The following is a 57,671-nucleotide window of genomic DNA, read 5'->3' on the forward strand; positions in this document are numbered from 1 at the left end:
GAATTCGATTTCGCGATAACCACCCGCGGCTTCGCCGCCGCCGATCATTTCAACCGCGGTCGCACCGACATAGTCGATATCACCGCCACCCGCGAGGATTTCCAGAGCCTTGGACAGTTCGCCGGGGTAAATCGGTTCGCCCGGTGCATTCGCCACGTCCATGATCTTGGACTTGTAATCGCCCGGCTCCACGGAACCGGCAGCCTGCATCGACAGCAGGATCAGCGCCGCCGCGTCATAGCTTTCGCCGACATAGGGACCGGAACCGTCGATACCGGCAGCTTCGGTCAGCTTGAGCATCATGCTCGCGCCTTCGCTTTCGGTGCCGGGCACTGTGCCGATGGACCCGTCGAGTTCGGAGCCGAAGTTCTCTTCCAGTGCCGATCCGATCATGCCGTCAGGCAGAACGAATGTGTCAAACGCGCCAGCGTCCAGCGACGCGCGGATTACACCGGGGCCACCCTGGTCGACATACCCGGCCACGACCAGCGCATCACCGCCGGCAGAGGCGAGAGCGCCAACTTCAGCGGTGTAGTCGGCCTTGCCGTCTTCATGCGCTGTGTTGATGGTCACGGTGCCGCCCATGCCTTCGTAGGCCGATTTGAAGCTGTCAGCCAACCCCTTGCCATAGTCGTTATTGGTATAGGTCAAAGCGACAGATTTGATCCCTTTTTCCATCAGCACATCGGACAGAACCTGACCTTGACGCGCGTCGGACGGCGCGGTGCGGAAGAACAATCCGCCATCGTCAACGCTGGACAGAGCAGGCGAAGTCGCCGACGGCGAAATCATCACCATGCCGTTCGGTACGGCGACGTTCGCCAGAACCGCGCCGGTCACACCGGAACAATCCGCACCCATGATACCTTTGATCCCGTCCGAGGTGATCAAACGTTCAGCAGCGGCTGACGCAGCACCGGCATCGATGCAGGTGGAATCAGCGCGCACAGGCATAACGGCCTTGCCGCCCAGTAGCTTACCGCTATCGGTCACTTCCTTCATCGCCATTTCGGCGCCGCCAGCCATAGCCGGGGTCAGCGATTCAATAGGTCCGGTAAAGCCAAGGATAATCCCCAGTTTAACGGCGTGATCATCGGCCATCGCACCGCCGGTCATCAGGGCAGTTGCGGCCGTCGCCATCAGTAGTTTTTTCATTAATCTTCTCCCAAGTTGGAACAAAGGTCCGGTGCGAACCCTATCGCCGGTTTTTGAAAATGAAAAGTACCGACACGCAGCAACAATTCAGAACCTGCTCGGGGAATTGGACCATTTCCCCGACTGGCCCGAGCTGATTTACCAATCGATCAAAAATACTTCGTATTGCGGCACTTTTTACCCAATTTACGACCTTTTGAGATGAGACAGAACGACAAGAGGCGATCCGGACTTATGGAAAAAATATCGCTTTGGTACATGCTCCCAAGCGCCCGGCGGGGGCTGCCGTAGGGGAAACGAGGTTGGCGAATCTCTTTTCACTGGTCCGCAGATTGTCCGTCCACCATCTGCGCATGGCTACCGCGTTCGCGGTAAGGCGTGGTTTTGTAATGCGCGCGGTAGCATTTTGAAAAATGCGAGGGCGAGGCAAAGCCACAGGCTAGCGCGACGTTAATCACGCTCATGTCGGTCTGCATTAGCAGATTACGCGCCTTTTGCAGCCTGAGCTCCATATAGTAGCGTTTCGGGCTGCGATTGAGATAGCGCCGGAACAATCGCTCCAGCTGCCGGGTCGACATACCGACCTGCTGAGCCAGAACCGAGGGGCTGATCGGTTCCTCGATATTGGCCTCCATGTCGCGGATCACTTGGCTCAGCTTGGGATGACGGACACCGATGCGAGACGGCACCGACAGCCGCTGGGTATCCTGATCGGTGCGGATGGTGGAATAGATCATCTGGTCGGCCACCGCATTTGCCAGTTCGGACCCGTAGTCACTGGCGATCCGGTTCAGCATCAAATCGATCGCAGACGTCCCGCCGGCCGCGCTCATCCGGTTGCCATCCACCACAAAAACCGATCTGGTCAGTTCAACCTCGTCGAATTCCTCGGTGAAACTGTCTTGGTTTTCCCAATGAATCGTGGCGCGCTTGCCGTCCAGCAGCCCGGCCTTGGCCAATGCATAAGTCGCGGTGCACAGCCCGCCGACAGCGATTCCCTTGCGCGCCTCGCGACGCAGCCAGGACAGTAGTTTCTTGCTGGTGGCCTTCTGCACATGCTCACCGCCACACAGGATCAAACTATCGTCCCGCGTCAGTTCGCCCAGATCTCCATCCAGTATGAATTCCGTGCCCGCCGAACACCGCACGGTGCCGCCGCCTTCACTGACCAAGCTCCAATCATAGAGCTGCCGACCCGCCATTCGGTTGGCAAGACGCAGGCATTCTAACGCTGCAGAGAAACTCATCAGCGTAAAATTTTCCATTAAAACAAAGACAAAACGGTGGGGCTTGCCAGTGATGTCCGACACCTCGACGGCTTTGCGCGATGTATCCATGGCTGTGATCCTTTGCCAGAATTGGGGTCAGCACAGCAGCTTTTTGTACGCCGCGCAAGGTCCGGAGGGCCGGGACTTGTCCTTATATGAAGTTTTTGAATCGGTTATGGTCAGCGACCGACGCATTCTATATAGAAAAACGACCTAAACAGACGAACCGGAGTACCGACTATGAGCGAGTGGCAAAAAACCAGTTGGCGTTCAAAGCCTAGGGTTCAGATGCCTGACTATACGGATCAGGCCGCGCTGAACGCCGTCGAGGCGCAGCTGGCCAAATATCCGCCGCTGGTCTTTGCCGGTGAGGCGCGCAAGCTGAAATCCGCCCTTGGTGCCGCCTCGCGCGGCGAAGCGTTTCTGTTGCAGGGCGGCGATTGCGCAGAAAGTTTCGAACAATTCAGCGCCAACGCGATCCGCGATACGTTCAAGGTGATGCTGCAAATGGCGATGGTGCTGACCTATGGCGCCAAGGTGCCGGTGGTAAAGGTCGGTCGCATGGCCGGTCAATTCGCCAAACCGCGGTCGGCCCCGACCGAAACGGTGGGCGATGTGGAACTGCCCAGCTATCGCGGCGACATCATCAATGAACTGGCCTTCACGCCCGAATCCCGGATACCGGATCCGTCCAAAATGTTGCAAGCCTACACTCAGGCTGCGGCAACACTGAACCTGCTGCGGGCCTTTTCCACCGGCGGCTATGCCGATGTACATCAGGTTCATCAATGGACGCTGGGATTTACCGAAGGCGAAAAAGCGGCAAAATACCGTGATATGGCCAACCGCATCAGCGATACGCTGGATTTCATGAAAGCCGCGGGGCTGAACAGCGATCAAGAACCGTCGCTTCAGACAGTGGATTTCTACACCAGCCACGAAGCGCTGCTTTTGGAATACGAAGAGGCGCTGTGCCGTCTTGATTCCACGTCCGGCAAGTGGCTGGCCGGGTCGGGTCACATGATCTGGATTGGCGACCGTACCCGTCAGCCCGACGGCGCGCATGTGGAATTCGCCCGTGGTGTGCTGAATCCGGTTGGGCTGAAATGCGGCCCCACCACCACAGCCGAAGACCTCAAAGTACTGATGTCCAAGCTGAATCCGGAAAACGAAGACGGTCGTCTGACTTTGATCGCCCGTTTCGGTGCCGGAAATGTGGGCGACCACCTGCCACGGCTGATCAAGACGGTTCAAGAAGAGGGCGCCAATGTCCTGTGGACCTGCGATCCGATGCACGGCAACACGATCAAGTCGGCCACCGGCTTCAAAACCCGGCCCTTCGAGGCGGTGTTGCGTGAGGTGCAGGACTTTTTCGCCATCCACCGCGCCGAAGGAACCATACCGGGCGGCGTGCATTTTGAAATGACCGGCCAGGACGTGACCGAATGCACCGGAGGGGTGCGCGCAGTCACCGACGAAGACCTGTCTGCCCGTTATCATACCGCCTGCGATCCGCGCCTGAATGCAAGCCAGTCGCTGGAACTGGCGTTCCTCGTGGCCGAGGAACTGTCCGCGCTGCGCGAAAACCGGCAAGCCACCGCGATCTGAAAAAGAAAGGTGCGCCAAGAACCGGCGCACCTTTTGACAAAGCCTGTCTCTTCAATACAGCCTCGATCTTATCTTGACCCCAATAGCCCGGGGTGAATGCGTTGACCGCTCAACGCAGAGGGGCGAGCCCCTTATTGTGCCTTGACCAACCGCAAATACGAAACCTTACCTGCGGGGCGATGATCTGATCGTGGCGCAGCCCTGAACGGCACTGCGGGGTCTGCAAATTCGGCCCGTTCCGGTGTCCCCAATCCGCCAATTGGTTGCAGGCTAGAGGTTTCGATCATGAACCGGCGCGGCGCGGTGCCGATTGCACCGCGAAACGACATCCCGCCCAGAACACGTTTTGGCCGTCCCTGCGCATCGGTCAACGGCCAGAGCTTCATCCGCGCCTCGATGCTGGGCCGGCCAAAACCTTGTTCGGCATACAGAGTAATTTGGCCGATACCGGGACAGGTGCAGACCTGATCGATCAGCTGCTCCATTCGCGCGCGATCTGATAGCGAAATCAGAGCGGTCAGCGGCATGCCGCGCAATTCCATCCCCATCAGGTCCTTCAACCGTTGCCCGGCTAGCCTGATCCGCGCCGTACCTGGCGCTATCCGTTCCAGAACGAAAGTATGCGATAGCGCGCCCTCGATCCCGCGCGGATTGACATCGGATCGCGCAGGCATATCCCGTGTGCCTTTTAACGCCGTCCAATAGGCGTCAAGCTCGGTAAGCTCCGGAAAGCGTTTATCGGTCAGGAAAGATTTTTCAATCACATTTCACCCGTTCATCGCGCTCTGCCACCGGAGCCTGCCGCAGAAACCGCCCCCTTCACCCGATCCCAAAGTCCGGTGCCAATGACTCTTAAGAAGAGTTGGTTACTCAAAGGTATACATGGCACAACTTTCGGAAAATTTGTTAGGAATTCTCGCCAAATGGTTAACATCACCAGACGGCGCGCAGCGCTGGCCTCTTGGATCGATCTGGGCTAATGGCTAGGAAAACCAAGCGTGGAGGTGGTTTTGCTACAATCGATGACAGGGTTTGCGTCCGGTACTGGCGCGTTGGCACCATTCAGCTGGACCTGGGAACTGCGGTCGGTCAACGCCAAGGGGCTGGATTTGCGCCTGCGCGTACCGGACTGGATCGACGGGCTGGAAACCGCGCTGCGGACACGATTGGGCCGGGCGCTCGGTCGCGGGAACGTGACACTATCGTTGCGGGTACAGCGGCACGAAACCACCGGCGATCTGGCAGTGAATGAAAGTGTACTGGCCTCAATCCTGTCAGCGTTGGCGACGGTCGAGCATAAAGCCAAGGAACGCGGCCTGTCTCTGGCACCGACAACTGCAGCCGATCTGCTGGCAACCCGCGGTGTGCTGGAACAGGCCTCCGTAGAAGACGAAACCAAGGTTCTGGCCGAGACTTTGATCACCGATTTCGACGTATTGCTGGATCAATTTCTGGCGATGCGAGCCAGCGAAGGCGAGGCGCTGCAAGCAGTTCTGGAGCGGCAGATCGGTGAAATCGAAACGCTGGTCTCGCAATCCGAAAAGGCGATCGACGAGCGCCGCACGGACATGGCAGAGGCACTGCGCAATGCTCTGCAACGGGTGACCCGGAACAGCGACGGTGCGGATGAACAGCGTGTCGCCCAGGAACTGGCGCTGATCGCGGTGAAATCGGATGTGACCGAAGAAATAGACCGGCTGAACGCACATGTCGTTGCCGCCCGCTTGCTATTGCAGGAACGCAAACCGGTGGGGCGGAAATTCGACTTCCTGATGCAGGAATTCAATCGCGAAGCCAATACGCTGTGTTCCAAATCGCAAAATACCGCGCTGACACGAGTCGGTCTGGACCTGAAAACCGTTATCGATCAAATGCGCGAACAAGTGCAGAATGTGGAGTGACAGCAAAACCATGAGCCAGCGACGCGGCCTTCTCATTATCCTGTCTTCGCCTTCGGGAGCGGGGAAATCGACCCTGACCCGGCAGTTGCGGGACTGGGATCCGACGATCCGATTCTCGGTCTCGGCCACCACCCGCGCCCCCCGGCCTGGCGAAGTGGACGGGCAGGATTACCATTTTCTGAGTGAAGATCAGTTCAGGCGTGACGTGACTGAGGGCGACATGCTGGAACACGCCCATGTGTTCGGGAATTTCTATGGATCGCCTAAGGGCCCGGTACAGACCGCGATCGAAGGCGGTCAGGACGTGCTGTTTGATATCGACTGGCAGGGAGCGCAGCAGATCCGCAATTCGGTGCTGGGACCGCATACGCTGTCAGTGTTCATCTTGCCACCATCGATCAAGGAACTGCACCGCCGTTTGGTCACGCGCGGTCAGGACAGCGACGAGGTGATCGCCAAGCGGATGCAGAAAAGCTGGGACGAGATCAGCCATTGGGACGGCTATGATTTCGTATTGATCAACGACGATCTGGACAAAACGGCGGAAGATCTGAAAACCATCGTACAGGCAACCCGGCTGCGGCGGTTGCAGCAGCCTGCCTTGGTCGAACATGTGCGCAATCTGCAAACCGAATTCGAGGACCTATCATGACCCTTTACGCATTGGACGGCATCGCCCCCACCACCCCCGAGAGCGGCGATTTCTGGGTCGCGCCCGGTGCCAATGTGATCGGCAACGTGGTGCTGGAAGAAGCGGCCTCGATCTGGTTCGGCTGTACCCTGCGCGGCGATAACGAAGAAATTCGGATCGGCGCTGGCAGCAATGTGCAGGAAAACACCGTGATGCATAGCGACATGGGCTATCCGCTGAGCATCGGCGCGGGTTGCACCATCGGACACAAGGCGATGCTGCACGGCTGCACAATCGGCGATAACAGTCTGATCGGGATGGGGGCCACGGTCCTCAATGGGGCCAGGATCGGTAAAAACTGCCTGATCGGAGCCAACGCATTGATCACCGAGGGCAAGGAAATCCCCGACGGATCGCTGGTGATGGGCGCGCCGGGCAAGGTGGTTCGACAGCTCGACAACGACGCCATTGAGGGGCTGCGCTGGAGCGCCCGGCATTATCAGGATAACATGCGGCGGTTCCGCGCCGGACTGACAGCAATCGATTGATACGGATATGACGCAGGACGCCATTCAGGGGCTGATCGACGCCCTGCCATTGCCCTCACTGATTGTTACGCAGGGGGACAGAATCGTCGGTGCAAATGCGCGGGCTGAAAAACTTCTGGGGCAGGGGTTGGCGGGGCGTCACCTTGTAACCGTGCTGCGTCACCCTTCGGTTCTCGACGCGATCGAGGCCTGCGCGACATCGCATCAGCCCAAGACCACCCGCTACCTGACCAGTGCCGACCGCAACGAGATAACCTATCAGGTGTATTGCGGTTACGTCGAACTGGCCGAGGTGCAGGGCGTCCTGGTCAGTTTCGAAGACATCACCGACGTCGAGGCCGTCGGTCAGATGCGGCGCGACTTTGTCGCCAATGTCAGCCATGAATTGCGCACCCCTCTGACCGCTTTGATGGGATTCATTGAAACGTTACAGGGTCCGGCCCAAAATGACCCCGTCGCACAGAAAAGATTTCTGGGCATCATGATGACAGAAGCCGGGCGGATGAACCGTCTGGTCAGCGACCTGCTGTCGCTGAGCCAAGTGGAATCCGAAGAGCGCATCCGTCCATCCCACAGTATCGACCTGACACTGCTGATAGGATCGACACTGCGCAGCATCGCGCCAGTCGCCGATAAGGCACGAGTGAAACTGGTCAAAGAGGTGCCGACGGACCTTGTATTGGTGCCGGGCGACGAAGACCAGTTGCGGCAGGTTTTCACCAACCTGATCGAGAATGCGATCAAATATGGTGGCGACGATCAGACCGTTACAGTCAAATTGACCCATGTACAGCGCGACCCCGCGCTGCGTGGTCCGGCGGTACGGATCGAAGTTTGCGACACCGGACCGGGCATCGACCAGGTACATTTGCCACGGCTGACCGAAAGGTTTTATCGCGTCGATAGCCACCGGTCGCGCGAAATGGGTGGCACCGGTTTGGGGCTGGCCATCGTCAAGCATATCGTCAACCGCCATCGTGGCAGATTGAAAATCGACAGCTCGCCAGAAGAAGGCAGTCGTTTCACCGTGATTCTGCCAGCGCTAGACTAACGTCTGAACTTGTCTAGATGCCGCACCTGCATAGCAGACGGACATCGTCACCAATTTTTATCGTTTTTCCTTTAAAGTTAACAGCTTACAAAACTTCCATAATCACATGTGACAAAGTTGATCCAATTATATGATGGTTGTCATATAGTTGTTACATTACTGTCACAAAAGCATTGCGCAACCCCGGTAGGTCCGCCGGTAAGGCCATCATGGGATGGCCCATCCAAAACGAAATCAGGAGTTTCCATATGTCCTTCGTGAAACTGACCGCCTCGGCTCTGGCGATCGCTGCCGTTTCCGCAACCGCCGCTTCCGCGCGCGATCAAATTCAGATCGCCGGTTCGTCGACCGTTCTGCCTTATGCAACTATCGTTGCCGAAGCCTTCGGCGAAAACTTCGACTTCCCGACTCCCGTCGTTGAAGGTGGCGGTTCCGGTGCCGGTCGCAAGAAAATGTGCGAAGGCGTGGGCGAAAACACCATCGACATCGCCGATTCGTCGTCGCGCATCAAGCAGTCGGATATCGACCTGTGCGCCTCCAACGGTGTGAACGAAATCATGGAAGTCCGCATCGGCTATGACGGTATCGTCTTCGCTTCGGACATCAATGGCGCAGAATTCGCCTTCACGCCAACCGATTGGTTCAACGCGCTGGCCGCTCAGGTCGTCGTCGACGGCAAGCTGGTCGACAATGCCAACAAGACCTGGGCCGACGTGAATGGCGACCTGGCCGACCAAGACATCCTGGCCTTTATCCCGGGCACCAAGCACGGTACCCGCGAAGTCTTCGACGTGAAGGTCCTGGAAGCTGGCTGCAAAGCCACCGGCGCCTATGACATCTACAAAGAAGCCAATGGCGGCGACAAGAAAAAGGCCGCGAAAGCCTGCTTCGCACTGCGCACCGACGGCGTATCTGTAGACATCGACGGCGACTACACCGAAACCTTGGCCCGTCTGGCTGCCAACCCTCAGGCAATCGGCGTCTTCGGCCTGTCGTTCTACGAAAACAACACCGACAAGCTACGCGTCGCGACAATGGGCGGCATCGTTCCGTCGACCGAATCGATCGCAACCGGCGAATACCCGGTATCGCGCCCGCTGTTCTTCTACGTGAAGAAAGCGCATCTGGGTGTGATCCCTGGTCTGCAGGAATACATCGATTTCTTCGTGTCTGATGAAATCGCTGGCCCCGATGGCCCGCTGGCAGCTTACGGTCTGGTTTCGGACCCGGAACTGGCCAAGACCCAAGAAATGGTTGCAGCAGGTACCCCGATGGGTCCTCTGAACTAAGCATCTGATGCCTGCAGGTGGCGCCGGTCCGGCGCCACCTGTTTCTATTATCCAATCTTTTCCGCGATGGAGCAGCCATGAGCGCCGGTCTCATCATCCTTGTCGTCATTCTGATTGCATTTACCGGCTTCTTCCTTGGCCGTGCGCGTGCATACAAATCGGCTGGCGGTGACATCCGAAAACTGCATTCACGACCAAATTATTATGGCCTAATGGTCGCAATATATGCCTCCGTGCCTGCGCTTTTGTTCACCATTCTCTGGCTTCTTTTGCAGCCCCTTTACATCGAAAGTCAGGTGTCGAAATTTATCGACACGGTCGATATTCCTGAGGGTGGCTCTCTCGGGCTGGTGATGTCAGATGTACGCCGGATTTCGGACGGGCTCGATGTCGCGGTCGACGCAGGGACACTGACCGAGGGCCAGATAGCCACCATGCGAGCTGATGTCGACGACTTGCGCACCCTCTTGGGACAAGTGGGGGTCGCCGTTGCCTCGGATGTCAAACAGAACGTGTTCGACGCCGCCAGAGAATATCGCAGGCTGTCCGTCAAACTGCGCATCGCAATGGGCGTTATCGCCATCGGGCTCAGTGTTGTCGGTGCGGTCGTTTCGATGCTGCGCATTCATCCTGACTACCGGGCACGCAACACGTCGGAACATGCGATCAAGGCATTGCTGATCCTGTCCTCTCTGGTAGCGATCCTGACCACGATCGGGATCATATCGTCGCTGCTGTTCGAAACGGTGCATTTTTTCCGGCTCTATCCGGCCAAGGACTTCTTCTTCAGCCTGACCTGGAACCCGCAATTTCGTGGCGGTTCCGACCTTGGCATCTTGCCGCTACTTTGGGGCACGCTCTACGTTTCTTTCGTAGCACTGATCTTTGCCGTTCCGATCGGGTTGCTGGCGGCAATCTATCTTTCAGAATATGCCAGCAGGCACGTACGTTCGATTGCCAAGCCCGCGATCGAAGTGCTGGCCGGTATTCCGACCATTGTTTACGGTCTGTTCGCTCTTATCACCGTCGGCCCGCTGCTGCGCGACTATTTCGCCCAACCTCTGGGGATGGGCAGTTCGTCTTCTTCGGTGCTGACTGCCGGTGTCGTGATGGGCATCATGCTGATCCCTTTCGTGTCCTCACTATCTGATGATGTGATCAACGCGGTTCCGCAGGCCATGCGCGACGGGTCTTACGGACTTGGCGCCACCAGATCGGAAACCATCAAACAAGTAATCCTGCCCGCCGCTCTGCCGGGGGTTGTCGGGGCCATCCTTCTTGCCGCCAGCCGCGCTATTGGCGAAACGATGATCGTGGTGATGGGGGCCGGCGCCGCCGCCAAGCTAAGCCTCAATCCATTCGAGGCGATGACAACCATCACAGTGAAGATCGTCAGTCAGTTGACTGGCGACACCGAATTCGCAAGCCCCGAAACGTTGGTCGCCTTCGCACTTGGCTTGTCGCTGTTCGTTGTCACACTGGGGCTGAATGTTCTCGCACTCTATATCGTGCGCAAATACCGGGAGCAGTACGAATGACTGATCTTTCGATGTCCGAGACCGCGCCGCGTGGTCCACATGCAAGTTCGCTCCTGGTTCAGGATGCCAATACGCGCAAACGTAATGCTGCAGAGCGCAGGTTCCGTACCTATGGCATGATGGCCGTTGCTATTGCCATTCTGGCGTTGTTCGCCTTGCTCAGCTCGATCCTTTACAATGGTAGTTCAGCCTTCCGGCAGGCCTTTATCGTGCTTGATGTGTATCTCGACCCGGCAAAACTGGATAAAGACGGTACGCGCGATGTTGAAAAGATCGCCAAAGTTTCGACCTTCGGTTATGCGCCGCTGATCGCAGCCGCGATCGAGAGAAAATTCGAAAATCCCGAGGTCGGCGTAGACGGGTTGTCAGCGAAAAACGCCGCCAAAATGATTTCCAAAGAAGGCCCGGCAGAGCTGCGCCGCTACGTTCTGGCCAATCCGGACATGATCGGTGAAACGGTGGAATTCGAATTTCTCGCCTCCGGTCGTATCGATGGGTATTTCAAGGGCCGGGTGACGATGGACACCGCGAAGCTCGACAAAAACGTGTCGCCCGAACAGCTGCAACTGGCTGATCAGTTGAAATCGGTCGGCGTTCTGAAAACCAAGTTCAATACAGGTTTCCTGACCCGGGCAGACGCCTCTGAAAACCGGCCCGAAGCCTCCGGACTTGGCGTGGCGATCCTGGGATCGTTCTACATGATGATCGTGGTGCTGGTTCTGGCATTGCCAATCGGTGTGGCCGCCTCGATCTATCTGGAAGAATTTGCACCAAAGAACTGGATTACCGATGTTGTTGAGGTGAATATCGCCAATCTTGCGGCGGTGCCTTCAATCGTGTTCGGGATCCTGGGGCTGGCGATTTTCATCAATTTCGCGGGTCTGCCGCAATCAGCCCCCATCGTGGGCGGTCTGGTGCTGACACTGATGACATTGCCAACGATCATCATCGCGACCCGCGCCTCTTTGAAATCTGTACCGCCCTCGATCCGCGATGCCGCGCTGGGGATTGGTGCGTCGAAAATGCAGGCTGTATTCCATCACGTATTACCCTTGGCCGCGCCGGGCATTCTGACCGGCACCATCATTGGGTTGGCGCAGGCTTTGGGGGAAACCGCGCCTCTGTTGCTGATCGGCATGGTGGCCTTTGTCCGCGATTTCCCCTCGGCCCCGCCAGAAGGGTTCTTTGATCCCGCCGCGGCACTGCCGGTTCAGGTTTACAACTGGACGCAACGCTCTGACCCGGCCTTCGTCGAACGGGCTTCCGGTGCAATCATTGTCCTGATGGTGTTCCTGCTGATCATGAACGCTATCGCAATTGTTCTTCGCCGCCGGTTCGAACGCCGCTGGTAAGCTGATAGAAAACGGATGAACCCTATGTATGACGCACCGAATCTGGAGAAGATCGTGAACCAGACTAAGATCAAGATTTCCGCCGACGACGTTCAGGTTTTCTATGGCGACACCCATGCGATCAAGGACGTGTCGGTCCAGATCGAAGACAAAACTGTCACCGCCTTCATCGGCCCGTCGGGCTGCGGCAAGTCAACCTTTCTGCGCTGCCTGAACCGAATGAACGACACCATCGACATCTGCCGTGTCGAGGGCAACATCCTGCTGGACGGCGAAGACATCTACGACAAGAAAGTCGATCCGGTTCAACTGCGTGCCAAGGTGGGCATGGTGTTTCAGAAACCGAACCCTTTCCCGAAATCGATCTATGACAATATCGCCTATGGCCCGCGCATTCATGGCTTGGCGCGCAACAAGGCCGATCTGGACGTCATCGTCGAAAAATCCCTGCGCCGCGGCGCGATCTGGGACGAGGTCAAGGATCGTCTGGATCAACCCGGCACCGGGTTGTCCGGCGGTCAGCAGCAGCGTCTGTGCATCGCCCGCGCCGTCGCGACCGAACCCGAAGTCCTGCTGATGGACGAACCCTGTTCCGCGCTCGACCCGATTGCAACCGCGCAGGTCGAAGAACTGATCGACGAATTGCGCCGCGACTATTCGGTAGTGATCGTTACCCATTCGATGCAACAGGCCGCACGCGTCAGTCAGAAAACCGCATTCTTCCACCTCGGAAATCTGGTGGAATACGGCGAAACCAGCCAGATTTTCACCAACCCGGTGGACCCGCGCACCGAAAGCTACATCACCGGCCGGATCGGCTGAGGAGACAGATCATGACCGATGAAAGTGCAATGAGCGAAACCCATATCGTCAAATCCTTTGACCGCGATCTGGAAGCGATCCAGGCCCAGATCATGAAAATGGGTGGGCTGGTCGAGGAAGCAATCCTGAAAGCGTCGCAATCACTGGAAGAACGCGACGAGGAACTGGCCGAGAAAGTGCGTAACAGCGACAAGGCCATCGACGACCTGGAAACCCTGATCAACGAAAACACCGCCCGGGTGATCGCTTTGCGTGCACCGACGGCATCTGATTTGCGGGTGATCCTCAGCGTGATGAAGATCGCCGGAAATCTGGAACGGATCGGCGATTACGCGAAGAACATGGCCAAGCGGACCGGCGTTCTGGTGCAGATGACCCCGATCAACGGATCGCAATCCGCACTGCGCCGGATGGCGCGCGAAGTGCAACTGATGCTCAAAGATGCGCTGGACGCTTATATTCAGCGCGATGCGGAACTGGCGATGGATGTGATCCAGCGCGACCAGGACGTCGATCAGATGTATAATGCGTTGTTCCGCGAATTCCTGACCTTCATGATGGAAGACCCGCGCAACATCACCGCCTGTATGCACCTGCATTTCATCGCCAAGAATACCGAACGGATGGGGGATCACGTCACCTCGATCGCCGAGCAGGTGATCTATCTGGTCAAGGGCGAAGTTCCCGAGGCGGGTCGCCCGAAAGGCGATCAGACCTCGGTAGATCCGCAACTCGGAAAGGTCTGACCCATGTCGACATCGCAGCCCACGGTGCTGGTGGTCGAAGACGAACCGGCACAACGCGAAGTGCTGGCCTATAACCTCGAAGCCGAAGGCTTTCGTGTTGCCAAGGCCGAAAACGGCGAAGAAGCGCTTATCATGGTAGACGAGGAAAACCCCGACATCATCGTGCTGGACTGGATGCTGCCCAACGTATCGGGGATCGAGGTCTGCCGCCGGCTGAAAACCCGGTCGGAAACCCGCGGCGTTCCGATCATCATGCTGTCGGCCCGGTCCGAAGAAGTGGACAAGGTGCGCGGGCTGGAAACCGGGGCCGATGACTATATGGTCAAACCCTATTCGCTGGTCGAACTGATGGCCCGGGTGCGGGCGCAACTGCGCCGGACCCGTCCAGCGACGGTGGGCGAGAGGCTGGAATACGAAGACATCCTTCTGGATGCCGAAACCCACCGGGTGACCCGCAGCGGCGAAGCGTTGAAGCTGGGACCGACCGAATTCCGGCTGCTGTCGACCTTCATGGAAAAACCGGGCCGGGTCTGGAGCCGCGAACAGTTGCTGGACCGAGTTTGGGGCCGCGATATCTATGTCGACACCCGCACGGTCGATGTCCATATTGGCCGGTTGCGCAAAGCCTTGACCGTTCATGGCGGCGAAGACCCGCTGCGCACGGTACGTGGCGCCGGCTATGCTTTGGGTTGAGCGCAGTATTTCCGGTCATCGGATGGACAGTGGACCAGATCGAAATAGCACCCTGTTCCGCACATTAGCGGGGCAGGGTGTCTTCGTCCTCGGCCTGCGTTTCCAGCCAAGACCGGAAAAGACCGAGGGATCGGTCTTCGGCCCGTTCCAGTGGCCAGACCAGAAAATAGGCACCCAAGGGCCGCGTTGCACCGCCATAGGCAACCACTAACCGGCCGTCTTTCAGGTCCTGCTGTACCAGATAATCAGGCAACAGAGCGACCCCCAGCCCATGAATCGCCGCCTGTAGGATTGTTGAAAACTGATCGAAGGTGGTTCCGGAAATGTTGGCCGCCGACACACCATAGCTGTCGAACCACTGCGACCAGGCCGTGGGGCGGGTTTCAATATGCAGTAGCGGCAAATCCATCAGATCGCGGGGATGGGCAACAGTGACATTGTTCAGGACCTGGGGCGCACAGACCGGCAGCATGTTTTCCGGCTTCAGTTTCAGATGCGCGGTTCCCGGCCATTCGGCAGTGCCGAAATGGATCGCCGCATCGAAAGCTTCCTGCGCGAAATCGAACGGTTTCAAACGGGTTGCCATGTTGATCGTGACGTCTGGATGACGGGCTGCAAAGTCGGGCAGGCGGGGTACCAGCCAGCGCATCCCGAAAGTCGGCAGGATTGCCAGGTTCAGGCTGCCCCCCCTCGGGTTGACCTGCACTTTCAGCGACGCCTGCGCAATCGTCTGCAACGCGCCCCGGATCGTTGCGGTGTATTCCTCGGCTGCCGGGGTCAGGCGCATGGTTTTGCGTTCGCGGACGATCAGTGACGTGCCCAGTTGCGCCTCCAGCGCCTGCAACTGGCGGCTGACCGCGCTTTGCGTCTGGTTCAGTTCTTCTGCCGCCGCTGTGGCGCTGCCCAACCGGTCCAGCGCTTCCAGCGCGCGCAGCGATGCAATCGAAGGGAGCAATCGTCTCTGCACCGCATTCATTCCTTTTGCTCATATGTTGATGCGAATAAATCGCTATTTTCTGTATATCAGATGACTTAGTATCGGATTTATATCAAGCAATACTCATAAACGAGGCTTCAATATGACTGACCGTCCGTCCCTGCGCGCTAAAGACGCCCCGGATCTAAACGCCTTCGACTGGGCTGATCCGTTCAAACTGAACGATCAGTTGAGCGAAGATGAACGCATGATCCGTGACAGCGCCCACGCCTATTGTCAGGAAAAGCTGCAGCCCCGGGTTCTGAAAGCCTTTGCGGAAGAGCAGACCGATCCCGAAATTTTCCGTGAAATGGGCGAAATGGGGCTGCTGGGCGTAACGGTGCCAGAGGAATACGGTGGCATCGGGGCAGGGTACGTATCCTACGGTCTGGTCGCGCGAGAGGTCGAGCGGGTCGATAGCGGCTACCGGTCGATGATGTCAGTGCAATCGAGCTTGGTGATGTATCCGATCTATGCCTATGGCAGCGAAGAACAGCGGCAGAAATACCTGCCGAAACTGTCCAGCGGCGAATGGATCGGCTGTTTCGGCCTGACCGAACCGGATGCGGGGTCTGATCCGGGCGGAATGAAAACCCGTGCCACCAAGACCGATGGCGGTTACGTTCTCAACGGGTCGAAAATGTGGATTTCCAACAGTCCGATCGCCGATGTCTTCGTGGTCTGGGCCAAGTCCGACGCCCATGGTGGCAAGATTCGTGGCTTCGTGCTGGAAAAGGGCATGAAGGGGCTGTCGGCGCCGAAGATCCAGAACAAGATGAGCCTGCGCGCCTCGATCACCGGGGAAATCGTACTGGATAACGTGGAAGTCGGTGAAGACGCGTTGCTGCCGCATGTCGAAGGGCTGAAAGGCCCGTTCGGCTGCCTGAACCGGGCGCGCTATGGCATCAGCTGGGGTGTTTTGGGGGCGGCAGAATTCTGCTGGCACGCAGCGCGGCAATACGGGCTGGACCGGCATCAGTTCAAGCGTCCTCTGGCACAGACGCAATTGTATCAGAAAAAACTGGCCGACATGCAGACAGAAATTGCTCTGGGCCTGCAGGCGTCCTTGCAGGTGGGCCGTTTGATGGATCGCGCCGAAGCTGCGCCCGAGATGATCAGCATCGTCAAGCGCAACAATTGCGGCAAATGTCTGGATATCGCCCGGATGTCCCGTGACATGCATGGCGGCAACGGCATTAGTCTGGAATTCGGCGTCATCCGCCACATGGTCAATCTGGAAACCGTCAACACCTATGAAGGCGCGCACGATGTGCACGCGCTGATCCTGGGGCGGGCGCAAACCGGTTTACAGGCGTTTTTCTGATCAGGGCAGGGGGCGCGGGTTCGGCCCGCGCCCTTTCTGGTCCTTTCCTCAACCGGTGACGTGATAGCTGACACCGCCACCAGCCGGTACTTGCATGCGTTTGCGCGCTTCGCCGCGACCATCCCCGGCATCGACATCCCAACAGCCTGCCGAAACTTTGAACACATAGCTTCCTCCCGGCGGAATTGAACGACCGCGGGGCAGGCGGTTGAGACCGTAGCTGCCCACATCGCAAGCCGATATCAGTACCGCCACAAATGATGTCGACGTGTCGTTGACCACTTCGATAATTCCGGTTGGTTCCCCCGGACGGATCAGTTCCCCCCCGGTCACCAAATCGCCTGAACAGGCCGCCAACAGCCCCGTCACCAGTGACATTGCTGTCAGCGTTTTGCTTCGTTTTCCCATGAGATACCTGATATTCCCCGCCATATTTCAATCAACCGGGTTCAAATCATCCCGGAACCATCAAGAATGCGCGACAAAAAGCATTGTCATATCCCCCGTTCGGGGTAGAGCTAGAGGACCAGCGAAACGCTAAGATTGCAGCGGTATACGAACACAAAGGGAATGGTTTGAAAGCACCGATAACCCCAGCGCTGACTTTGGTATTCGCCCTGTTGATCGCGGTGATCGGCGTGGCGGCCGCGATCTATTTCGCGTTGCAGCAGCCTTGGATGGGGGTCAGCCTGACGTCTTCACCGTCAGACCGGTTGATAATTCGGTCAACCGTTCCTTATGGCCCAAACGGGTCCTTGCCTGCCGGTAGCCGGCTCTTTGCTATTGGGTCGGTACAGGGTGGGGAAAAAATACCGTTGGTCGCGACCGACATAATCGAAGAACCCGATTCCTTTGATACGTTTGAAAGCATGGACAGCTTTTTTCGCCGACAGGGTCGGCTGCATAACGTCTTATCCCGACCAACCGTCTACGCCGATCTGGAAATTGACGACACAGTCCGAACCGATGTCGAGATAGGCGTTTCAGCGCGGCGCGCCTTTTCCGATCTGCCTCTGGTGTTCTGGGTACAGCTTGTCGTGGGCGTTACCGGATTTCTGATCGCCGCCTGGGTCTGGAGCCTGAAACGTGCGGAATTGTCGGCCATTTTCTTCGCGCTGGCGGGCTTCGGCCTGATGATTTCCGCAACCTCTGCGGCGATCTACAGCACCCGCGAGCTCGCCTTGCCCGAAGCGGTATTTTCGGTTCTGTCGAGCCTGAACCACATCGGTGCGTTGACCTTCGGTGCCGGTATGATCGGCCTGTTCCTAAGCTACCCGTATCGGATGGTCAGGACGGTATTTGCGTTTTTACCGTCGTTGATTTTGGCGCTTTGGGTTGTTGCAGACTGGTTCCGGCTGCTCGATGGTCCGCCGCTTGCCCGGCATTTACCAATCACATTGGCAATGGCGATGATCGCCATCTGCGTACTGCTGCAATTTTGGAAAACCCGCAGCGACCCGCGCGCCCGTGCGATTTTACGCTGGCTCGGCCTGTCGGTTCTGATCGGTGCGGGCCTGTTCGTACTGACCTCGATCATACCCCAACTGTTCGGGGCAGGGCGGTTACAATCGCAGGGCTATTCATTCCTCTATTTCCTGATCATCTATGTCGGCGTGGCACTCGGCGTATCCCGTTACCGGCTGTTCGATCTGGAAGAATGGGCCTTCCGTATCCTGTTCTATATGGGCGGTATCCTTCTGATCGTGTTGCTGGACGTCGCCTTGGTGCTTATCGTATCGGTCGAAGATGTTCCCGCCTTCAGTCTGGCCTTTGTGCTGGTGGCGCTGTTCTATCTTCCTTTCCGTGACAGTCTATGGCGCCATTTCATGTCAAACACGGATCGCAACCAACAAGCCTTGTTCCCCCATGTCGTCGATATCGCACTGACACCCCCCGGTAAAAGCCAGACCGCCCGTTGGCAAGATCTGCTGGCGCAAACCTATAATCCGCTTCACATACATCCCGCCGGTACATGCGACCGGCCAGGCATAGAAAAGGAAGGGCTCGGAATGATTGTTCCGGCCATTGGCAATATTCCCGCGTTGCGGCTGGAATATGCCAATAAGGGCCGCAAACTGTTCAGCCAGCGCGATCTTGATCTGGCTGGCGAGTTGATATCAATGCTGACCCATGCCTGTGAAAGCCGTCAGGCTTTCGAACAGGGCGTCGCCGAGGAACGCAGCCGCATTGCGCGCGACATGCATGACAATATTGGCGCGCAATTGCTGGGCGCGCTGCACAGCCGAAATCCCGACCGCAAGGATGGCATGATCCGGGAAAGCCTGGCCGATCTGCGCGACATCATCAACAATCTGTCGCATACCGGTTTGTCATTGCAAGAGGTTCTGGCCGATCTCAGGGCGGAAACTGTCGACCGATTGCATAATGCGGATATCGCACTGCAATGGCAGTTTTCCGGGGACGAGGCTGCAACCCTGTCACCCGGATCTGTCCATGCGTTCCGTTCAGTCCTGCGCGAAGCGATCAGCAATGCAATCCGCCATTCCCAAGCCAGCCAAGTGACCATTTCCGTGTCCCGTGACCGCGACGTGGTGGCTCTCTCGATCAGCGATGACGGGGCAGGCTTCGATCCGACCGGCCAACATGCGGGCAACGGTGTCACCAACATGCAGGCGCGGATCGAGAACCTTGACGGTCGCTTTGAAATCTTTTCCTCACCAGACGGCACCCGGATCATGGCGCGGCTGCCACTTGCCAACACGGGTGGACCGGTATGAAAGAGATACTGATCGTCGAAGATATCGCCGAAACCCGGCGCTGGCTGGGCGAAATTGCCAGCACAGCCTTTCCCGGCAGCACCATCAGCGAAGCCCGCAATATGCGGGCCGGGATTTCGGCGGTGGCAAGCAAGGATTTCGATCTGGCGATGATCGATCTTGGCCTGCCGGACGGTTCGGGGCTCGACGTGCTGCGAAATCTGCGTTTGGTACAGCCCAAAGCCGCCTGTATCATCACCACTGTCATGGGCGAAGATTCCCATATCGTCGCCGCGCTTTCTGCCGGGGCAGACGGATATTTGTTGAAAGAACAACCCGAGGAGCTGCTGGTACAGCAATTGCGCCAGCTGGCGCAGGGTATTCCAGCGCTGACGCCATCAATCGCGCGCCGCATCATGGACCATTTCCGTTATACTGGCCCAGCAGCCGATCCCGAAGACGAACTCAGTTCGCGCGAAAAAGAAGTGCTGGCGCTGATCGGGCGGGGCTTGCGCAATATCGAAGTCGCCGAAGATCTGGATATCGCCGAAGGTACGGTGGCGAGCCACATAAAAACGATCTACCGCAAACTGGGAATATCGTCGCGCGCCGAAGCCGCCTGGCATGCGGCCCGTATGGGGCTGGTCACACCCCAAAAGTCGGGCAGGTGAGTTTCAGTGCAGTATGACAACACCGCAACGACAAGGAGCGGTCGCTATCAAACGCAATGGAACTTGGTTTGATCAGGACGGCGTTCACCTCATACATATTTCGCATAATCGGTATTATGGTAAATATTTACAATACGAAGATATGCCTGAAAATGAATTTTATAACTTTTAACAATTACTTAGATCATACTTTAATATCGAAATTGCTGAACCGAACAAAGCCCGGTTCAGCAAGAAAGTCAATTTCAGACCGCTTCCAGCGCAATCGCGATGCCCTGGCCCACGCCAATACACATCGTTGCCAATGCCCGTTTGCCACCATTGAGTTTCAGTTCCAGCGCCGCCGTCCCGGTAAGACGCGCGCCCGACATGCCCAAAGGATGCCCGAGGGAAATCGCACCGCCGTTCGGGTTAACCCGCGGGTCGTCATCGGCAATTCCCAGATCGCGCAGCGTTGCCAGGCCTTGGCTGGCAAAGGCTTCGTTCAGTTCGATCACGTCGAAATCGCTTTGGTTCAACTGCAAACGCGCCATCAACTTCTTCGATGCAGGCGCCGGTCCAAAGCCCATGATCCGTGGCGGAACACCGGCCATAGCGCCGCCCGAAACCTTTGCAATCGGCGTAAGCCCATGTTTTTCAGCAGCTTCCTTGCTGGCAATGATCAACGCCGCCGCGCCATCATTGACACCGCTGGCATTGCCCGCCGTGACGGAACCCCCTTCACGGAACGGTGCGCGCAATTTGGCCAATGCCTCCAACGTTGTGGATGGCCGCGGATGCTCATCAGTATCGACAATGATGGGATCGCCTTTGCGCTGCGGAATGGATACCGGAGTGATTTCCCGGGCCAGCCTACCATTGTCTTGCGCCCTACCCGCTTTCTGTTGCGAGCGAACTGCAAAAAGGTCCTGATCTTCGCGGCTTATACCGAAGTCTTCAACTACATTCTCTGCGGTTTCTGGCATCGACTCGACACCATATTGTGCCTTCATCAACGGGTTGATGAAGCGCCACCCAATGGTGGTATCGAAGACTGCATTCGCGCGGGAAAAGGCCGTTTCCGCCTTGGGCATAACAAATGGTGCGCGCGACATGCTTTCAACCCCACCAGCGATGATCAGATCGGCTTCGCCCGCCTTGATGGCACGTGCGGCCGCGATCACTGCATCCATGCCAGAGCCGCATAGACGGTTCATTGTTGTCCCCGGAACAGATTCCGGAAAGCCAGCCAATAACAAGCACATACGAGCCACATTTCGGTTGTCTTCACCGGCCTGATTGGCGCAGCCGTAAATGACATCGTCAATCTCGGCTAAATCCATACCCGGATTTCGTTCGGCCAGCGCCCTAAGCGGGACCGCCCCCAGATCGTCAGGCCGGACGGCCGCCAAGGCACCTCCGAAACGGCCAATAGGAGTACGAACATAATCGCAAATATAGGCGTCTTTCATCAGGTCAGCTCCAATACATTCATTTTGGTTACTGCGCCTTTCCGTCTTGCAGGCGCGTTTGTTTGGGATCGCAGGCCGTTGGCGAAGTTTGAGGACCGATTTACCACCGGATCAAGCCGAAATGACCGATTACTAATAGCCTCCATCCCTCTGACGCAATGAATAGGATATGCGCTCGGTTGCTCCCAGATATTTTGCTCAAATAATGATATTTGTTCTCATGCTGATCTATGGTGTTCACATTGCGAACAATTCAGCGGGACCAGTTTAGCTTCGTCACGGGGCACCACAACATAAGGTCTGGCACTCCGGTTGTCAGTTCATACGGGTCAAGCGTCAACACGGATTGGCGCCTGATGACGCGCTCATTAGTCCGCCACAACGGGTGCTCCCATCCTGCCTCCAAAGTGGATTGCCAATTATTAACATAAACTTACAACACACTCCTCAACTCTCAACAAAGATACAACAATTTCACGCATTTCTTCGTAAAGCAAAGCTGGCTCTCGACACTGAGCCAATCGCACAGGTAAGATTCATTATAAGTATGCTGGTAGGAGGAGACAGGATTCACGCCATCAATGCGCGGATTTCTGGAAGACGTGGGCAATATGAGCAATAGCGAATATCTTAAGGCGATAACGAATGCGCAAAGCATCGAAGAACTTTGGGATATGCATGTCAAGCGAATGGCAATTTACGGCTTTGACCGCTTGCTTTATGGATTCACCCGCTACCGCACCACCACTTCGTTGGGTGACCCCGAAGATTTCGTCATCCTGACCAATCACGATCCGGCTTACACTGATATCTTCATGGGGCAGCAGCTATATTTCCACGCCCCAATGGTGAAATGGGTATTAGAAAACGAAGGCGCTTGCAGCTGGAACATCCTGCGCAAGATGATGGACAGTGGCACACTGACCCAAAGCGAAAGAAAAGTGATTGAATTCAACGTCTCAATGAACGTTTTGGCGGGCTATTCGATCAGTTTCAAATCCATCTCGCCGCGTGCCAAAGGGGCGATTGCACTGACCGCAAGGGCCAATATCAGCCAGGACGAAATTGATGAAGTTTGGGCCAAACATGGCGAAGAAATCATCGTCATGAACAATATCGCGCATCTGAAGATCATGACCCTGCCCCAGTCGGTTCCCGGCCGCGGCCTGACCAAGAGGCAGAAAGAAGCCTTGGAATGGGTAGGCGACGGTAAAACCACGCAGGACATCGCCCTGTTGATGGGTCTGACACCTGCCACGGTGGAAAAACATCTCCGGTTGGCGCGCGATGCGTTGAACGTGGAAACCACGGCGCAGGCGGTATTGAAAGCCGCTTTGCAGAACCAGATGTTTGTCATTGAAGCCTGACAATCTGCAAACCTACGGATAAAAACCGTCCGACTGGTTAGTTTTATTAAGTGTTTTCAAGTAGATTTCGACGATTAAGTCTAAAAGGTAGGGAATCCCATACTTTCTTGAATGGCCGCTCCCGGGCACTCTGACAGCGTTCCGTGAGTGGTGGCTTTAGCCTTGGAACTTTCGATAAGAAACCTTGTGATTTCAGGCCCTTCTTTTCGACCGGTATTCCCGGACGCTGGCTTGCCGCCAATATTTTCGGCTGGCAGGTCAGCACTGGGCGCGCCCTTGCTCATCCCCAATCGTAATGGGGTGCGTTCAAATTGTCGGAGCGGAGGCGTCACAAACGCCGCCGCTCCGATTTTTTTTTAGACCTTCAAAATTGATGCTTTTCGTACAAGGCGCATCCTGAGGGGACTGCCCATTTCACCTTGTCATGACATAAAAAAACGCCCCGCAAAAGCGAGGCGTCTTTCCAATTTCATTTCTGATCGAAATCAGCCCTGGGCAGCCTTGGCGACTTCAGCGGCGAAATCTTCTTCTTTCTTTTCGATGCCTTCACCCACTTCCAAGCGCACGAAACCGATGATTTCAACGCCAGCTTCTTTGGCGGCATCGGCCACGGTCAGATCCGGGTTCACCACAAATGCCTGCCCCAGAAGAGTGCTTTCTGCGATGAATTTCTTCATCCGGCCAACGATCATCTTTTCGATCACCTGCTCGGGCTTACCCGATTCACGTGCGATATCGATCTGAATACCGCGCTCTTTTTCAACGATGGCGGGGTCCAGGTCTGCTTCGCCCAGAGCGGCGGGGTTCGCAGCGGCGATATGCATCGCGACCTGCTTGCCGAACGCTTCATTGTCAGCCGACAGCGCAACCAGAACGCCGATCTTGCCCATGCTGTCCGCGACAGCATTGTGGACATAGGACACCACGCAGGCACCTTCGACCGAAGCCATGCGGCGCAGCCCCATGTTTTCGCCGATAGTAGCGATCTTGTCGGTGATGGTGTCGCCAACCGTTTTGCCGCCCAGATCTGCCGCTTTCAACGCATCGATATCAGCAGCATTCAGAGCCACGCCAGCGATACCGCTGACCATTGACTGGAATTCGGCATTCTTGGCAACGAAATCGGTTTCCGAGTTCACTTCAATCGCAACACCCTTACCGTCGGCAACGGCCACAGCGACCAACCCTTCGGCGGCAGTACGGCCCGATTTCTTGGCAGCTTTGGCCAAACCTTTGGTGCGCAGCCAGTCGATTGCGGCTTCCATGTCGCCATCGGTTTCGGTCAGCGCTTTTTTCGCATCCATCATGCCCGCGCCGGTAGTGTCGCGCAGCTCTTTAACCTGTACAGCTGTGATCGCCATCGTTTGGCTCTCCTCGGAATAGATATTGAAGGTCCGAGTGCGGCATAGCCCGCACCCGGTATCAGATTTGTGACGAAGCCTTACGCTTCGGCGGCTTCTTCAGCGGCTTCTTCCACCGGGGCGGCTTCCAGCGCGCCCAGATCGACACCAGCGCCTTCCATCTGGGCGGTCATACCGTCCAGTGCGGCGCGGCTGGCCAGATCGCAATACAGAGTGATCGCGCGCGAAGCGTCGTCGTTGCCGGGGATGATGTAATCGATGCCATCGGGCGAACAGTTGGTGTCGACCACGGCCACAACCGGGATTCCCAGCTTGTTGGCTTCGGCAATCGCCAGCGCTTCTTTCTTGACGTCGATGACGAACAGCAGGTCCGGAACGCCGCCCATGTCACGAATACCGCCCAGCGAAGCCTGCAGCTTCTGCTGGTCGCGATCCATGTTCAGACGCTCTTTCTTGGTCAGGCCTTCTGCGCCTGTTTCCAGTTGCTCGTCGATCGACTTCAGACGGTTGATCGACTGCGAAACGGTCTGCCAGTTGGTCAGGGTGCCGCCCAGCCAACGGTGGTTCATGTAATACTGGGCGCATTTCTCGGCGGCTTCAGCAACCGGCGTGGACGCCTGACGCTTGGTACCGACGAACAGAACCCGGCCGCCTTTGGCAACGGTGTCGCGGATCACTTTCAGAGCCTGATCCAGCATCGGGACCGTCTGTGTCAGGTCCATGATGTGGATGCCGTTGCGCGAGCCATAAATAAACTCGCCCATACGGGGGTTCCAACGTTGGGTCTGGTGACCGAAGTGTACGCCAGCTTCCAGCAGCTGACGCATGGTGAATTCAGGAAGAGCCATGTCCATATTCCTTTCCGGTTTGGCCTAAGCGGGGTATTCAGGGCATTTGCCCAACCGGCGGACCTGTACAGGATTTCTCCCTGCCAGGCCCAACCCCGCCTGTGAAGTGAGCGCGCATCTAAGCCATTTCAAAAGGCTTGGCAACCCTCATTCGGATTCGGGGCCGATTTCGCCCCTTTCGTGCAGGACACCTGGATCGCAGGTTCCGCGTATTTTGACCAAAATGAACTGGCAAGTGCCGAACCGGTAATACAGCAGCAACCCGGAACGAATACATCGGGACTGCGCCGCAACCAACCTCAGACATATTCGCCGCAGCCAACGTCACGGCCCTTGCAGCGGTCGGGTATTGGCGGCAAAAACGATCCGATGAAAAATACCCCAGATATCCTTTGTATCGGTTCCGTGCTGTGGGACGTGATCGGCCGCGCCCCCATCGTGATGCGGCAAGGTTCTGACGTGCCGGGCCGGATTGAACGGCTTCCCGGAGGGGTGGCGATGAATATCGCCATGGCGCTTGGTCGGATGGGGTTGAAACCGTCAGTCCTCACCGCCGTCGGCCGCGATCTGGAAGGCGACGAACTGCTGGCAACCTGCCAGCGTTTGGGCATCGACACCGCACATGCCTATCGGTCCCATGATCTGCCGACCGACAAGTATATGGCGGTCGAAGGAGCCAACGGGCTGATTGCGGCGATCGCCGACGCGCTTTCACTGGAAGCAGCAGGCGACAAGATCCTGCACCCGCTGATCAACGGACCACTGGGGTCGCATAGCGCGCCCTATGAGGGGCTGATTGCGCTTGATGGCAACCTGACCCATGCGCTGTTGGAAAACATCGCCACCCATGCGGCCTTTGCCCGGGCTGATCTGCGTGTCGCTCCGGCGTCTCCCGGCAAGGCGGAGCGTCTGCGACCGTTCCTGCGTCACTCGCGCGCCGTTCTTTATGTCAATCTCGAAGAGGCCGGGTTGCTGTGCCAGCAAAACTTTGACAATTCGACCCAGGCAGCATCCGCTCTTGTCGAACGCGGCGCTGCACGCGCCTTGGTCACTCATGGCGCCGAGTCGGCCAGCGATGGCTGCGCCCAAGGCGTGATCAATGCCACACCGCCCGAAGTCCTGGTCACCCGCATCACCGGCGCGGGTGACACGTTCATGGCCGCCCACATGGCCGCCGAACGCGGCGGCATGACCCGCGAACAGGCACTGAACCGCGCACTTGCCGTTGCCGCAGCCTATGTATCCGGAGAACAACCAGCATGACCTTTGCCCCGGTTCTGTCACCCGAAGTGAGCGCGGCCCAAAAAGCCGGCAGCGCCATCGTGGCGCTGGAAAGCACCATCATCACTCATGGGATGCCCTATCCGCAGAACCTGCAAACCGCCCGTCGGGTCGAATCCGAACTGCGCTCGGCAGGGGCAACCCCGGCCACAATCGCAGTGATCGACGGTAATCTTCATGCGGGTCTGACCGATGAACAGTTGCAATCGCTGGCCAAAGCGCGCGACGTGGCCAAGCTCAGCAGTGCCGATCTGGCCGCCTGCATGGCCCAAGGGCGCACAGGGGCAACCACCGTCGCGGCGACCATGATCGCCGCGCATCTTGCAGGCATCGCCGTGTTTGCCACCGGTGGCATTGGCGGGGTGCATAAGGGCGCCGAGCACAGCTTCGACATATCTGCCGATCTGCGCGAACTGTCGCAAACCCCGGTCACCGTTGTCGCCGCCGGGGCCAAAGCGATCCTCGATGTACCGAAAACACTGGAAGTGCTGGAAACACTGGGAGTGCCGGTCATCGCTTACCGTCAGCAATCCTTCCCCGCTTTCTGGTCGGCCACCTCTGACCTGATCGCGCCGTTGCGGATGGACAATGCCGCCGATATCGCCGCAGCGCACAAGATGCGGGCGCGTCTGGGCCTGCCCGGCGGGCAACTTGTCGCCAATCCGATCCCAACAAACGCCGAGATTCCACAATCGGTGATGTCTCCGGTGATTGCCCAGGCCACAGCCGAAGCGACAGCCCAAGGCATCAGCGGTAAGGCGGTGACACCGTTTCTGTTGCAACGGATTTTCGAATTGACCGAAGGCAGGTCGCTGGATGCCAATATCGAACTGGTGCTGAACAATGCGCGCCTGGCCGCCGCAATCGCCCGCGAATTGATCTGAGCCGATAATACCGCCACGCCAAACGCCATCGGGTCATTGTGATAGCTGTCCAAAGTGCCTAGATAGGCGGCAACGCCCTTGATCATGCGGTGCCTTCCAGATGACAACCCCTTTCGATGAAGACCTTCCAACCCGCCGTCCGGGAATGTTCGCCCGGCTGCGGTCCAGTTTCCTGACGGGGATTGTTGTCATTGCGCCGGTCGGCTTGACGATCTGGTTCCTATGGTCGTTTGCCGGCTGGGTCGACAGTTTCGTTTTGCCGCTGGTTCCTGAAAGGTTTCAGCCGGAAAAATATGTCGGCATCAACCTGCGCGGCGTCGGCATTCTCTTTTTCTTGTTCTTCACCATACTGGTCGGCTGGATTGCCAAGGGACTGATGGGCCGGTCGCTGATCCGGTTCGCGGAATCTCTGGTCCAAAGGATGCCGGTGGTCCGGTCGATCTATTCCGGCGTCAAACAGATCGCAGAAACTGTATTCACACAGTCCGAACGCAGCTTTGAGAAAGCCTGTATGGTCGAATACCCGCGCAAAGGCATCTGGGCCATCGGCTTTGTGTCCACCGAGGCAAAAGGCGAAGTCGCCGCCCGCGCCGGTCATCCGGATGATGATGATCTGCTCAGCGTTTTCGTTCCGACCACGCCAAACCCGACTTCAGGCTTCCTGCTGTATTTTCCGAGCGCGGATGTGATCGAACTCGACATGACTGTAGAAGATGCCGCCAAATTGGTGATTTCGGCGGGTCTGGTCTATCCCAGCGACAAGAAAAAAGCCGGTGAAAAGAAACAACCCAAACCGATCGCAAACAAAGCCTAGCCGAACATCGCGTTCAGATCGACGCTGCTGCGCGTGTTCAGATCGTCGAAATGGGTTTCAAGGAACTGATCCGCCGCTTTCCGCCCCGCCGATTTCAGCTTGAGCAGGACAAACGGGCTGGGCAGCATTTTCGTGCTCACAGAAAGTTCATTCATCAACGCATCGTCTGCGATCATGTGGATATTCAGACGCGCCATACCGTGTTTCGGATCTCCGTTTTGGCTTTCCAGCTTCTGCGCATAGGAAATCACCCGCAATTCCCGCAGTAACGATGTATTGAAGCTGATTTCATTGATTCGGTTGTTGATCTGCTGCGGTGTGACCGGAATCTCGTCGCGTTGCAGCGGATTGATGTTCACGATCAGAATGTCGTCGGGCAGTTCCGTCGCAAACAGCGGAAACAGCGCTGGATTGCCGGTGTAGCCGCCATCCCAATAGACATCCACCTTTCCGGTTTCGGGGTCCTCGATCTCGACCGCCTGAAATATTGTCGGCAAACAAGATGATGCGAGCAGAACATCGGTTGAGATTTCTTTTCCCGAAAACACCCGCACCGCGCCGCTACGCACATTGGTGGCCCCGATGAACAAGCGCGGGCCGATGTCGCAACAGACCTTGTCATAATCGAATTCCCGCGCGACCGGTTCCAGCGGGTTGCTGTAAAACGGACCATACCCGTAGGGGGATGTCATCCGCGACAGGGTTTCCGCAAATGCGTACGGAAAGGAAAGTTCCATCGCCGCGTTCAGAAATCCGGCATCGGGAAACAGATCGGCCATCCAACCGGTCATCCGCATGTCCTGAATGGCGCCGAGCCGCGTCCAGAGCCAGTTCAGTCGCCCCACCGCGCCCTTCGCGCCGTCTTCAACCCACCCCGCCTTAAGCGCCGCCCCGTTCATCGCTCCGGCCGACGTGGCCGAGATCGCAGCAATTTCCAGATCGGGATGTTCCAGCAGTCGCTCCAACACCCCCCAGGTAAAAGCACCATGAGCCCCGCCGCCCTGCAGGGCCAGATTGATCCGTTTCTTCGTCATCCGATCACCCTACCCCAGTGCAGCCATTTCAGTATTGATCGAATACACCCGGCAGGGGCCATGCGTCCCTACCGGGTGCGCCGGCGTCAAAGCGCGGTCCAGCCGCCATCGACGCTGATCGTGGTGCCGGTGATCTGCGCCGCCGCGTCCGAACACAGGAACACGGTCGTCCCGCCCAGTTGTTCCACGGTGGCGAATTCGCGGCTCGGCTGGCGTTCCAGCATGACCTTCTTGATCACCTCTTCGCGGCCCATGCCGTATTTTTCCATCGTATCGGGGATCTGCGCCTCGACCAGCGGGGTCAGCACGTAACCCGGGCAGATCGCATTGCAGGTGATCGGCTCTTCTGCGGTTTCCAGCGCGGTTACCTTGCTCAGCCCGACCACCCCGTGCTTGGCCGCAACATAGGCCGATTTGAACGGTGACGCAGTCAACCCGTGGGCCGAGGCGATGTTGACCACCCTGCCCCAGCCCGCTTTGCGCATCATTGGCAAAGCAGCGGCGGTGGTGTGAAAGGTAGATGACATATTGATCGCAACGATCGCATCCCATTTTTCCACCGGAAACTCTTCAATCGGTGCCACATGCTGAATCCCGGCGTTATTGACCAGAATATCGCAAACCCCGGCCTGTTCGATCAGTGCCCGGCACTCTGCGGATTTCGACATGTCTGCCTTGATATAGCGGGCGGTGATGCCGAATTCCTCAGCGACCTGCCGCGCCAATGCGTGATCTTCCTCCCGGTCGGTAAAGGAATTCAAAACGATATCCGCCCCGGCCCGCGCCAATTCCCGCGCCACGCCCAGACCGATACCCGAATTCGACCCGGTGACTACCGCAGTCTTGCCTTTCAATGCCATGACCCTCAGATCCTCCTGTCATTATGCATCTGCAGCATACATGACCGAAGCGGCGCTGGCGATTAGGTGAAAATACAAAAAAAACGCCGGCACGAAGCCGGCGTTAAGTTATTGAGGCAGGTTTCATACAGGCAAGAAACCTATCGAGCAGTGACTCCTTTATAAGCCTTCCCGCGCTCGCTTCCAAGCTAAAAAATTGAATTGGGCTGAATCCACCGATAGGCTAAGTGATAAGAAACAAAGGGCTGAGCAGGATTGTTGCCAAAATGCGACCACTGATTTTCCACCCGCTGAGACGGCTGGGTTGCGCTTTCGCGCTTGTTTTGCTGGGGTCCGCGCTTGCCGCCGACCCGGCACACGGAATCGCCATGTATGGCGAACCGGCACTGGCTGCAGATTTTCAATCTTTACCCTATGCCAACCCCGATGCCCCCAAGGGTGGCCGTCTGGTCGAAGGAACCACGGGCGGATTCGATTCGCTCAACCCGTTCATCCGCAAAGGCACCGCCCCCTGGATGCAGCGATTCCTTTGTTTCGAATCACTTATGGGGCGCAATTGGGACGAACCGTTTTCGCTTTATGGGCTGCTCGCCGAATCGATCGAGCTGCCCGCAGACCGCTCCTGGGTCGAATTCACCTTGCGCCCCGAGGCTCGTTTTTCCGATGGCAGCCCGGTCACCGTCGAAGACGTGATCTGGTCCTTCGAAACCCTCGGCACCGAGGGCCATCCCCGCTATTTGGGTTTTCACGGTAAAATCGACAAGATCGAACAGACCGGGCCACGGAGCCTGAAGATCAGCTTTAACACCACGGACCGTGAGTTGGCGCTGATCGCCGGGCTGCGCCCGATCTTGAAAAAGGCGCAATGGCAGAACCGGGATTTCGCCGCCTCGACCCTGCATGACATCCCGATCGGATCAGCCCCATACGTGATCGGCGAATATGAACAGGGGCGTTTCGTCAGCTTTCGCCGCAATCCTGATTACTGGGGCAAGAACCTGCCATTGCGCCGGGGCACCGCCAACCTCGATGAAATCCGGTTGGAATTCTTCGGCGATGACAGTGTCATGTTCGAAGCCTTCAAAGCCGGCGTCCTGACAGCCCACCGCGAATTCAACGCCGAAAAATGGGCCGCACAATATGATTTTCCCGCTATTACCTCCGGCAAGATGGTGAAATCGGAAATCTCCCATCAGCGCCCGACCGGCATCACCGGCTATGCGATGAACATCCGGCGCGCACCGTTTTCCGATTGGCGGGTGCGGCAGGCAATGCTGCTGGCCTTTAATTTCCCCTATATCAACGCCACCGTGACCGGAGACCGTCAAAGCCGTATCACCTCCTATTTCTCCAATTCCGAACTAGGATTTCGGCCTGGTCCGGCAGAAGGCAAAGTGCGCGATCTGCTCCTGCCCTTTGCAAACAGCCTGCCTCCCGGCACGCTGGATGGCCCCGCCCTGCCCAAAGGCGATAGCTCGCCGCGCAATCGCGGCGATCTGCGCAAGGCGGTAAAGCTGCTGGAACAGGCCGGATGGACGGTACAGAACGGTCAATTGGTCAATTCCATCGGCACACCATTCCGGTTTGATTTGTTGCTGCGGCAAGGCGATCATAGCGGTCAGGCCGTGATGTCGATCTACCGCCAGGCGCTGCAACGGCTCGGGATCGACATGACGATCTCCACCGTTGACAATGCCCAATATGCAGCCCGCGAAAGAAGTCAGGATTTCGACATGATCCCGATCCGTCGCGACCTTTCGCTCAGCCCCGGGAATGAACAAAAGCTCTACTGGGGCAGCGCGGGCGCAGATGCCCAAGGCTCTCGCAACCTGCCCGGCATCAAGAATCCCGCTATCGACGCGATGATCGATACCATGCTGCAGGCGACCGACCGGCAGGATTTCATCGCCGCCACCCGCGCGCTCGACCGGGTGCTGACCGCCGGGCGGTATGTCATTCCGATCTGGGGCTTCGGCCCCGACCGCATCGCACATGACGCGTCTCTCGCCTATCCCGACACCATTCCGATCTATGGCGCCCGCTATACCTGGATGCCGGACCTGTGGTGGGTGAAAAACTAGGCTTTCTTCTTGGTAAAAATACTCCCGCCGGAGGCAATCCCGAGGCAGAGGCCGCAGGCCGGAGCCGAGACAGAACTGCGCGCGGCCTTGGGCCGCGCCCAATCTTTCAACCGCTCATGCCAGCGAAGTCACCCATAGGATTGTGGCGTCATCCGCGCTGACCGACACCACGTTATGGCCCATCGTCGCATCGTAATAAGCACTGTCACCACGGCGCATTTCGACCGGTTCGTAGAATTCAGTATACAGCCGGACCACCCCGGTCAGCACATAGAGGAACTCCTCGCCATCATGGCGGACCCAGCCGTCGAATTCACCCATCGACCGTGCCCTCACCCGGGCACGATAGGGCAGCATCTGTTTCTTGGTCAGCGCGGAGGCGAGCAATTCATGCTCATAGGTCACGGTGGCCTGCGCCACACCTTCCTCCGCCCGTGTCACCGCCATGCGCCCGTTCACCTTTTCCCGGCTCGGCGGGGTGAACAGTTGCGGCACCGAAATTCCCAACCCGGTCGCCAGTTTCTTCAGCGCCTCGTAGGTCGGAGACATCTGGCCGTTTTCGATCTTCGAAAGTGTCGACCGCGCCAACCCGGCCTGGCCTGCCGCCTGTTCCAGTGTCAGCCCACGCGATTTGCGAAGCTCGCGCACCCGCGTGGGCAAGTCGAGCGGTTCCGGCACCGCCTCGGTCCCGCTTTCGCGGGCGATACGGATCAGGGATTTTGGGTCGCGGTCCTCGGTCATGCAGCTTTCATAGCAGTACTGCGATTTCTTGCAACGGGCGGCAGCTGTGTTTAGATCAACGCCATGATTGCCATTTTCGATAAAGGCGCGCCCGCGCCCTGCCCCGAACCGTTCAACCTAGCGGCCCATGTTCTGGCCCATGCCGAAGATCTGCCTGACAAGATCGCACTGGCCGTACTGTCGCCGACCGGGTCGGACCGATGGAGCTATGCCAAATTGCAAGCCGCAGTGCTGGGCACCGCCACCGGATTGCTGCAAAAAGGATTCAAACCGGGCGACATCCTATTGATGCGACTGGGAAATACCGTGGAATTTCCTATTGCCTATCTGGCCGCGATCGCAGTCGGTCTGGTGCCGGTGCCGACATCTTCGATGCTGACTGCGCCGGAGGTTGCGAAAATGGTGGCGCAACTGTCGCCGGCAGGCATCCTTCACGATGCCGGTGTGGCCTGTCCGGACGATACCGGGTTACCGGTGATCGATACAGACGAATTACTGGCGATGCGCGCTCTGCCGCCCGCCGATTACGCAATGGGCGATCCGAACCGGCTGGCCTATATCATCTACACCTCGGGCACCTCGGGCAATCCGCGCGCGGTCTGCCATGCCCATCGCGCGATCTGGGCCCGGCAGATGATGCATGACGGATGGTACGGGTTGAGCCGGACCGACCGTCTGCTCCATGCGGGCGCCTTCAACTGGACCTTCACTCTGGGCACCGGCTTGATGGACCCGTGGAGCGTCGGCGCCACCGCGCTGATCCCCGCCAAGGACGTCCCGATTGATGCGATTCCGCTTCTCCTGAAACGTCACGACGCAACTATTTTTGCTGCGGCACCGGGGGTTTACCGTAAACTTCTCAATCATCACGGCAGCATGGACCTGCCCAAGCTGCGGCACGGATTGGCGGCTGGCGAAAAACTGTCCGTCGCGCTCCGCAACACCTGGCGCGCCACCACTGGCAAAGAGATTTTCGAAGCTTACGGCATGTCGGAATGCTCCACCTTCATTTCCGCCAGTCCAGACAGTCCTGCCACGGACGGATCGTTGGGACGCCCGCAAAAGGGCCGTCGCATTGCCATTCTGGGTCCCGACGGGCCGGTTGAACGCGGCGTGGAAGGCACCATCGCCATTGACCGCAACGATCCCGGTCTGATGCTGGGTTATTACGGTGCACAAGAAGAAACCGAAGCCCGGTTTCAGGATGGCTGGTTCATGACCGGCGATCACGGTGCGATGCGCGATGACGGACAAATCGACTATGCCGGGCGCGGGGATGACATGATGAATGCAGGTGGCTATCGCGTCTCGCCTCTGGAAGTGGAAACAGCGCTGCACCACTGCCCCGGAATTCGTGACATCGGCGTAACGGATGTGGAAATCAAACAGGATACAAACATCATCGTCGCCTTCTACACCGCCGATGCCCCGCTGCCAGAGGACGCGCTGAACGCCTTCGCGCAGCAAAACCTGGCCCGGTACAAGCAACCGCGCGCCTGGGTTCGATTGGACAGCCTGCCGACCAATCCGAATGGCAAGCTGTCGCGTAAAGCCCTGAAACCACTGTTTTCGACCGCCGCAAAGCAAATTTAGACCGCCGCCCCTTTCCAGAGGCTGTAATTCGTCCTAGTTGGGGGCGCATAACAAAGGACGTGAATGATGGAAAAAGCGGTCAAGCTCGATATTGTTTCAGACCCGATCTGCCCGTGGTGCTATATCGGTAAGACCTATCTGGACCGGGCGCTGGAGCAGCGCCCCAACCATCCTTTCGTCATTGAATGGCATCCGTTCCAGCTCAACCCCGACATGCCGCGCGAAGGCGTGGACCGGCGCAGCTATCTGGAAAACAAATTCGGCGGCAAGGACGGCGCGATCAAAGCGTATATGCCCGTGGTCGAACACGCCGAACAGGCAGGTCTGCAAATCAATTTCGACGCCATCGAAAAAACGCCAAATACGCTCGATGCGCATCGTCTGATCCGTTGGGCCGGGATCGAAGGTATGCAGACGGCGGTGGTTTCGGCGTTGTTCAAGGCTTATTTTCAGGACGGCCGGGATATCGGTGACCATGATACACTGGCCGATATTGCTGATAGTTGCGGCATGGATGCTGCTGTTGTACGCCGCTTGCTGGCGACGGATGCCGACGAACAGGAAATTCGTGACCGCGACAGCGCCACGCGCGAAATGGGGGTAAATTCGGTTCCCACTTTCATTGTCGCCAGCCAGCACGCGGTGCCCGGCGCGCAGGCAACCGACCTGTGGCTGAAGGTTATCGACGAAATCATGTCCAGTGCCCAAGGTTGAATGCACCGCGACGCGGTAGGTCTAAAACGGCAGAAAACCATCGGTCAGCAGATAGGACTTGATCGCCAGAAGCGGTTGATCACCCTCATAGGAAAAGACGAAAACATGCGCTTGGTCGTCATGCAGCGTCATCCTGCAGAATACCGTGTCGGGATCGAATTCTGCCGGACATCCTTCCAGATCGACATGATCCAACGCCTTTTCGAACGCTTCATAGACGAATGCGCCGCCCTCCAGGTAATACGGCCCCGTGGCGTGTTTTTCGCCCGGCCCAGACGCCAGCGCCATCCCGGAACCGGCCAATGTTGCGATCAAACCCGATAGGGCGAACAGTTTCTTTGACATGATCAGCCTCGCTCAGTAGCCAAATTTATTTCCTACTTTTTTTATCAGATACATTATGTCAGCACTAAGGGAATGCGACATCCCGCCCCGGTGATAGGTCCAATTCACATCATGCAAACACCGTAATCGTCCCATCTGGCCCCTTTTCACCGGCTGTGATAGCGCCAGAGAGACATTATCCGAAGGTTTCGCATGACACCCCGATCCCCCCTTTCCCGTGTTGAATTCATTGCTCTGTTGGCAATGCTTTTCGCAACTGTCGCCTTTTCGATAGATTCGATGCTGCCCGCCCTGCCCCAGATCGCGCTGGAACTTAGTCCCGAGAATGCGAACCGGGCACAATTGGTGCTGACCAGCTTTGTGCTTGGCATGGGCGTGGGGACATTTTTTACCGGTCCGCTATCCGACAGGTTTGGACGCAAACCGGTGATCTTGGCCGGGGCCGGACTGTATATTCTCGGGGCATTGCTGTGCTATGTGGCGCAGGGGCTGGAACTTGTATTGGCCGCACGTGTCATTCAGGGCCTTGGCGCTGCCGCGCCCCGGGTCGTTGGACTGGCTATTGTCCGCGACCTCTATGCCGGACGTGGTATGGCGCGGATCATGTCCTTTGCAATGATGGTATTCACCCTGGTCCCCGCTGTGGCGCCGCTGTTGGGGTCGTGGATTATCGAATTGTCCGGCTGGCGCAGCATCTTCCTTACCTTTGTCCTGTTCGCGCTGTTTTCCGCGGGCTGGCTTGGCTGGCGGCAACCGGAATCGCTGCCCAGAGACGCCCGCCGTCCGCTGCATCTGCAAACCCTTTGGAAAGCGGTTCTGGAAATGTTTGTCCACCCGACCGTACGCTATTCCATTCTGGCGCAAACGCTGTGCTTTTCATTGCTCTTCATGTCGATTAGCTTGATTCAGCCAATCTTTTTTGACGTTTTCGATCAGGGCGATCATTTCACCTATTGGTTTGCAGGCATGGCACTGATTTCCGGTTCGGCCAGCCTTCTCAATGCAGCTCTGGTCATGCGGTATGGGATGCGGGCGCTGGCGACACTGGCGCTTGGCACACAAATGGTGCTTTCAGTGCTGATGACGGTGATCTGGCTTGCCGGGCTGCGCGGTGACCCGATGTTCTATATCTTCCTGGTCTGGATGACCTCGATTTTCTTTCAGGTTGGCCTGACTCTGGGCAATCTCAACGCCATCACGATGGAACCGTTGGGCCATATCGCGGGTACTGCGGCCAGTGTCAGTGGTGGCCTTGCCACCGTCATTGGCGCCGCTATCGCAGCACCGGTGGGGCTTGCCTTTGACGGCACGCCCTTGCCGCTGTCGATCGGCATCGCGATTGCGGCCGGGCTGGCATTTGTCACATTGCAACATATGCGCAGGCTCGAAATCCGCGGCTTTGCCTGACCCGTTTTCAAGCAAACCGAGAGGCTATCTCACATTTACGGTATACAATCGCATACAGTAATTGATCCAAGTCCATTTTCCGTCTATGACGGCATCGACGCATCCGTTTCGGTCCCGCGCAAAGGAGCCCCCCATGTCGAAGATCAAGGTAGATAATCCCATCGTCGAAATGGACGGTGATGAAATGACCCGCATCATCTGGCATTTTATCAAGGACAAGCTGATCTTGCCCTATCTCGACATTGATCTGCTTTATTACGATCTGGGCATCGAGGAACGCGACCGGACCGATGATCAGATCACTATCGACGCTGCGCTGAAAACCAAAGAGGTCGGCGTCGCGGTCAAATGCGCCACCATCACCCCGGACGAAGCCCGGGTCGAAGAATTCGACCTGAAACAGATGTGGAAATCGCCTAACGGCACCATCCGCAACATTCTTGGCGGCGTGGTGTTCCGCACACCGATCATTTGCCGCAACGTACCCCGGTTGGTGCCGGGTTGGACCAAACCTGTCGTGGTGGGCCGCCATGCCTTTGGCGACCAATACAAGGCAACGGATTTCCATTTCCCGGGCGCGGGTAAGCTGACGATGAAATTCGTCGGAGAAGACGGCACCGAGATTGAACGCGACGTTTATGACGCCCCTTCGGCGGGCGTATTCATGGGGATGTATAATCTCGACAGTTCGATCATTGATTTCGCCCGTGCGTCGCTCAACTACGGGCTATCGCTGAAATGGCCGGTCTACCTGTCTACCAAGAACACCATCATCAAAGCCTATGATGGCCGGTTCAAGGACCTGTTTCAACAAGTCTATGAGGAAGAGTTCGAAGACCGGTTCAAAGAGGCCGGTATCTGGTACGAACACCGGCTGATCGACGATATGGTCGCCTGCTGTCTGAAATGGTCCGGCGGCTATGTCTGGGCCTGCAAGAATTATGATGGCGATGTGCAATCTGATACCGTTGCGCAGGGCTATGGATCGCTCGGTCTTATGACCTCGCAACTGATGACGCCCGACGGCAAGGTCGTCGAAGCCGAAGCCGCACATGGCACCGTCACCCGACATTACCGTCAGCATCAGGCGGGTGAAGCAACCTCGACCAACTCGATCGCCTCGATCTATGCCTGGACCGGTGGGTTGAAACACCGCGCCAAGCTAGATGAAAACACCGCCCTTATGACCTTTGCCGAGACACTGGAAAAAGTGATCGTCGATACGGTCGAAAGCGGATTTATGACCAAGGACCTGGCCCTGCTGGTCGGGCCCGATCAAGGGTGGCTGACCACGATGGGGTTCCTCGAAAAGATCGATGATAATCTGAGCAAAGCTTTGGCTGGCTGACGCTTGCCGGGCAGGGATATGCCCCTGTTTGCGGTTTTGATTGTTTTGCTTGCACTCGCACGGGTTTTCTGGTCGCTACTGGACGCACGATCCTGACTTTCGGGATTGGTACATTGCGCGTTAGAATTTTAGGACACCTATGCCCAAAACATATCTTATTCTATTGGCGGCGGTGGCCACCGAAACCATCGGCACAACTTCGTTGCAAGCCAGCCAGCAATTCAGCCGGCTGTTGCCGTCACTATTGGCGATCGCGGGCTATGGGTGCAGTTTCTGGCTGTTGTCCCTGACCCTGAAGGCACTGCCAGTCGGTATCGTCTATGCGCTCTGGTCCGGCTTGGGCATCATCCTGATTGCCCTGATCGGTTTTGTGATCTTCGGCCAGAAACTGGACCTTGCCGCGGTGCTGGGCATGGGTCTGATCCTGGCCGGGATCCTTGTCATCAACCTGTTTTCAAACACAGGTCATTCGTGATCAGGACGGCGCGCGAAGCCGCTTGATCAGGCTGGACGTGTCCCAACGCCCACCGCCGAGCGCCTGCACATCCTTGTAAAACTGATCGACCAGCGCGGTCACCGGCAGCGAGGCGCCGATTTCATCAGCGGTCGACAGGCAGATGCCCAGATCCTTGCGCATCCAGTCCACCGCGAAGCCATGTTCAAACTGATTGTCGATCATGGTTTCATAGCGGTTCACCATCTGCCAGCTCCCCGCCGCGCCGCCGCCGATCACGTCGACCACCGCGCGCCCATCCAGACCCGCCTTTTCAGCAAAGTTCAATCCTTCGGACAGGCCCTGAACCAGCCCGGCAATGCAGATCTGATTGACCATTTTGCACATCTGACCCGCGCCGCTTTCGCCTAGCCGTTTACAAAGCTTGGCATAAGCGTCGATCACCGGCTCGGCTTTGGCATAGGCATCTTCTTCGCCGCCGCACATCACCACCAGCTGACCGTTTTCCGCCCCGGCCTGACCGCCGGACACCGGACCGTCGACAAAGGACAGACCCTGATCCTTTGCCGTGGCGCTCAATTCGGTGGTCACCTTGGCCGACACGGTGGTATGGTCGATAAAAATCGTCCCTGCAGCCATGCCCGCGAAAGCCCCGTCTTCGCCAAGGCAGACCGCGCGCAAATCGTCGTCATTACCAACGCAGGCCATGACAAAATCACAACCTTCCGCAGCCTCTTTCGGCGTTTGCGCCATCTGGCCGCCATGTTCGGAAACCCATTTTTCCGCCTTTGCAGCCGTACGATTGTAAACCGTGACTGTATGACCGGATTTTTGCAGATGTCCCGCCATGGGATAGCCCATCACACCCAGACCCAGAAAAGCTACTTTCGCCATATTCGCCCCCAATTGTTTGTCTTTCCCTAGGTTTGTGGCTAGCTATCGGCGCGAAGGCAAGGGTGAACTGGATCAAATCATGACGATGCTATTCAAATGGCTGATGCGGCTGACGAGCGGAATGATCGTGATCGCCCTGTTGATCCTGCTGGCGGTCTATTATCTGGCATCGCGATCATTGCCCGAATATGACAAGTCCCTATCCGTCACCGGCCTGTCCGCCCCGGTCGAAATTGTCCGCGACCACGCCAATGTGCCGCATATTTTCGGGCAGAGCGACGCAGATGTATTTTTCGCGCTCGGCTATGCCCACGCGCAGGACCGTCTGTGGCAAATGGTGACACTGCGCCGCACGGTTCAGGGCCGCCTGTCAGAAGTGTTCGGCTCCAGGACCTTGGCCATAGACAAAACGATGCGCCGTCTGGACCTATATACACTGGCGCAAAAATCGGTGTCAGCACAGGACGCGCGCAGCCGCATGGCTCTTGATGCTTACGCCAACGGCGTCAATGCCCGACTTGACGAGATCAACCGCGAAGCGCTGGGACGCGGCGCGCCCGAGATGTTCTTGTTCGATATGCCGGTCGCCCCCTGGCAGCCCGCCGATTCCGTTGCGATGATCAAACTGATGGCGCTGCAACTGAGCGGCCATTTGGATACCGAAGTGCTGCGTGCGCGGGTGTCGCTTCTGCTCGACAATTCCGATCGGCTATCCGACCTGCTGCCCGATGCACCCGGTAGCGGTGTCGCCGCGCTGCCCCGCTATGCCAGCCTGTTTGACGCGGGCCTGCCGCAATTCGCCGCGACCACGCCATTGCCACAAAACCCGTTGTCTCCGTTCCATCGGCGTGACTTCGCCGGCGCCTCGAATGCCTGGGCCGCTGCGGCCAGCCGATCCGCCGCCGGAGGAACCCTGATCGCCAATGACCCACATCTGAATTTTTCCGCCCCCGGCACCTGGTATCTGGCCCGGTTGCAACTTTCTCAGGGCGGTGTGATCGGTGCCACTATTCCCGGCATTCCCGCCATCCTGACCGGTCGTTCCGGTGATCTGGGCTGGGGCATCACCGCGTCTTATCTCGATGATCAGGACGTGTTCATAGAAAAACTGAACCCAGACAATCCAGAAGAATACCTGACACCTGAAGGCTACAAACCCTTCGTGACCCGCAAGTCGATCATCGAAGTGGCCGATGCCAAACCGCTAACCCTGACCCTGCGCTGGACCGAAAACGGCCCTGTTCTGCCCGGCACGATGTTCGATCTGGGCACGATCACCCCGAAGGATCATGTCGCTGCACTAAGCTGGACCGCGCTCAGCCCGCAAGACAGTTCAATCAGCGCCGCGATTGGCCTGATGTATGCGCATACCGTGCAACAAGCGATCGAGACCGGCGAATTGATGGTCGCCCCGTCGCTGAACCTGACCTTGGCGGATCATGATCAGATCGCCCTGAAGATGCTGGGCGCAATGCCGCGCCGCTCGGCCAAACACCAAAGTCAGGGCCGCCTGCCCTCGCCCGGTTGGATCGCTGACAATCGTTGGCAGGGACGGCATTCCTATGCCGCCAATCCCGAATTCGTCAATCCGATTGGGGGCATTGTCGGCAATACCAACAACAAGATCGTCGATCGTCCATTTCCCCTCCATGTCTCGTTTGACTGGGGCGACACCCAGCGTATACAGCGCTGGCAAAGACTGATGCAGTCGCGGCAGGTCCATACCCGCGACAGCTTCATTGAAACCCAGCTCGACACGGTCAGCCCCGCCGCGCGCACCCTGCTACCGCTGATCGGGGCCGATCTTTGGTTCACCGGTGAAGCCGCGCCCGAGGGGACACCGGAACGGCGGCGCCAGCAGGCACTTGCGCTTCTGGCCAACTGGAATGGCGAAATGAACGAACATCTGCCAGAACCTTTGATCTACGCGGCCTGGGTCCGGGCCCTGCAGGACCGTCTGATCCGTGACGATCTGGGACCGCTGGCCGATAGGTTCCTCCATGTCGAACCCCTGTTCATCGAACGGGTATTCCGCGATGTGAACGGGGCTGCCAAATGGTGCGACGTGATCCAAAGCGCCCCAATCGAAACCTGCACCGACATGGCGCGGCTGGCGCTGGACGATGCGCTTTTGTGGATCGGCGAACAATATGGCACCACTCTCGAAAGCCTGCGTTGGGGCGATGCGCATCAGGCCGCCCATGATCACCCGACCCTTGGTGAAGTGCCGGTGCTCAAAAGCTTCGTCAACATTCACCAATCCACCAGCGGCGGCGATCAGACGCTGATGCGTGGGGTAAGTTCAGGCAAGGGAGATAAACCCTTTCAAAACGTGCATGGCGCGGGATATCGCGGCGTCTATGATTTTGCCGACCCTGACAGTTCGGTTTTCATCACCGCAACAGGACAATCCGGCCATTTCCTGTCGCGTCATTACGACGATCTGGGCGAACTGTGGCGGCGCGGTGAATACATCCCGATGTCGCTGGACGAAAATTTGGCCCGCGCTGCAGCCGTTGGGGTCACCCGGCTCAATCCCAGATAGTCGCACCTTACCACGCAACAACCACCCCTTCGGGACCAGCTAAGTCACACCACCACGCCTTCGGGCTTTCAAGGTAATGGGCGATGTGGCGCTTTCGACTCTATGCCAACCACACAGGTCAGATTTTCGTTGCAATACCTGCCTCTCTTGGGGTCTGCTCAACTAACCTGAAACAGAGAGAGCCATATGAGTTCTGCTGAAGAAAGCCAGCAAAGCCTCGCAATCGTAAGATCGGCGTTGGAACATATCGAAGAAGGCATCTCGGTCGTTGATGCAAACCTAAGGCTCGTCGCCCTCAATGAAAGATGCCTTGAAATTCTGGACTTTCCTGTTGAACTCTCGATACCGGGAACCGATTTCGCCGATTTCATGCGCTATAATGCCGAGCGGGGTGAATATGGCGAAGGAGATATCGAAGAGCTCGTGGCCGAACGCGTCACCCAGGCAAAGAAATTCGAACCCCATTCCTTCGAACGTGTCCGCCCGGATGGAACCGTTATCCGGGTGACCGGGACACCTTTGCCCGAAGGGGGATTTGTAAGCGTTTTCAAAGATGTAACGACGGAACGTCAGCGCGAGGCCGAACTCGAGCGTCGTGTCCAATCCCGTACCACGGAATTGCGCCAGAACGAAACGCGGTTTTCGTTAATCGCGAATGAGGTAACGGCGGGGATCGTGCTTCTGGATACGAACTTGGTGTTCAAATACGTCAACCGGGGCTTTTCCCAACCTTACGGCGTCACCCCCGAATCCATACTCGACAAGCAAGCGCAGGAGGTTTTGTCGCCCAAAACTTTCAAGGAATCATTACCTCGGTTTAACAAGGCGTTAGCCGGGGAATCTGTGCAATACGAAACCGAAGAGTACTTATTTGATGATCGCCGTCTGATTGTACGCTGTTACCTTCGGCCTGAGATTTCGGATGATGGACAGGTGACGGGGTTTTACTTGCTGATCGTCGACATGACGCGGCAAAGAGAATCCGACCTCGCGCTTATCCGGGCGCAGAAAATGGAAGCTCTGGGCACGATGTCCGCAGGGATCGCACATGATTTCAATAATCTGCTGACAATCATCCTGGGCAACCTGAACCCGCTCGAAGAAGCGATGAGTGATGACCGATTGCGGCAGGAGTACCTGGAGCCAGCCATCGCGGCAGCCAGCCGGGGCAATGATCTGACAACCCGCCTGCTTAGCCTGACCAAGCAGACGAAATCCGTACCTCAACCGATCAAGGGATCAGACGCGATATCGAGCACGCTCAAGATTCTTTCCGCATCTTTACCCAGCGACATTCAGTTGAAAGGCCCGGACGGTCCCCAAACGCATTGGATCCGCGTCGACCGGGGACAACTGGAAATGGCGCTGATCAATCTCGCAGTCAATGCCAGCGAAGCAATTTCCGGCCCAGGCCAAATCGCGTTTTCCTGTGGCGAAACCGTCCTCGAGCAGACACGAGCCCAATCGCTCAAAGTGAATCCGGGTCGCTATTTCCAGATCAAGGTCAGCGATACCGGCCACGGCATGAGCGAAGACGTGGCACAACGAATTTTCGATCCGTTCTATTCGCGCAAGCCGGATAAGGGGTCCGGGCTGGGACTGGCCATGGTCTATGCGTTTGCCGAAATGTCGGGTGGTGCGATCTCGGTAACCAGCAAGGTCGACAAAGGCACGACCTTCACTCTGTATTTGCCATTGATGGATCCGCAGGATGAAGAGGCCGGTCAGAGCGATGTTGAGGAAGAAGGCAAGGCAGACCTGGAAGGCATGCACGTGCTGCTGGTCGAAGATAACTCGCTTGTGCGCGACGTGATGCGACGACAGCTTCAGGCGCTTGGCGCTCAGATCAGCGAAGTGGGATCGGCAGAAGAGGCAGTGGAACTGATCAATTCGGAAGCGTCCTTCGCGCTGGTGCTGTCCGACATATCGCTGACCGGAAAGATGACCGGGATCGACCTGCGCGGGGTAATCAACAAGCAACGCGCCGACCTGCCGGTGATCCTGATGACGGCCCACGGCGCTGGAGACGTGGTGGGACCGGATACCGGGACGGGACAGGTGTTGCAGAAACCCTTCAAGAATAATCAGTTGGAGAAAGCGTTGCTCCGCGCCCTGTCGCCCGGCCCCTGACAGGTCTGGATTACAAGTCGCGAAACCGCTTTTCCTGCCGCGCGGTCCAACGCACTGTCAGATCGAACCCCGTTTCGGTCTGCTTCTCCGTTTCGACCACCTCCTGATCGAACAGCCAGGCCCGCTTGCGTCCCTCGGAAAACTTCAGCGAAACCTCGCTGAGATGGGTTTCGTTGGCCAATTGTTCGCTGATCGCCTGCATCAGCTCCGGGATGCCTTCGCCGGTGATTGCCGACAGGGTGAAAATCCTGTCGTCTCGCGCCGCCCGTTGTTGCAGCGCACTGCGCTGATCGTCGGGCAACAGGTCAATCTTGTTCCACAGCTCCAGCACCGGCACTTCGGGGTCAGTGCCAAGCGATTCCATGATCTCCAGCACGTTGCGGCATTGGTTTTCTGTTTCAGAATGGGAAATATCGCGCACATGCAGGATCAGATTGGCGCTCAGCACCTCTTCCAGTGTGGCGCGGAACGACGCGACCAGTTCGGTCGGCAGATCACTGATAAATCCCACCGTGTCAGACAGGATCACCTCGGGGCCGCCCTCGGGCAGATCGACCCGTCGCATCGTCGGATCCAAAGTGGCAAAGAGCATGTCTTTGGCCATAACCTCGGCGCCGGTCAGCCGATTGAACAGGGTCGATTTTCCCGCGTTCGTATACCCCACCAAGGCCACAACCGGGAACGGCACCTTGGCGCGGGCGGACCGGTGCAACTCTCGCGTTTTGACCACCTTGTCGAGCTGGCGGCGCAACCGAACCAGTTGTTCATCAATGGCGCGCCGGTCGGCCTCGATCTGGGTTTCGCCGGGACCGCCGACGAAACCAAGCCCGCCGCGCTGACGTTCCAGGTGGGTCCAGGCCCGCACCAGCCGGGTACGCTGATATTTCAACGCTGCCATTTCGACCTGCAACACGCCTTCGCGCGTCCGCGCCCGGTCCGAGAAAATCTCCAGGATCAGCCCGGTCCGGTCCAGCAGCTTGACACCCCACGCCTTTTCCAGATTGCGTTGTTGCACCGGTGTCACCGGGCCATCTACCAGCACCAGTTCGACATCGGCCGCCTGAATGCGGGCCTTCAGTTCCTCGATCTTGCCGGTTCCGAATAACAATCCCGGATGCGGCCGTTGCAGCCGGACGGTTTCTGATCCGACAACGTCCAGATCAGGCAGCGCCGCAGCCAACGCAACGGCCTCTGCCAGCGCGTCGGGCGCCGGTCGACGTTTCACATCGGATTTCAGGTCGGGATGCAGAACCCAAGCCCGGGTCGCTTCCCGTTCATGCGTTTCCAATTAGCTATCTTCACCATCGTAAAGGTTGATCGGTTGCGACGGCATAATCGTCGAAATAGCGTGCTTATAGACCAATTGAGATTGCCCGTCGCGCCGCAATAGGACGCAAAAATTGTCGAACCAGGTTATAACACCCTGCAATTTGACGCCGTTGATCAAGAAAATCGTCACGGGAATCTTTGTCTTCCGCGTGTGGTTCAAGAAAGCATCTTGTAAATTTTGCTTATCGGAAGCCATTCAAAGTTACCTTTGTTTTTTGTTCTTGGTGCCGCAGTCGGCGTCCCTTTTCAGCTATCAAGGCTCACTATGTCGTGGCCTTTGCCGAGTTTCCAGCCCAAAAACAGTCTGTTATGCATCTTTAACGGGCCAATTGGCTATCGTCGCCACACATCGCTGCTGAGCAAAGCGATGATTGCAAGCATTTCAAGCCGTCCCAGAATCATTCCGCCGCAAAATACCAGCTTGGCCACCGGGGCCAGATCGGCCAGCACGATTTCGGTCTCTGGCGCGATCGAGATCAGTGGCCCGGTGGTCGACAGCGCTGACACCGCCAGCACGATCGCGTTTTCAAAACTTGAACCGAAACCGGCAAAAACCATCGCCAGAGCGGTCAGCGACAGCGCAAACAGCATGAAAAATATCCAGGCGATATAGGCGCCCTGTTTGCGCACACGCCGGGAATGGCCGACCGACCGACCGACCGAAGACGGATGCACCAGCCGTTCCATTTCCCTCAAGCCGTTGAGATAAAGCGCCCAGACCCGCAGCAGCTTGACCCCGCCGGCCGTGGTGGCCACGCCGCCGCCGATCATCGCCAGTCCGAGGAAAATCAAACCGGGCGTATCAAGCCCTGACCAATCCCGCGCGGTTTCCCAATGGGCGCTTTCAAACCCGGTCGTGGTCAAAAACGACAAAGTGGTGAACACTCCGCCCCATAGTGCCCGCAACGCCAAGACCAGATTTTGTTCATCGTCGGTGGAATAGGTGGCAAGCCAGTGGCGCAGAAACAACAACAACGGCACCGCAATCACGATCATCAGACCCAGCCGGAATTCCGGGTCCTGCCGGATGCTGCGCCGATTGGTGTTCAATGTGTCGGTGGAAAACGTCAGCCGAGACAGCGCAAATAGCATAAACAGGGCCATCACCGCTTCGCCCGTGATGGCAGAACCACCGTTCTGCGCCCCGCCAACAGGAGATATCCCGCTGGTCGCCATCACTGACATGGCATGGCACAGCGCCACCAACGCGTGATCGCCACTAATCGCCAGCATGATCCACAGCGCCAGTGTCAGACCGGCATAAACCGGGAAAAGCTGCGCAGTTACCCGCACTATACGACGCTGCGGATCGGCGCGCTCAAATCGGCCATGCATCTGGTCGCTTTGCCCCGGGGCCGCCGTCGCGGTCACTTCGAAGCCTCCAAGGTTAAGCGGTGCCAAAATCGCTGCTGCGGAAACCCACATCAGCAAACCACCCATCCAGCCGACCAGCGCCCGCCACAGATGCAGTGTCGGACTCAGACGCTCCGGATCGAACAATGTCGCCCCTGTCGTTGTCAGGCTCGACACCATTTCGACATAGGCATTGAGATAGCTGGTGGTGCGTAACGCTTCGTGAAAAGGCAAGGCCAGTTGCAAAGGCAGCAGGCTGAACCCGGCGAACAGCGCCAGCAAATTGCCCATTTCTCCGCGCCGCCTTGTACGGGATGACATCGCTAGCGCCACCATCATCACCAACAGCAGGCCAAGTACCCCGGCGTAAAAGAAACTACGCGCCTCGAAATGGCTGCCCAGCAATCCGGCATGCAGCGCTGGGAGGAACATCGAAAACGATGCGATCCCCATCAGCAAAAGAAACAGGGGCTGGTTGAGAATGCGCTCGGTCATCGTCAGAAGAAATCGATCGAAACCTGAAGCAGGCGTTCGACCTCGGGGACGTCACTGGCCATGGAAAACAAAGCAACCACGTCACCTTCTTCGATCCGGGTATCCGCGCCAGGCTTGACCACCTTGCCACCCTTCAGAATGCCGCCCACCAACACGCCTTCGGGGAAATCAATGTCGCGGATTTTCTGTCCTGCTAACGGCGATGTCGACAACACCTCGGCCTCGATCATCTCTGCTTCGGCATCACCTATGGAATAAACTTCCAGCACCTTCCCGTGCCGGATGTGGCGCAGGATCGAACTGACCGTGGTGGCGCGCGGGTTGACGAAGGCGTCGATCCCAAGCGGCGCCATCATCGGCACCAGGGTGGGATCGTTCACCAAGGCAATCGCCATCGGGCAGCCTTCTGCCTTGGCGCGAACCGCCGCCAGCATATTTGTCTTGTCATCATCTGTAACGCAGAGAACCGCATCGGCGCGGTCGATATTGGCTTCGGCCAATAGCGTCGCATCCAATCCGTCGCCATGCAGCACGATGGTTTTTTCCAGCGTGTCGGCGGCTTTTTCAGCGATCTTGCGACTGCGTTCGATCACCTTGGCACGAATCCGGTCGGTCTGTTCCTCCAGCGCCAGCGCCACCGACAAACCGACATTGCCGCCGCCAATGATCACGACGCGTTCCCGCTTCTTGGACACCTTTCCGAAAATTTCCATCGTCCGCGGAATATCTTCGTTAACGGAAAAAACGTAGCATTCGTCGCCGACGAAAATCTGATCATCGGGTTCGGGGGCAAACAGCCTTCCGTCGCGTCGGATACCCACCACGATGGTGCGCAGAGTGGAAAACAGATCGCTCAACTGGCGCAGTGGCGTATTCACCACCGGGCACTCTTCCTTGATCGAAATGCCAAGCAAATGCGCCCTGCCGCCCAGAAATTTTTCCGTATCGAAGGCGGCAGGCGACGCGATCCGCTGCAACGCCGCCTCGGCTACTTCGCGTTCAGGGCTGATCACCACATCAATCGGCAGGTGATCACGACGATAAAGATCGGAATAGATCGCGGTCAGATAACTTTGCGAGCGCAACCGGGCGATTTTACGCGGGATCGAAAACACCGAATGCGCCACCTGACAGGTCACCATATTGACCTCGTCCGAATGGGTTGCGGCGATGATCATATCGGCATCGCGTGCCCCAGCCTGTTCCAGAACGTCCGGATAACTGGCAAATCCCGCGATACCCTGTACGTCCAGAGTATCGGTGGCCCGCCGCACCAGTTCAGGATTGTTGTCGACTACGGTGACATCGTTTTTTTCGCCGGAAAGGTGACGCGCGATTTGCCAGCCGACCTGTCCCGCCCCGCAGATAATGACTTTCATTGCCCCCGGTCCTCTGCTTTCAGAGGCATTGGATGGCACGCCCCAGTTAAATGGTCAATTGATTTGTCAAATTGCCCCCAAGGTCACACAATCCTGCGGCAGGAGGAGATCACGCATGACACGATTCGTCCTTTTTCCGCTCGTTGCGATAGTGATGGCAGGATGCGCGCCCTTGGGGCTTTATTACCGCGAAGGCGCCGAAGTATCCGCCATGAACAGCGATTTGACCGATTGTCAGGTCAGCGCCCTGAAAAAGGTGCCGGTGGCGCAGGAACTCCGCCATACGCCGGTTCGGGTGGTGCCGATCCAGCAATGCGATGCCAATGGCGCAAACTGCATCCGCGATTATGAAATCGTCGGCGGCGATCCCTATACGGTCGATGTGAACAAGGACCTGCGCAAAAAAGTCGAAGCCCAATGCATGGCCAACAAGGGCTATCAATGGGTCGAATTGCCCGCCTGCACTTCATCCGTCGCGTCAGCCGCATCTAAACAGGTGACCCGCATCCTGCCCAAGCTTTCGGCCAAATCCTGCGCCATCAATCGCGGCGAAGGCCATTGGCAGATCGTGACGCCGGGCTAGGTGCCAACGCCGGTTAATTGGGGTTGAGAGCCGCACACGCCAATTCAAGCAGCCGGTCCACTTCGGCGCTCATCGGCAAGGCGCGGTCCAGCACCATGTCGAGCGACACCCATTGTGCCTCTTGTGCATCGTCTGCAGCGACCGGAACACCACTGTCGTAATGGCACAAGACAGCGACCAGATAAAAATGATGCATCAACGCACCGTCTGCGCCACGCCGGATCAGATCGATCCCGCGCAAAACCGGCCCGGCCTCGGCCCGGATCGAAGTTTCTTCGCGCAATTCCCGGATTGCCGCTTGCTGTACCGTTTCACCGGCTTCGACATGACCGCCGGGATACCCCCACAGCCCGGCATCGGGTTTGTTACGGCGGCGCACCAGCAAAACCTCTGCGCCCCGCACCACCACCGCCAAAGCGCCAAGTGTCGGACGCACCGTCACTCTGCCGCAACCTTCCTGCCATCCAGCATCGCCTTCAGGTAATGCCCGGTATGGCTGCGCGTTTCCTTGGCGACTTGTTCAGGTGTTCCAATAGCAACGATTTCACCGCCACCATCTCCGCCTTCGGGGCCGATATCAATAATCCAGTCGGCGGTCTTGATCACGTCCAGATTATGTTCGATCACCACCACCGTATTGCCCTGATCAACCAATTCATGCAGCACTTCCAACAGCTTGCGTACGTCTTCGAAATGCAGACCCGTGGTCGGCTCATCAAGGATATACAAAGTCCGACCGGTCGATCGCCGCGCCAGCTCTTTCGACAGCTTGACCCGCTGCGCTTCGCCTCCAGACAGGGTCGTGGCCTGCTGACCGACCTTGATATAGCCCAGACCAACCCGCATCAACGCATCCATCTTTTCCCGGATTGACGGCACCGCCTGGAAAAATCCCTGCGCATCTTCCACAGTCATATCAAGCACATCGGCGATGCTCTTGCCCTTGAACTTGACCTCCAGAGTCTCGCGGTTATAGCGCGCGCCCTGACAGGTTTCGCACGTCACGTAGACGTCGGGCAGGAAATGCATTTCGATCTTGATCACGCCGTCGCCCTGACAGGCCTCACAGCGCCCGCCCTTGACGTTAAAACTGAACCGGCCGGGTTTATAACCGCGTGCCTTGGCCTCGGGCAGACCGGCAAACCAGTCGCGGATCGGGGTGAAGGCGCCAGTATAGGTGGCCGGGTTCGACCGCGGCGTGCGACCAATCGGGCGCTGGTCGATGTCGATCACCTTATCGAGATGTTCCAGCCCCTTTATCGTCTCGCAGGGCGCTGGCGTCTGCCGCGCCCCGTTCAGCCGCATCGAAGCGGTCTTGAACAACGTCTCGATGGTCAGGGTCGATTTCCCGCCCCCTGACACGCCGGCAACACAGACGAATTTGCCCAGAGGGAATTCAGCGGTCACATCGCGCAGGTTATTGCCGCTGGCCTTGACCACTGTCAGGGTCTTACCATTGCCCTCGCGCCGTTCCGCCGGAACGCTGATTTCGCGCATGCCACTCAGGTATTGGCCGGTCAGGCTGGCCGGGTCGTTGGCGATTTCCTCGGGCGTCCCTTGCGCCACGATGTGTCCCCCATGCACCCCGGCCCCGGGACCAATATCAAAGACATAATCGGCCTCTCTGATCGCCTCTTCGTCATGTTCGACCACGATCACCGTGTTACCCTGATCGCGCAGGTTCTTCAGCGTCCCCAACAGCCGGTCGTTATCGCGCTGATGCAACCCGATGGAGGGTTCATCGAGCACATATAAAACCCCGGTCAAACCGCTGCCGATCTGGCTGGCCAGCCGGATCCGCTGACTTTCGCCGCCCGACAGGGTGCCGCTGTTGCGGCTCAGCGTCAGGTATTGCAGACCGACATTGTTCAGAAATCCCAACCGTTCGCGGATTTCCTTCAGAATGGCGCGGGCGATTTCGTTCTTCTGATCGGTCAGATGATCGGGAACGGATTTGCACCAGTCATAGGCTTCGCGGATCGACATCTGCACCACCTGACCGACATGAATCCCGGCGATTTTGACCGCCAGCGCCTCTTCACGCAACCGGTAGCCACCGCAGGCCCCGCAGGGGCGGTTGTTTTGATAACGTTCGAATTCTTCCCGCACCCAGTTGGAATCGGTTTCGCGGTATCGCCGTTCCATATTCGGGATCACACCTTCGAAAACACGCTTGACCTGATAGACCCGGCCGCCTTCGTCATAGCGGAACTGGATTTCTTCGTCTCCCGAGCCCCGCAAAAACACCTGCTGAACCTTCTTTGGCAGATCCTTCCAGCGGGCGTTGGTATCAAACCCATAATGCTTGGCAATCGCTTCGATAGTTTGCAGGAAATAGGGAGATTTCCCCTTGCGCCATGGGGCCAGCGCGCCATCGTAAACCTTCAGGTTCTGATCCGGCACCACCAGCCGTTCGTCGAAAAACAGCTCCATGCCCAACCCGTCGCAGTCCGGGCAGGCCCCAAACGGCGCGTTAAACGAAAACAGTCGCGGTTCAATTTCAGAAATCGTGAAGCCGCTGGTGGGACAGGCAAATTTTTCGCTGAAAGTGATCCGTTCGGGATCGCCCTCTTTCGGCGCGGTTTCCAGAACTGCGATGCCATCGGCGAGGTCCAAAGCGGTACGGAAACTGTCGGCCAACCGGGTTTCCAGCCCCTCGCGCACCACGATCCGGTCAACCACCACGTCAACATCGTGGCGGTATTTCTTGTCCAGTACGGGCGGTTCGTCCAATTCGTAGAATTCGCCATCCACCTTGATCCGCTGGAACCCTTGTTTCCGAAGCTCAAGAAATTCTTTCTTATATTCGCCTTTGCGATCGCGCACGATCGGAGCCAGCAGATAGGCGCGGGTGCCCTCCTCCATCGTCATGACACGGTCGACCATGTCCTGCACCTGCTGCGCCTCGATCGGCAATCCGGTGGCGGGGCTGTAGGGCGTCCCGACCCGCGCGAACAACAACCGCATGTAATCGTAAATCTCGGTCACCGTGCCGACGGTCGAGCGGGGGTTTTTCGACGTGGTTTTTTGTTCGATGGAAATCGCCGGGCTCAGCCCGCTGATATGATCGACATCGGGCTTTTCCATCATATCGAGGAATTGCCGTGCGTAGGCCGACAGGCTTTCGACATAACGTCGCTGCCCTTCTGCATAGATCGTGTCGAAGGCCAGCGAAGATTTGCCTGACCCCGAAAGACCGGTAATCACCACCAGCTGATCGCGCGGAATATCCACGTCGATATTTTTCAGATTGTGTTCGCGCGCGCCGCGCACTTCGATTTTCTTCAGCTCAGCCATCTCAGCCCCCGGTGTGACTGGACAAGAGATAGTTGAGACGCAGCGAGTCTCCAACACAAAAGTGCGAACATAAAGTGAACAAGAGAAATCATTCTCTACGTGACACGGGGCAAATCGCTATAAAATAGGTCATAGTCCCCTTCATTGTTCAAAATTTTCAATATTTTGGCCTGCAAGTCTGTTTGCAGGTGCAGCGATATTGCATTCCATTTTTTGAATGTTATATTCATGCCAACACCGCGTTGTCGGAAATTCAAAATTGTGAAAGGAAATAGATGTTCTTTCTGAGACAAAGCGCCCCCCGGGGCATGACCGCTTCGCAGGCTGTCGCTCAATCGGCCGAAGGTACGATTACCCTTATCGACGTGCGCGAACATGGCGAAGTCGCCGGGTCAGGCAAAGCCGAGGGCGCGCTGCATATTCCGCTGATGCGACTGCGCGACATGGCCGATCCGCGTCATCCTGATTTTGTTAAGGAACTGGAAGGCTGCGGCACCATCGCCGTCTATTGCGCCTCGGGCGGCCGCTCACATAATGCTGAAATGCTGCTGCGACAGTTGGGATATGATGACGTACACAATATTGGCGGACTGGCCCATTGGGTGCAGGCCGGTGGTTCCATAGAGAGAGTCTGAATATTTCTGTCGAAATGAAAAACGGCGCGGTAATCACCGCGCCGTTTTCTTGTTACATGTGAATGACCCGATCAAAGGCGTCGAGCACGCTTTCATGCATCATTTCGCTCAGCGTCGGGTGCGGGAACACCGTGTTCATCAGGTCTTCCTCGGTGGTTTCCAACTGACGGCCCACCACATAGCCCTGGATCAGCTCGGTCACCTCGGCACCGACCATGTGCGCGCCCAGCAATTCGCCGGTCTTGGCATCGAACACGGTCTTGATCATCCCTTCGGCTTCGCCCAACGCAATCGCCTTGCCATTGCCGATAAAGGGAAAACGCCCGACCTTGATGTCATATCCCAATTCCTTGGCCTTGGCCTCGGTATAACCGACCGAAGCCACCTGCGGATAACAATATGTGCACCCCGCGATGCTTTCGGGCTTGACCGGATGGGCCTGCTTTCCCGCGATCAGATCGGCCACCATCACACCCTCATGGCTGGCCTTATGCGCCAACCACGGGGCGCCAGCGATGTCGCCGATGGCATAAAGCCCGTCGACGCCGGTGCGGCAGAATTCATCCGTTACAACATGGGTACGGTCGATCTTGACCCCAAGGGATTCAAGTCCCAGCCCTTCGACATTTCCGACGATCCCAACGGCCGAAATGACCGTGTCGAAATCTTCGGTGATCGTTTTGCCACCGGTTTCGATATGGGCGGTCACCTTCCCCTTGGCGCGGTCCAGCTTCTTGACCATGGCCTTTTCCATGATCTTCATGCCTTGCTTGACGAATTGCTTTTTCGCGAACCCGCTGATTTCGGCATCCTCCACCGGCAGCACCCGGTCCATCACTTCGACCACCGTCGTTTCGGCACCCAACGTGTTGTAGAAGCTGGCGAATTCGATGCCGATCGCACCCGATCCGATGACCAGCAGTTTCTTCGGCATCCGCACCGGCTGCAGCGCGTGCTTGTAGGTCCAGACCAGATCGCCATCGGCCTCCAGCCCCGGCAATTCACGCGCCCGCGCGCCTGTGGCCAGGATGATGTTCTTGGCGGTCAGATCCTCTGTACCAGCATCGGTCTTAACGCTGACCTTGCCCTTGGCAGGGATCGTTGCGGTGCCCATGACCACGGTGATCTTGTTTTTCTTCATCAGGTGGCCGATGCCACCGGACAGCTGCCCCGCAACACCGCGCGACCGTTTCACCACCGCGTCGAGGTCGTAACCAATGTTGTCGGCGCTCAACCCGAATTCCTTGGCCCGGTGCATCAGATGGAACACTTCCGAGGATCGCAGCAGCGCCTTGGTCGGGATGCAGCCCCAGTTCAGGCAGATCCCGCCCAGATGTTCGCGTTCCACCACGGCAACGCTCAATCCCAGCTGAGCAGCCCGGATCGCGGCAACATATCCACCAGGGCCAGCCCCGATAACGACAACATCAAATGCTTTGGACGACATCAGCCCCTCCGATTCCGAATTTAGTTTGATATTAAACTATTTATAGATGCACATCAATGCAGACAAAAAATCCCGCAACGCCCTAGCGCGCAGCGGGATCAATGCACTGAAATGCCTTGGCATTTAGTTCAGAAAAACAAACCGCAATCAGCTGCCTTGGAATTCCCGAACCTTATTTCCGTATCCACCAGCAGCCAGAAATTCACTTTCATGCGCCGTATCGTGCCGATCCAAAGCCTGATTCCGGTACGGGAAACGACCGAATTCCCGGATCACGTCCCGATGTGCCTTGGCATGGACGAGGTTGCCTGCCCCCGCTTCGGGCATCCGGGCGCACATCAACCGTACACAGCGTTCCTGATCGCACAGATTTTCCGAATGCATAAGCGGCATATAGAAAAACTGCCGCGCAGGTTCGTCGATCTTCATATCCCAGCCGTGATCAATGGCGTTTTTCGCAGCCGCCAAGGCGGCGCTGTCGCTGGCAAAAGCCTCGGCACTGCCACGGAACATATTGCGCGGGAACTGATCCATCAGAATTATATAGGCCAACGCACCGGACGGATAGGTCAGCCACAATGCATAAGCCCCTTCGCAAGCCTCGCGCCATGCCTCCTCAAAACGTTTGCGTATGGTGTCGTCAATCTTTTGATCGACCGCATACCACCCCGCCGGTCCGACTTCGTCGAGCCAGTATGTCAAAATTTCTTCTGCTCTTACCATTGGCTGCCTCCTGAATGGCCTTTGGCAAATCCTTACATGAAAATGTTACATTCAATTTCTTGCGGATTGACAGTAAAAAATTACAACAATCACGTAGTATTAGCTCTCGTTGGTCATTTCTTCATCTTCGTTAGCGCTGTCAAAGGCATATTCCCGCGCAAACTCCACCGCGACCGGTGTCGAGGACTGCATCACTGGGGTAAAGGCGCTGGTATCTTCGCTTGGAATCGCCCGGCGTTGTGTCATCCGGTAGGCGGTATAGGCCGACGTCGCCAGCAACAGAACCGCGATGAGCGCGAAATACCCTTGCGGGCCGACCTTGGACATTACCCAACCAATGATCAGCGGTCCGGCAATCGCTCCGACGCCGCTAATAAATACCATTCCGCCCGATGCCGCAGCCATGTCCTCGACATTGAGAAAGTCGTTGGTATAGGCGATGAGCAGTGAATAAAGCGGGTTCGAGGTTCCACCGATCACAAACGCCGCGACCAGCAGCAGGGTGAAATTCCCGCCCAACAGCAGACCCAGTATTCCTCCGGCACCGCCGATGGCGGCCACTATCATGATCAGCAACCGCCGGTCCATTCGGTCCGAAATCCATCCCAGCGGATACTGCAGCAGAACCGCGCCGATATAAAACGTCGCCACGAAGGTGGAAATTTTCCCAAGGCTCAATCCGGCTTCGGTGCCATAGACCGCAGCCATACCGAATTGCGCCGCGAACACGCCCCCCATCAGGAACATGCCGACACAGCCCAACGGGGAAATGCTTAACAATTCGCGCAGACTCATCGGTTTAGTCGTTTCGAAAGCGGGCGTCGGATTGACCGACAGAAGGATCGGGGCAAACGAAACCGAAACCAAAACCGACGGGATCACGAACAGAATGAAACCCGACGGATCAGCGGTCAGCAACAAACCCTGCGCTGCAACGATACCGATCATCTGTACGATCATATACAGCGACAGTGCCTTGCCGCGGTTTTCATTGGTTGCCGCATTGTTCAGCCAGCTTTCTGCCGTGACATAGACGCCGGAAAAGCAAAATCCGATCAAAATCCGGCCCGCAGTCCAGACCCACGGATCGGCAAAGGTCGGATACAGGATCAGCACGGCGGAAATCAACGATCCAAGCGCCGCAAAGACCCGCACATGCCCCACCCGCCGGATCATTTCCGGCGCCATCCGCGATCCCCCGAGGAAGCCGACGAAATAGGCCGACATCACGACCGACATCTGAAAGGTCGAGAAGCCCTCGATCTGGCCGCGCACCCCCAAAAGAGTGCCCTGAAGACCATTGCCGACCATTAACAGCATCAAGCCCAAAAACAGGGGCCAGGCGCTGGACAGAATTTGTATCATTTTGACCTCGTCTCAAAGCAGACCCGCTGCTTACGGTGTTTATAGGTTTATGCTGATCGCTGAAAGCGACACAAACATGTCGATTTACGCCAAACTTCAATCTCTGTTAGGCGGTATCAGCAAAGACGCGTCACCATAAGAGAAGAACCGGTATTCTTCGCGCACCGCATGATCGTAAATCCGCCTGATCCGGTCATGCCCGATCAAAGCCGAAACCAGCATCATCAAGGTCGATTTCGGCAGGTGGAAATTGGTCATCAACGCGTCGGCCACATGAAATTCGAACCCGGGATAGATGAAAATATCGGTTTCACCGCGCCACGCCGCGATCTGCCCGCCGCGCGCTGCGCTTTCGATCAGGCGCAATGCGGTGGTGCCGACCGGGATCACCCGTCCGCCCGCCGCTTTGGTCGCAGCGATCTCGGCCGCCGCAGTTTCAGAAACCTCGCCCCATTCAGCGTGCATTTTATGGCTGGTCACGTCCTCGACCTTGACCGGAAGGAACGTCCCTGCCCCCACATGCAGGGTTACATGTGTGGTTTCGACCCCTTTGGCGCGGATCGCTGCCAACAGGTCATCGTCGAAATGCAGGGACGCCGTGGGGGCAGCCACCGCGCCGGGAT

General features: G+C 57.4%; 51 protein-coding genes (2 of these 51 running past the window's edge). 28 read left to right on the forward strand and 23 right to left on the reverse strand.

The genetic code is table 11. The features are described from left to right. Together VOI23_RS05020 and VOI23_RS05025 are read right to left on the reverse strand one after the other, a co-directional pair. Positions 1-1,155, reverse strand: the 5' portion of a protein-coding gene (locus VOI23_RS05020; protein WP_323782459.1) for an ABC transporter substrate-binding protein. 36 nt of this gene lie to the left of the window's left edge; 1,155 of the gene's 1,191 nt are visible here — the first part of the coding sequence; it begins with the start codon at positions 1,153-1,155; the stop codon falls past the left edge of the window. 317 nt (positions 1,156-1,472) lie between these two features. Next, complete coding sequence (locus tag VOI23_RS05025) at positions 1,473-2,492, reverse strand: GlxA family transcriptional regulator (protein WP_323782462.1); 1,020 nt, start codon at positions 2,490-2,492, stop codon at positions 1,473-1,475. A 171-nt stretch (positions 2,493-2,663) separates the two neighbouring features. Between VOI23_RS05025 and VOI23_RS05030 the strand changes: the two genes are divergently transcribed. After that, positions 2,664-4,031, forward strand: coding sequence for a class II 3-deoxy-7-phosphoheptulonate synthase (locus VOI23_RS05030; RefSeq protein ID WP_323782465.1), 1,368 nt, complete (start codon positions 2,664-2,666; stop codon positions 4,029-4,031). Positions 4,032-4,162: 131 nt separating this feature from the next. Here the strand turns inward: VOI23_RS05030 and VOI23_RS05035 are convergent, their stop codons facing one another. Beyond that, a complete protein-coding gene (locus VOI23_RS05035) occupies positions 4,163-4,795 on the reverse strand; it encodes a PAS domain-containing protein (RefSeq protein ID WP_323782468.1) in 633 nt (210 codons plus the stop codon). A 258-nt stretch (positions 4,796-5,053) separates the two neighbouring features. Here VOI23_RS05035 and VOI23_RS05040 point away from each other — a divergent pair, with 258 nt between their 5' ends. The 10 genes from VOI23_RS05040 to phoB all read left to right on the forward strand — a co-directional run bounded on the left by VOI23_RS05040 (position 5,054) and on the right by phoB (position 14,602). Beyond that, positions 5,054-5,932, forward strand: a complete 879-nt coding sequence (locus VOI23_RS05040) for a YicC/YloC family endoribonuclease (protein ID WP_323783688.1) — start codon at positions 5,054-5,056, stop codon at positions 5,930-5,932. Between the two features lie 10 nt (positions 5,933-5,942). Then, on the forward strand, positions 5,943-6,584 hold the full coding sequence (gmk, locus tag VOI23_RS05045; protein WP_323782471.1) for a guanylate kinase: 642 nt from the start codon (positions 5,943-5,945) through the stop codon (positions 6,582-6,584). Beyond that, positions 6,581-7,111: a gamma carbonic anhydrase family protein gene (locus VOI23_RS05050; RefSeq protein ID WP_323782474.1), complete on the forward strand. Its 531-nt coding sequence runs from the start codon at positions 6,581-6,583 to the stop codon at positions 7,109-7,111. Before gmk ends, VOI23_RS05050 begins: the two co-directional genes overlap by 4 nt. Positions 7,112-7,118: 7 nt before the next feature. After that, complete coding sequence (locus VOI23_RS05055) at positions 7,119-8,162, forward strand: ATP-binding protein (protein WP_323782477.1); 1,044 nt, start codon at positions 7,119-7,121, stop codon at positions 8,160-8,162. Between the two features lie 248 nt (positions 8,163-8,410). Next, positions 8,411-9,451, forward strand: coding sequence for a substrate-binding domain-containing protein (locus VOI23_RS05060; protein ID WP_323782479.1), 1,041 nt, complete (start codon positions 8,411-8,413; stop codon positions 9,449-9,451). A 77-nt stretch (positions 9,452-9,528) separates the two neighbouring features. Then, positions 9,529-10,989, forward strand: a complete 1,461-nt coding sequence (gene pstC / locus VOI23_RS05065) for a phosphate ABC transporter permease subunit PstC (protein WP_323782482.1) — start codon at positions 9,529-9,531, stop codon at positions 10,987-10,989. Continuing rightward, the gene (gene pstA, locus VOI23_RS05070; protein WP_323782483.1) at positions 10,986-12,341 is read left to right on the forward strand and encodes a phosphate ABC transporter permease PstA; all 1,356 of its coding nucleotides are present in this window, start codon (positions 10,986-10,988) and stop codon (positions 12,339-12,341) included. The genes pstC and pstA overlap by 4 nt, the downstream gene beginning before the upstream one ends. Positions 12,342-12,365: 24 nt before the next feature. Beyond that, on the forward strand, positions 12,366-13,163 hold the full coding sequence (gene pstB, locus VOI23_RS05075) for a phosphate ABC transporter ATP-binding protein PstB (RefSeq protein WP_323782485.1): 798 nt from the start codon (positions 12,366-12,368) through the stop codon (positions 13,161-13,163). 29 nt (positions 13,164-13,192) lie between these two features. Continuing rightward, the gene (phoU, locus tag VOI23_RS05080) at positions 13,193-13,909 is read left to right on the forward strand and encodes a phosphate signaling complex protein PhoU (RefSeq protein ID WP_323783690.1); all 717 of its coding nucleotides are present in this window, start codon (positions 13,193-13,195) and stop codon (positions 13,907-13,909) included. A gap of 3 nt (positions 13,910-13,912) precedes the next feature. Continuing rightward, on the forward strand, positions 13,913-14,602 hold the full coding sequence (gene phoB / locus VOI23_RS05085) for a phosphate regulon transcriptional regulator PhoB (RefSeq protein WP_323782487.1): 690 nt from the start codon (positions 13,913-13,915) through the stop codon (positions 14,600-14,602). A gap of 64 nt (positions 14,603-14,666) precedes the next feature. On the opposite strand, the gene VOI23_RS05090 is transcribed toward phoB, so the two are convergent. After that, on the reverse strand, positions 14,667-15,578 hold the full coding sequence (locus VOI23_RS05090) for a LysR family transcriptional regulator (protein ID WP_323782490.1): 912 nt from the start codon (positions 15,576-15,578) through the stop codon (positions 14,667-14,669). A 103-nt stretch (positions 15,579-15,681) separates the two neighbouring features. On the opposite strand from VOI23_RS05090, the gene VOI23_RS05095 reads away from it, so the two are divergent. Further along, on the forward strand, positions 15,682-16,902 hold the full coding sequence (locus tag VOI23_RS05095) for an acyl-CoA dehydrogenase (protein WP_323782493.1): 1,221 nt from the start codon (positions 15,682-15,684) through the stop codon (positions 16,900-16,902). 48 nt (positions 16,903-16,950) lie between these two features. On the opposite strand, the gene VOI23_RS05100 is transcribed toward VOI23_RS05095, so the two are convergent. Further along, entirely contained in the window at positions 16,951-17,310 is a 360-nt protein-coding gene (locus tag VOI23_RS05100; RefSeq protein WP_323782496.1) for a hypothetical protein, read from the reverse strand. 167 nt (positions 17,311-17,477) lie between these two features. Here VOI23_RS05100 and VOI23_RS05105 point away from each other — a divergent pair, with 167 nt between their 5' ends. Together VOI23_RS05105 and VOI23_RS05110 are read left to right on the forward strand one after the other, a co-directional pair. Then, complete coding sequence (locus VOI23_RS05105) at positions 17,478-19,640, forward strand: sensor histidine kinase (protein ID WP_323782499.1); 2,163 nt, start codon at positions 17,478-17,480, stop codon at positions 19,638-19,640. Beyond that, the gene (locus VOI23_RS05110; RefSeq protein ID WP_323782501.1) at positions 19,637-20,290 is read left to right on the forward strand and encodes a response regulator transcription factor; all 654 of its coding nucleotides are present in this window, start codon (positions 19,637-19,639) and stop codon (positions 20,288-20,290) included. Before VOI23_RS05105 ends, VOI23_RS05110 begins: the two co-directional genes overlap by 4 nt. 245 nt (positions 20,291-20,535) lie before the next feature. Here the strand turns inward: VOI23_RS05110 and pcaF are convergent, their stop codons facing one another. Beyond that, entirely contained in the window at positions 20,536-21,741 is a 1,206-nt protein-coding gene (pcaF, locus tag VOI23_RS05115; protein ID WP_323782504.1) for a 3-oxoadipyl-CoA thiolase, read from the reverse strand. 581 nt (positions 21,742-22,322) lie between these two features. Between pcaF and VOI23_RS05120 the strand changes: the two genes are divergently transcribed. Beyond that, positions 22,323-23,108 carry a helix-turn-helix transcriptional regulator gene (locus tag VOI23_RS05120; RefSeq protein ID WP_416376505.1) on the forward strand — a complete coding sequence of 262 codons (786 nt, stop codon included), beginning with the start codon at positions 22,323-22,325 and terminating at the stop codon, positions 23,106-23,108. A gap of 485 nt (positions 23,109-23,593) precedes the next feature. Here the strand turns inward: VOI23_RS05120 and tsf are convergent, their stop codons facing one another. Both tsf and rpsB read right to left on the reverse strand, forming a co-directional pair. After that, positions 23,594-24,469, reverse strand: a complete 876-nt coding sequence (gene tsf / locus VOI23_RS05125) for a translation elongation factor Ts (protein ID WP_323782507.1) — start codon at positions 24,467-24,469, stop codon at positions 23,594-23,596. A gap of 80 nt (positions 24,470-24,549) precedes the next feature. After that, entirely contained in the window at positions 24,550-25,317 is a 768-nt protein-coding gene (gene rpsB / locus VOI23_RS05130; protein ID WP_323782511.1) for a 30S ribosomal protein S2, read from the reverse strand. Between the two features lie 369 nt (positions 25,318-25,686). On the opposite strand from rpsB, the gene VOI23_RS05135 reads away from it, so the two are divergent. The 3 genes from VOI23_RS05135 to VOI23_RS05145 all read left to right on the forward strand — a co-directional run bounded on the left by VOI23_RS05135 (position 25,687) and on the right by VOI23_RS05145 (position 28,296). Continuing rightward, positions 25,687-26,580 (forward strand): PfkB family carbohydrate kinase, encoded by an 894-nt coding sequence (locus VOI23_RS05135; RefSeq protein WP_323782515.1) that lies wholly within the window; start codon positions 25,687-25,689, stop codon positions 26,578-26,580. Next, positions 26,577-27,482 (forward strand): pseudouridine-5'-phosphate glycosidase, encoded by a 906-nt coding sequence (locus tag VOI23_RS05140; RefSeq protein WP_323782518.1) that lies wholly within the window; start codon positions 26,577-26,579, stop codon positions 27,480-27,482. Before VOI23_RS05135 ends, VOI23_RS05140 begins: the two co-directional genes overlap by 4 nt. Before the next feature lie 100 nt (positions 27,483-27,582). Next, a complete protein-coding gene (locus VOI23_RS05145) occupies positions 27,583-28,296 on the forward strand; it encodes a DUF502 domain-containing protein (RefSeq protein ID WP_323782521.1) in 714 nt (237 codons plus the stop codon). Here VOI23_RS05145 and VOI23_RS05150 read toward each other — a convergent pair. Both VOI23_RS05150 and VOI23_RS05155 read right to left on the reverse strand, forming a co-directional pair. After that, entirely contained in the window at positions 28,293-29,330 is a 1,038-nt protein-coding gene (locus VOI23_RS05150; RefSeq protein WP_323782524.1) for a patatin-like phospholipase family protein, read from the reverse strand. The two genes, VOI23_RS05145 and VOI23_RS05150, sit on opposite strands and share 4 nt — an antisense overlap. 86 nt (positions 29,331-29,416) lie before the next feature. After that, positions 29,417-30,190 (reverse strand): 3-hydroxybutyrate dehydrogenase, encoded by a 774-nt coding sequence (locus tag VOI23_RS05155; protein ID WP_323782528.1) that lies wholly within the window; start codon positions 30,188-30,190, stop codon positions 29,417-29,419. A gap of 266 nt (positions 30,191-30,456) precedes the next feature. On the opposite strand from VOI23_RS05155, the gene VOI23_RS05160 reads away from it, so the two are divergent. After that, positions 30,457-32,271 (forward strand): extracellular solute-binding protein, encoded by a 1,815-nt coding sequence (locus tag VOI23_RS05160; protein WP_416376506.1) that lies wholly within the window; start codon positions 30,457-30,459, stop codon positions 32,269-32,271. 114 nt (positions 32,272-32,385) lie between these two features. Here VOI23_RS05160 and VOI23_RS05165 read toward each other — a convergent pair whose 3' ends face one another. Continuing rightward, positions 32,386-33,012: an XRE family transcriptional regulator gene (locus VOI23_RS05165; RefSeq protein WP_323782531.1), complete on the reverse strand. Its 627-nt coding sequence runs from the start codon at positions 33,010-33,012 to the stop codon at positions 32,386-32,388. Positions 33,013-33,075: 63 nt separating this feature from the next. Between VOI23_RS05165 and VOI23_RS05170 the strand changes: the two genes are divergently transcribed. After that, on the forward strand, positions 33,076-34,605 hold the full coding sequence (locus VOI23_RS05170) for a class I adenylate-forming enzyme family protein (protein WP_323782534.1): 1,530 nt from the start codon (positions 33,076-33,078) through the stop codon (positions 34,603-34,605). A 66-nt stretch (positions 34,606-34,671) separates the two neighbouring features. Further along, positions 34,672-35,319, forward strand: coding sequence for a DsbA family oxidoreductase (locus tag VOI23_RS05175; RefSeq protein ID WP_323782537.1), 648 nt, complete (start codon positions 34,672-34,674; stop codon positions 35,317-35,319). A gap of 21 nt (positions 35,320-35,340) precedes the next feature. On the opposite strand, the gene VOI23_RS05180 is transcribed toward VOI23_RS05175, so the two are convergent. Further along, on the reverse strand, positions 35,341-35,664 hold the full coding sequence (locus VOI23_RS05180) for a hypothetical protein (RefSeq protein ID WP_323782540.1): 324 nt from the start codon (positions 35,662-35,664) through the stop codon (positions 35,341-35,343). A 192-nt stretch (positions 35,665-35,856) separates the two neighbouring features. On the opposite strand from VOI23_RS05180, the gene VOI23_RS05185 reads away from it, so the two are divergent. The 3 genes from VOI23_RS05185 to VOI23_RS05195 all read left to right on the forward strand — a co-directional run bounded on the left by VOI23_RS05185 (position 35,857) and on the right by VOI23_RS05195 (position 38,894). Then, positions 35,857-37,071: a multidrug effflux MFS transporter gene (locus VOI23_RS05185; RefSeq protein WP_323782543.1), complete on the forward strand. Its 1,215-nt coding sequence runs from the start codon at positions 35,857-35,859 to the stop codon at positions 37,069-37,071. A gap of 133 nt (positions 37,072-37,204) precedes the next feature. Continuing rightward, positions 37,205-38,419: an NADP-dependent isocitrate dehydrogenase gene (locus VOI23_RS05190; RefSeq protein ID WP_323782546.1), complete on the forward strand. Its 1,215-nt coding sequence runs from the start codon at positions 37,205-37,207 to the stop codon at positions 38,417-38,419. 139 nt (positions 38,420-38,558) lie between these two features. Then, a complete protein-coding gene (locus VOI23_RS05195; protein WP_323782549.1) occupies positions 38,559-38,894 on the forward strand; it encodes a DMT family transporter in 336 nt (111 codons plus the stop codon). Here VOI23_RS05195 and VOI23_RS05200 read toward each other — a convergent pair whose 3' ends face one another. Next, entirely contained in the window at positions 38,895-39,767 is an 873-nt protein-coding gene (locus VOI23_RS05200; protein WP_323782552.1) for an NAD(P)-dependent oxidoreductase, read from the reverse strand. Between the two features lie 79 nt (positions 39,768-39,846). On the opposite strand from VOI23_RS05200, the gene VOI23_RS05205 reads away from it, so the two are divergent. Beyond that, positions 39,847-42,312, forward strand: coding sequence for a penicillin acylase family protein (locus VOI23_RS05205; protein WP_323782555.1), 2,466 nt, complete (start codon positions 39,847-39,849; stop codon positions 42,310-42,312). Positions 42,313-42,498: 186 nt separating this feature from the next. Beyond that, on the forward strand, positions 42,499-44,442 hold the full coding sequence (locus tag VOI23_RS05210) for a PAS-domain containing protein (protein ID WP_323782558.1): 1,944 nt from the start codon (positions 42,499-42,501) through the stop codon (positions 44,440-44,442). Positions 44,443-44,452: 10 nt separating this feature from the next. On the opposite strand, the gene hflX is transcribed toward VOI23_RS05210, so the two are convergent. The 4 genes from hflX to trkA all read right to left on the reverse strand — a co-directional run bounded on the left by hflX (position 44,453) and on the right by trkA (position 48,998). Then, positions 44,453-45,730 (reverse strand): GTPase HflX, encoded by a 1,278-nt coding sequence (gene hflX, locus VOI23_RS05215; RefSeq protein WP_323782562.1) that lies wholly within the window; start codon positions 45,728-45,730, stop codon positions 44,453-44,455. Beyond that, on the reverse strand, positions 45,731-45,967 hold the full coding sequence (gene hfq / locus VOI23_RS05220) for an RNA chaperone Hfq (RefSeq protein WP_323782565.1): 237 nt from the start codon (positions 45,965-45,967) through the stop codon (positions 45,731-45,733). A gap of 137 nt (positions 45,968-46,104) precedes the next feature. Beyond that, a complete protein-coding gene (locus VOI23_RS05225) occupies positions 46,105-47,619 on the reverse strand; it encodes a TrkH family potassium uptake protein (RefSeq protein ID WP_323782569.1) in 1,515 nt (504 codons plus the stop codon). 2 nt (positions 47,620-47,621) lie between these two features. Beyond that, on the reverse strand, positions 47,622-48,998 hold the full coding sequence (trkA, locus tag VOI23_RS05230) for a Trk system potassium transporter TrkA (RefSeq protein WP_323782572.1): 1,377 nt from the start codon (positions 48,996-48,998) through the stop codon (positions 47,622-47,624). Between the two features lie 115 nt (positions 48,999-49,113). Here trkA and VOI23_RS05235 point away from each other — a divergent pair, with 115 nt between their 5' ends. After that, positions 49,114-49,581 (forward strand): hypothetical protein, encoded by a 468-nt coding sequence (locus VOI23_RS05235; RefSeq protein ID WP_323782575.1) that lies wholly within the window; start codon positions 49,114-49,116, stop codon positions 49,579-49,581. A gap of 13 nt (positions 49,582-49,594) precedes the next feature. On the opposite strand, the gene VOI23_RS05240 is transcribed toward VOI23_RS05235, so the two are convergent. Beyond that, entirely contained in the window at positions 49,595-50,023 is a 429-nt protein-coding gene (locus VOI23_RS05240; protein WP_323782578.1) for an NUDIX hydrolase, read from the reverse strand. Next, on the reverse strand, positions 50,020-52,878 hold the full coding sequence (gene uvrA, locus VOI23_RS05245; RefSeq protein ID WP_323782581.1) for an excinuclease ABC subunit UvrA: 2,859 nt from the start codon (positions 52,876-52,878) through the stop codon (positions 50,020-50,022). The genes VOI23_RS05240 and uvrA overlap by 4 nt, the downstream gene beginning before the upstream one ends. Before the next feature lie 275 nt (positions 52,879-53,153). Between uvrA and VOI23_RS05250 the strand changes: the two genes are divergently transcribed. Then, positions 53,154-53,513, forward strand: a complete 360-nt coding sequence (locus VOI23_RS05250) for a rhodanese-like domain-containing protein (RefSeq protein WP_323782584.1) — start codon at positions 53,154-53,156, stop codon at positions 53,511-53,513. Positions 53,514-53,565: 52 nt separating this feature from the next. Here the strand turns inward: VOI23_RS05250 and lpdA are convergent, their stop codons facing one another. The 4 genes from lpdA to queA form a co-directional block, all read right to left on the reverse strand. Next, a complete protein-coding gene (lpdA, locus tag VOI23_RS05255; RefSeq protein ID WP_323782586.1) occupies positions 53,566-54,960 on the reverse strand; it encodes a dihydrolipoyl dehydrogenase in 1,395 nt (464 codons plus the stop codon). 147 nt (positions 54,961-55,107) lie between these two features. Next, complete coding sequence (locus tag VOI23_RS05260) at positions 55,108-55,683, reverse strand: DUF924 family protein (protein WP_323782590.1); 576 nt, start codon at positions 55,681-55,683, stop codon at positions 55,108-55,110. A gap of 99 nt (positions 55,684-55,782) precedes the next feature. Then, complete coding sequence (locus tag VOI23_RS05265; protein ID WP_323782593.1) at positions 55,783-57,048, reverse strand: MFS transporter; 1,266 nt, start codon at positions 57,046-57,048, stop codon at positions 55,783-55,785. Positions 57,049-57,144: 96 nt separating this feature from the next. Beyond that, a protein-coding gene (gene queA, locus VOI23_RS05270; protein WP_323782596.1) for a tRNA preQ1(34) S-adenosylmethionine ribosyltransferase-isomerase QueA crosses the window boundary here: on the reverse strand, positions 57,145-57,671 show its 3' end. The gene runs 532 nt beyond the window's last position; 527 of the gene's 1,059 nt are visible here — the last part of the coding sequence; its start codon lies beyond the right edge, outside the window — the gene reads right to left on this strand; its stop codon occupies positions 57,145-57,147.

It is taken from the genome of Thalassovita sp. (assembly GCF_034670005.1).
GTDB lineage: Bacteria > Pseudomonadota > Alphaproteobacteria > Rhodobacterales > Rhodobacteraceae > Thalassobius.

Coding starts and splice junctions, on each gene's coding strand:
- VOI23_RS05265 (WP_323782593.1), bottom strand. CDS start 57,048: ATGATACAAATTCTGTCCAGCGCCTGGCCCCTGTTTTTGGGCTTGATG.
- VOI23_RS05090 (WP_323782490.1), bottom strand. CDS start 15,578: ATGAATGCGGTGCAGAGACGATTGCTCCCTTCGATTGCATCGCTGCGC.
- VOI23_RS05200 (WP_323782552.1), bottom strand. CDS start 39,767: ATGGCGAAAGTAGCTTTTCTGGGTCTGGGTGTGATGGGCTATCCCATG.
- VOI23_RS05060 (WP_323782479.1), top strand. CDS start 8,411: ATGTCCTTCGTGAAACTGACCGCCTCGGCTCTGGCGATCGCTGCCGTT.
- VOI23_RS05025 (WP_323782462.1), bottom strand. CDS start 2,492: ATGGATACATCGCGCAAAGCCGTCGAGGTGTCGGACATCACTGGCAAG.
- tsf (WP_323782507.1), bottom strand. CDS start 24,469: ATGGCGATCACAGCTGTACAGGTTAAAGAGCTGCGCGACACTACCGGC.
- VOI23_RS05165 (WP_323782531.1), bottom strand. CDS start 33,012: ATGACCGAGGACCGCGACCCAAAATCCCTGATCCGTATCGCCCGCGAA.
- VOI23_RS05055 (WP_323782477.1), top strand. CDS start 7,119: ATGACGCAGGACGCCATTCAGGGGCTGATCGACGCCCTGCCATTGCCC.
- pstC (WP_323782482.1), top strand. CDS start 9,529: ATGAGCGCCGGTCTCATCATCCTTGTCGTCATTCTGATTGCATTTACC.
- VOI23_RS05235 (WP_323782575.1), top strand. CDS start 49,114: ATGACACGATTCGTCCTTTTTCCGCTCGTTGCGATAGTGATGGCAGGA.
- VOI23_RS05180 (WP_323782540.1), bottom strand. CDS start 35,664: ATGTCAAAGAAACTGTTCGCCCTATCGGGTTTGATCGCAACATTGGCC.
- VOI23_RS05250 (WP_323782584.1), top strand. CDS start 53,154: ATGTTCTTTCTGAGACAAAGCGCCCCCCGGGGCATGACCGCTTCGCAG.
- VOI23_RS05120 (WP_416376505.1), top strand. CDS start 22,323: ATGCGCGGATTTCTGGAAGACGTGGGCAATATGAGCAATAGCGAATAT.
- VOI23_RS05095 (WP_323782493.1), top strand. CDS start 15,682: ATGACTGACCGTCCGTCCCTGCGCGCTAAAGACGCCCCGGATCTAAAC.
- pstA (WP_323782483.1), top strand. CDS start 10,986: ATGACTGATCTTTCGATGTCCGAGACCGCGCCGCGTGGTCCACATGCA.
- uvrA (WP_323782581.1), bottom strand. CDS start 52,878: ATGGCTGAGCTGAAGAAAATCGAAGTGCGCGGCGCGCGCGAACACAAT.
- VOI23_RS05150 (WP_323782524.1), bottom strand. CDS start 29,330: ATGACGAAGAAACGGATCAATCTGGCCCTGCAGGGCGGCGGGGCTCAT.
- VOI23_RS05030 (WP_323782465.1), top strand. CDS start 2,664: ATGAGCGAGTGGCAAAAAACCAGTTGGCGTTCAAAGCCTAGGGTTCAG.
- VOI23_RS05100 (WP_323782496.1), bottom strand. CDS start 17,310: ATGGGAAAACGAAGCAAAACGCTGACAGCAATGTCACTGGTGACGGGG.
- VOI23_RS05185 (WP_323782543.1), top strand. CDS start 35,857: ATGACACCCCGATCCCCCCTTTCCCGTGTTGAATTCATTGCTCTGTTG.
- lpdA (WP_323782586.1), bottom strand. CDS start 54,960: ATGTCGTCCAAAGCATTTGATGTTGTCGTTATCGGGGCTGGCCCTGGT.
- VOI23_RS05205 (WP_323782555.1), top strand. CDS start 39,847: ATGACGATGCTATTCAAATGGCTGATGCGGCTGACGAGCGGAATGATC.
- VOI23_RS05190 (WP_323782546.1), top strand. CDS start 37,205: ATGTCGAAGATCAAGGTAGATAATCCCATCGTCGAAATGGACGGTGAT.
- phoB (WP_323782487.1), top strand. CDS start 13,913: ATGTCGACATCGCAGCCCACGGTGCTGGTGGTCGAAGACGAACCGGCA.
- VOI23_RS05195 (WP_323782549.1), top strand. CDS start 38,559: ATGCCCAAAACATATCTTATTCTATTGGCGGCGGTGGCCACCGAAACC.
- VOI23_RS05225 (WP_323782569.1), bottom strand. CDS start 47,619: ATGACCGAGCGCATTCTCAACCAGCCCCTGTTTCTTTTGCTGATGGGG.
- VOI23_RS05145 (WP_323782521.1), top strand. CDS start 27,583: ATGACAACCCCTTTCGATGAAGACCTTCCAACCCGCCGTCCGGGAATG.
- rpsB (WP_323782511.1), bottom strand. CDS start 25,317: ATGGCTCTTCCTGAATTCACCATGCGTCAGCTGCTGGAAGCTGGCGTA.
- VOI23_RS05175 (WP_323782537.1), top strand. CDS start 34,672: ATGGAAAAAGCGGTCAAGCTCGATATTGTTTCAGACCCGATCTGCCCG.
- VOI23_RS05050 (WP_323782474.1), top strand. CDS start 6,581: ATGACCCTTTACGCATTGGACGGCATCGCCCCCACCACCCCCGAGAGC.
- VOI23_RS05160 (WP_416376506.1), top strand. CDS start 30,457: ATGCGACCACTGATTTTCCACCCGCTGAGACGGCTGGGTTGCGCTTTC.
- VOI23_RS05210 (WP_323782558.1), top strand. CDS start 42,499: ATGAGTTCTGCTGAAGAAAGCCAGCAAAGCCTCGCAATCGTAAGATCG.
- VOI23_RS05170 (WP_323782534.1), top strand. CDS start 33,076: ATGATTGCCATTTTCGATAAAGGCGCGCCCGCGCCCTGCCCCGAACCG.
- VOI23_RS05155 (WP_323782528.1), bottom strand. CDS start 30,190: ATGGCATTGAAAGGCAAGACTGCGGTAGTCACCGGGTCGAATTCGGGT.
- VOI23_RS05040 (WP_323783688.1), top strand. CDS start 5,054: ATGACAGGGTTTGCGTCCGGTACTGGCGCGTTGGCACCATTCAGCTGG.
- phoU (WP_323783690.1), top strand. CDS start 13,193: ATGAGCGAAACCCATATCGTCAAATCCTTTGACCGCGATCTGGAAGCG.
- VOI23_RS05110 (WP_323782501.1), top strand. CDS start 19,637: ATGAAAGAGATACTGATCGTCGAAGATATCGCCGAAACCCGGCGCTGG.
- hfq (WP_323782565.1), bottom strand. CDS start 45,967: ATGGCTTCCGATAAGCAAAATTTACAAGATGCTTTCTTGAACCACACG.
- VOI23_RS05260 (WP_323782590.1), bottom strand. CDS start 55,683: ATGGTAAGAGCAGAAGAAATTTTGACATACTGGCTCGACGAAGTCGGA.
- VOI23_RS05135 (WP_323782515.1), top strand. CDS start 25,687: ATGAAAAATACCCCAGATATCCTTTGTATCGGTTCCGTGCTGTGGGAC.
- VOI23_RS05140 (WP_323782518.1), top strand. CDS start 26,577: ATGACCTTTGCCCCGGTTCTGTCACCCGAAGTGAGCGCGGCCCAAAAA.
- trkA (WP_323782572.1), bottom strand. CDS start 48,998: ATGAAAGTCATTATCTGCGGGGCGGGACAGGTCGGCTGGCAAATCGCG.
- pcaF (WP_323782504.1), bottom strand. CDS start 21,741: ATGAAAGACGCCTATATTTGCGATTATGTTCGTACTCCTATTGGCCGT.
- pstB (WP_323782485.1), top strand. CDS start 12,366: ATGTATGACGCACCGAATCTGGAGAAGATCGTGAACCAGACTAAGATC.
- gmk (WP_323782471.1), top strand. CDS start 5,943: ATGAGCCAGCGACGCGGCCTTCTCATTATCCTGTCTTCGCCTTCGGGA.